The organism is Streptomyces aureus, from assembly GCF_000725495.1.
GTDB lineage: Bacteria > Actinomycetota > Actinomycetes > Streptomycetales > Streptomycetaceae > Streptomyces > Streptomyces aureus_B.
The window spans coordinates 1-57,671 of record NZ_KL647039.1 but is presented as its reverse complement, the minus strand read 5'-3'; the positions used below and the strand labels follow the sequence as shown (position 1 = coordinate 57,671).

Below are 57,671 nucleotides of genomic sequence, written 5' to 3'. Positions count from 1 at the left end.
CGGGTTCGCCGCGGCCGGTGCCCTCGCCTACGCGGCCGACCTCGGCCTCTTCGTCTGGCTCCGGGGCCCGGCGGGCCTCGACCCGCTGACCGCCAAGGCGCTGTCGTTCCTCGCCGGCTGCTCGGTGGCCTACGCCGGCAACGCGCTCGGCACCTACCGCCACGCCCCGGCCCGCGGGCCGCGCCGCTGCCTGCTCTTCCTCGCCGTGAACGTCGCGGGCGCGCTCGTCCAGCTGCTGTGCATCGCCGTCACCCACTACGGCCTGGGTTTCACCTCGCCGCGCGCGGACACGGTCTCCGGTGCGGGAATCGGCATGGCACTCGCCACTGTCCTGCGATTTTGGGGTACCCGGGCACTGGTTTTCCGAGGCGAGGGCAGAGTCGGATCATGGACTGGCTGACAAAGATTCCCGGCGTGGGACCTCTGGTCGTGCGCCTCATGGCCACGCACGCGTGGCGGTCGTACGAGCGGCTGGACCGCGTGAAGTGGACGCGGCTCGCCGCGGCGATGACCTTCATCAGCTTCGTGGCGCTGTTCCCGCTGCTGACCGTGGCCGCCGCGATCGGTGCGGCCACGCTGAGCGACCAGCAGCAGAAGGACCTCCAGGACAAGCTCGCCGAGCAGGTGCCGGGGATCTCCGACCAGCTGGACATCCAGGGCCTCGTGCAGAACGCCGGCACGATCGGGGTGATCGCGGGTGCCCTGCTGCTGATCACCGGCATCGGCTGGGTCGGCCAGATGCGGGACTGTCTGCGCGCGGTCTGGGAGCTGCCCGACGGCGAGGAGAACCCCCTGCTGCGCAAGGCCAAGGACGGGGGGATCCTCGTCGGACTCGGCGGCGCGGTGCTCCTGACCATCGCCGTCTCCACCCTCGCCTCCTCGGCGATGGGCTGGTCGGCGCGGCACCTGGGCCTCGACGAACAGGGCTGGGGCACCACCCTGCTCCAGGTCGTCGCCTTCGCGGTGGCCGTCCTCGCCGACTTCCTGGTCCTGCTCTACGTCCTCACGCTGCTGCCCGGCGTCGAGCCGCCGCGCCGCCGGCTGATCGTCGCGGCGCTGATCGGCGCCGTCGGGTTCGAGCTGCTCAAACTGCTGCTCAGCGGCTATATGCGCGGGGTGGCGTCGAAGAGCATGTACGGCGCCTTCGGGGTGCCGATCGCGCTGCTCCTGTGGATCAACTTCACCTCGAAACTGCTGCTGTACTCGGCCGCCTGGACGGCCACACGCAGCGAGGGGCAGGAGACGCAGGAACGACAGGAGGAGGATCCGGACGGTCCGACGGCCCCGGAGGAGCCCACCGGCCCACGGGAGACGGCCACGCGGTAGGGGCACGGGGATCCAGCCCGTGGGGCTCCGCGGGCCCGAGGGATCCGGGTTCGGCGAGGGCTGGGCTCGAAGCGTTCCGGAGGGCTCCGGGGCCGAGGCAAGGCCGCGGAGCCCCGCGGGCGGTCAGCGGCGGCGGCGCATCAGGTCCGGCAGCGGCCAGCGGCGGTTGACCAGGAAGACGCCCGCCGCGAGCAGCACGAGGAAGCCGGCGGCCAGGCCGAGTGCGACACCGATGCCGCTCGTACCGCCCCGCCCCGCCGGGGCGGAGGCCGCCACCGGCTTCGTGGAGGGGTGCGCGGTGCCGGTGCCGGACCCCGAGCCCGTGCCGGGGCTCGCCCCGTCCGAGGCGTTCGCGCCCGGCTGCGCCGTGGTGTCGACTCCCTTGGGGGCCACGAGTTCGCCCACCGGCTGGACCTTGTCCGCCGCTTGGAAGCCCCAGTCGAGCAGCTGGGCGGCCTCCTTGTAGACCTCGTTGTGCTCCTTCTTCTCCGGGTTCATGACCGTGACGAGCAGCACCTTGCCGCCGCGCTCGGCGACGCCCGTGAAAGTGGCGCCGGCGTTGGTGGTGTTGCCGTTCTTCACCCCCGCGATGCCCTGGTAAGCGGTGATGTCGGTGTCCCCGGTCAGCAGCCGGTTGGTGTTCTGGATCTCGGAGGTCGCCCGGCCGGCCTTGCCCTTGACGGTCCCGGCCGCCGTGCCGGGGAACTTCGCCCGCACCGTCGAGCAGTACTCCCGGAAGTCCTTCTTCTGGAGCCCGGAACGGGCGAACAGCGTCAGGTCGTACGCCGACGACACCTGGCCCCGGGCGTCGTAGCCGTCCGGGCTCACCACGTGCGTGTCGAGGGCCTGGAGGTCGTCCGCGTGCGCCTGCATGTCCTTGACCGTCTCGCGGACGCCGCCGTTCATCGCGGACAGCACGTGCACGGCGTCGTTGCCGGACCGCAGGAAGACACCGAGCCACAGGTCGTGGACGGTGTACGTCTGGTTCTCCTTTATGCCCACCACGCTGGAGCCCGCGCCGATGCCCGCCAGATCGGCGGGGGCCACCTTGTGCGAGGTGGTGCGCGGGAACTTGGGCAGCACCGTGTCGGCGAACAGCATCTTCAGGGTGCTGGCCGGGGGCAGCCGCCAGTGCGCGTTGTGCGCGGCCAGGACGTCGCCCGACTCGGCGTCGGCGACGATCCAGGAGCGGGCGGTGACGTCGGCGGGCAGGACGGGGGCGCCCGCGCCGAGGTTCACCTGGTTGCCGGGCTTGCCGAGCCGCTCGCCGCCGAGGGTCGACATGGCCGCCGGGGGCGTGGCCGACGGGGAGGCGGAGGGGCTCTCCTCGGGGTTCGCGTCGGTGTCGTCGGCGAACGCGGGCGAGGCGAGGGACACGAGCAACAAAGCGGCGGAAGCAATCAGAGAAGATCGCCGAATGGTCATTTTCGAAGCGGGCACGATCGAGAAAGTACAGGGCCGGTGACCTGAATACCCGTCACCGTTCGGGGAAACCGTCCCGTCCCCACCCCGGCGCCGGATCACGGGGGCCGACGGCGATACTGAACGCATGAAGCTCAGCCACCCCGTGTCCTGGTTCCTGCTCGCCTTCGGGGTGTGGAGCTGGGTCATTTGGGTCACTTTCGCTAAGAATCTCTGGAAAGACGCCAGTGGGCTCGCGTTCGACAGCGCGGGTGATCCGACCGCGTACTTCTGGGTGCATCTGACGCTCGCCGTCGTGTCGTTTGTCCTTGGGACGGTCGTCGGGGGCATCGGGTTGCGCGGCGTACGCGCTTTGCGCCAGACGTCATAACCGGGGATACGACGTCATGGTCATCCTGTTCGTGTCCGCGGGTCTGGCCGCGCTGGCCGTGCTCGTGGGACTGCACGTGTACGCCTACCGGCGGCTGGTGCGGGACACCACCGTCGGCCCCGGACCGGTCCGCCGGCTGGGCGCGGCGGTCTTCGTCGCCGGGCCGCTGCTCATGGTCGCCGCCGTCGTGAGCGAGCGGGCGGGCGCTCCCTTCTGGCTCCAGCGGACCCTGGCCTGGCCCGGGTTCCTGTGGATGCCGCTCGGCCTCTACCTCGTCCTGGCACTGCTCGCCGGCGAGGTCGTCCGTCCGGTCCTGCGCCGGGTCCTGGAACGCCGGGCCCGGTCGGCGGCCCCTGCCGAACCGGCAGCCGAACCCGCCCCCGCCGAACCGGCCCCCGCGCCCGCCGAACCCGCCCGTGCTGAACCCGCCTCCGCCGAGCCGGCAGCCGAACCCGCCCCCGCCGAACCGGCCCCCGCCGAAGCCCCCGCCGAGCCGGTGACGGCACCCCTCGTGGACCCCTCGCGGCGGCTGTTCGTCTCGCGGGTCGTCGGCGGCGCGGCCGCGGCGGTCGCGATGGGCACCGTCGGGTACGGCACGTACGGCGTCCTGCGCGGACCCCGGGTCAAGCGTGTCACCGTGCCGCTCGCCAAACTGCCCCGGTCCGCCCACGGCTTCCGGATCGCAGTGGTGAGCGACATCCACCTCGGCCCGGTGCTCGGACGCGGATTCGCGCAGAAGGTCGTCGACACCATCAACGCCACGCAGCCCGATCTGATCGCCGTCGTCGGCGACCTGGTCGACGGCAGCGTGAAGAACCTCGGGCCGGCGGCCGCGCCCCTCGCCGGCCTGCGCGCCCGCCACGGCTCGTACTTCGTCACCGGGAACCACGAGTACTTCTCCGGAGCCGAGCAGTGGGTCCGGGAGGTGCGGGAGCTCGGGATCCACCCCCTGGAGAACGCGCGGACCGAGCTCGCCGGCTTCGACCTCGCCGGGGTCAACGACCTGCAGGGCGAGAGCGAGGGACAGGGACCCGACTTCGGCAGGGCGCTCGGCGACCGCGACCGTACCCGGGCCTGTGTGCTGCTCGCCCACCAGCCGGTGCAGATCCACGAGGCGGTACGCCACGGCGTCGACCTCCAGCTGTCCGGACACACCCACGGCGGACAGCTGTGGCCCGGCAACTTCGTCGCGGCCGCCGCCAACCCCACCGTCGCCGGTCTGGAGCGCTACGGGGACACCCAGCTGTACGTCTCCCGGGGCGCCGGGGCCTGGGGCCCGCCGACCCGCGTCGGGGCGCCCTCCGACATCACCGTCGTCGAACTGGCCTCGCCCGAAGCCTGAGAATCGGCTGTGAGGAGCGGCGGAAAAGATCATTTTCGCCGCTCCTGGGCACTCTTCCCGATTCCCTTCCGCGCCCGAAACTCCTGTGGTTAGGTGATCCGCGCCACCAGGGAGTGGTGTGCGGGGCGCCTGGGGAGGGCACCGATGCGATCGGTTCGCTTATGGATTCTGGTTGCGCTGCTCGTCGTCGCGAGCGTCGGCGTGGCCGGCTGGCAGCTGATGCCGGCGAAGGAGAACAGCAACCGCACCATCACGGTGGGCACCACGGACGCCGTCACCTCGCTCGACCCGGCCGGCGCCTACGACGCCGGGTCCTGGGCCCTGTTCAGCAATGTCTTCCAGTCGCTGCTCACCTTCGAGCCCGGCGGCGCCAAGCCCGAACCGGACGCCGCCCGACGCTGCGGCTTCACCGACGCCGGACTGCGCACCTATCGCTGCACCCTCCGTGACGACCTGACGTTCGCGAGCGGACGCAAGGTGACCGCGGCCGACGTGAAGTTCTCCTTCGACCGGGTCAAGCGGATCAACGACGAGGTGGGCCCCGCCTCGCTCCTGTCCACCCTGGGCAGCGTCGACGCGAGCGGTCTGACCGTCACCTTCCACCTGTCCTCGCCCGACGCGACCTTCCCGTTCAAGCTGGCGACCGGCGCCGGGTCGATCGTCGACAGCACCCGCTACCCCCGGCGCAGCCTGCGCACCGACAACGCCGTCGACGGCACCGGACCGTACGTCCTGAAGACGTACACGCAGGGCGTGAAGGCCGTCCTGTCCCCGAACCCCCGCTACGAGGGAGCCGTCGACCGTTCCGGCAGCCCGGTGGTCCTGCGCTACTACGCCAACTCGCAGGCGCTCCAGGTGGGGTGGAAGGACAAGGAGCTGGACGTCGTCGCCCGGCAGCTGCCGCCCGCCCAGCTCGCCGCGCTCTCCCCGAGCGATCCCAAGCAGCGGGTCACGGAGGCGGACAGCGCCGAGACCCGCAATCTCGTCCTGAACGTGCGCGAGACGTCGCCGCTGCACGACCGGCGCGTACGGCAGGCACTCGCCTCGCTGGTCGACCGCGGGAGGCTGGTCGACCGGACGTACCGGGGGACCACCGACGCGCTGTACGGGCTCATCCCGGCCGGGATCACGGGACACGCGACCTCGTTCTTCGACGACTACCCGCAGCCGGACGCCAAGAAGGCCCGCGCCCTGCTGGCCGAGGCCGGGGTCTCGCTGCCCGTGCGCTTCACCTACGGGTACGCCGAGGGACGCGGGGCCGCGGCCGAGGAGGCCGCCGAGCTCAAGCGGCAGCTCGAGACGGACGGTCTGTTCAAGGTGACCACCGAGGGGTTCGAGTGGACCGAGTTCCAGAAGAAGTACGCGGAGGGCGGTCTGGACGCCTGGGCGGTCGGCTGGGTCGCCGACTATCCCGACGCCGACACCTTCGGGGCGCCGCTCGTCGGCACCGGCAACTCCATGAAGAACGGCTACAGCAACAAGGACGTCGACCGGCTGATCAAGGAGACCCGGCAGGACGCCGACCGCAGCCGCACCGCGGACGCGTTCCGGCGGCTCCAGGTGGACGTGGCGGAGGACGTCCCGCTGATCCCCCTGTGGCAGCGCAAGGACTACGTCGTCAGCAGTGAGGACATCAGCGGCGGCCAGTACCTGTCCGACGGCACCGGCGTCTTCCGTCTGTGGCGGCTGAACTGGCTGTGACGGCGGACGGACCGCCACCGCGCCCGTCGCCCTGACGCGCGGTCGCCGCACGAGTCGTCGCCCTCACGGGCGCGGGCGGCGGCCGACGGCCGGAGCCGTGACCACCGCCCGCGGACGGGGAGGGAGTCCCGTCACGGGTGCGGAGTGGATCCGTACGCCGTCAGGAAGCGGTTGCGGAAGGAGCTCATCTTCCACACCGGGGCGTCGTGCTCGGGCCGCAGTCCGTCGGTCCAGCCCCAGTCGGCGATTCTGTCGAGCACCTTCGGGTCCTTGGCGACGATCGAGACGGGGACGTCACGGCTCGCGTGGTCGCCGCTGACCCGGGCGATCGGCTGGTGGTCGCCGAGGTAGATCAGCACGGTGTTCTTCTTGCCGTACTTCACCAGGTAGTCGATCAGACTCGTCACCGAGTACGAGATCGCCTTGCCGTACTCCACCTTCGACTTCGGCGAGCTGGTGATGATGTCGGCGGGCCTCTTGCCGGCCTTCTCGATGGCGTCGTACACGGAGCCGTCGCCGACCTGGTCCTCGGGGACCGTCTTCGGGATGGGCGCCCAGGGCTGGTGGCTGGAGGTCAGGATGATCGTCGACATCAGCGGCTTGTCGTGCTTCTTGCTGTGCACCAGCCGCTCGTACGCGGCCAGGGCGTACTGGTCGGGCATCGTGGACCAGCTGAACTTCGGCCCCTTGTAGCCGAGGTGGAAGGCGTCGTAGAGCTTGTCGATGCCATAGAACTTCTGCTCGGGCCAGCCCTTCTGGATGCCCGGCATGACGCCCACGGTGTCGTAGTCGCCGGTCCTCTTGAAGGCGCTGACCAGCGTCAGGTGATCGCCGGCGGTCACGGTGCGGTACCGCTGCTGGTTGTTGATCCACAGGCCCGACAGGAACGTCGAGTGGCCGAGCCAGCTGCTGCCGCCGTACGTCGCCGAGGTGAGCCAGCCGCTCTTCGCTGCGAATCCGGCCTGCTTCAGCTTCTTGTTCTCGGCCGTCAGCGTCGCGTCGACACGCGGCGCCATCAGCGGATCCTCGATGGCGCTGCGGCCGTAGCTCTCGATGAACGTGATGATCATGTCCTTGCCGCGCAGATCCGTGAGCATCTGGTCGGGCGGGGTGTTCGCGAAGTCGTCCTTCTTGGATATCCGGGCGAACGCGGCCTCGTCCCGCAGGGTCTGCCGCACCCGCGCCGCCCGCTCCTGGACGACCAGCGCCACGTGCTCGGAGGCTATGGGCACGCCGGTGTACTGCAGCCCGAGCGTCGCGCAGGTGACCCAGGCCATGGCCAGCGCGAGGGTCGCACGGGTCGCCGTCGCGGTGTTCCTGGCCACCAGGTTCCCCAGCCGGACGACCGACAGGGTCATGAGGGTCAGCACCGCGATCACGAGCGCGACGGCCAGCGCCGCGATGCCGAGGGCGCCGCCGTGGCCGAACGTGTCCTGGAGGTAGGCCTGCGCGTCGCTGAAGAGCGACCAGTCGAGGACGACGTTGAAGCCCCGTCCCAGGTATTCGTTGAAGCCGATGTCGAGGATGTTCAGGACCGTCAGCGCACCCAGGACCAGCCCGGCGGCCACCGAGAGCGCGATCCGCGGGCGGCGGGGCAGGACGATCAGCAGCGCGGCGCCGAAGATCGCCTCCACGGGGAGGCGCAGGAACTCGGCCGGCTGGAACTTGTCCGCCTGGCTCGGCATGAGCAGCGCGAACAGGACGAGCGCGGCGGCGACGAGGGTGGTGCTCCAGGCGAGAGCACGGGCGACGACGGGGTACCGGCCCCGCCACCCGCGCCCCGGCCCGTCCCCGGGCGGCTCGTCCTTTGGAGGCTCCGACCCGTCCCCGGCCCCGTCGCCGGCAGCCGCCTCCGGGGCCTTTCCGGCAGGGGCCTCACCGGCCGGGAGAGCAGCCGCCTCCGAGGCACCGTCAGGGGAGCCGCCGTCCGCCGTACCGGCCTCGGCCTCCTCGGCTTCCACCACCTCCGCGGCCTTCGCGGCCGGGGCGTCGCCGCCGGCCTCGGCGGGGTCCTCCGGTCCGTCGCCGGGAGCCTGTTCCGGGGCCTCGGAAGGCGAAGGGGCGGCCCCGTCGGTCATGGTGACCTCGGGGGCCGTCCCGGCCGCTGCCTCTCCCTCACCGGAGGCGGCGGCGTCCTCGTCCCCGCCCGCGGCCTGCTCCGGGTCCGCGGCCTGCTCCGTCTCCGGGGCCGTGTCCGGTTCCGGGTCCGGGCTCTGGCTCGGGTCCGCGGGCGGTTCCGATGCCGGCTCTTCGCGCGAAGGCGCCTCGTCCGTGTTCGGCAGCTGTCGAGAGTTCGTTGTGGACGACAACCCGGCGTTCCTTCCGTGCGATGCGCGGTGGTGGCGTGGCGGGCCGATCGGTTGCGACCGATTCGCCCTCATCGTGGGGTACGGGGGCCGGGCAGCCCGTGTTCAACCGCCTCGGTCAGCATCTGTCCAAGTCCGTTTCCGCAGGTCAAGGCGGTGTGCGGAGAGGTGTCCCGGTCGGCGCGAGGGCTCCGGGACGACGTACGGGTGACGCCGGGGTGTCGCCCCGGGGCTCCGGAACCGCATACGCGGGACCCCGGCTCCTCACCGGACCGCCGCCCTCGACGGGCCTGCCCCCTCACCGGACCGCCGCCCTCGACGGACCCGCACCTTCACCGGGCCGGCACCGACACCGGGGCCGCCACCCACACCGGACCCGCGCTCTCACCCGACCGGCAGGTCACCGCACGGGCAGCGTCACCGTCACCGCCAGGCCCTCGCCCGGCGCCGTCCGCACCGCGACGTTCCCCCCGTGGGCCCGCACCACGCCCTCGACGATCGCGAGGCCCAGCCCGCTGCCCGCGCCCCCGCCGGCCCGGAAGAAACGGTCGAAGACCCGTGCCGCGTCCTCCTCGGCGAGTCCCGGCCCCTTGTCCGCGACACACAGCCGCAGGACTCCGTCCACCCGTTCCAGACCCAGCCGCACGGGCACGTCGTCGGGGGTGTGGGTGCGTACGTTGCCCACGAGATTGCCCAGCACCTGCCGCAGCCCCGACTCGTCGGCCCGTACGAGCAGGGTGCCGTCGGCGTCCACGGTCACCGGGCGGCCGGGCTGCTGGGCGCGCAGGTCCGCCGCCGCGTCCCGCACGAGCCGGCTCAGGTCGACGTTCCGGAAGCGCAGTTCCGGCCGCTGGTCGAGGCGGGCCAGGATGAGCAGCTCGTCGACGAGCCGGCCCATGCGGTCGGCCTCGGCGTTCATCCGGTCCCAGGCGCGTCTGCGCTCGGCCGGGTCGGTCAGCATCCCCTTCTCGTACAGCTGGAGGTAGCCGCGTATCGCCGCGAGCGGGGTGCGCAGCTCGTGCGAGGCGTCCCCGACGAACCGGCGCAGCTGGGCGGCGCTGTCCTCGCGGGTCCGGTAGGCCGACTCGACCTGGTGCAGCATGGAGTTGAGCGCGAGCCGCAGCTGCTCGACCTCCTGGGTCGGATGATGGCTGGAGGGGACGCGCCGGGTCAGATCGCCCTCGGCGATGGCGGAGGAGGTCTCCACCATGGCCTCCAGCGGCAGCATCCGGCGGCGGACGCTGAACATCGTCAGGCAGGCGAGGAGCGCGAGGAGCAGGGTGCCGACGGCGAGGTCGAGCTTGAGGGCCTGGGCGATGCCCTTGTGCAGTCCGTCGGTCGAGGCCGCGAACAGGACGTAGGTCCCGTCGGCGAGCCGGGTGCCGGTCGCCCGGTAGGCGGCACCGTTCACGGTGACGTCCCGCGGTTCGCCGGCGCGGACGAGGGAGGCGGGGTCGTCGACGGCGGCGGCGAACGCGCGCTGTGTGTCGCCGGGCCGGAAGCCGGCCACCTCGATCGCCCGGCCGTGCCGGTCGACGGCCGCGAAGACCGAGTCGGGCTTGGACTCGTCCGCCGCCGGACCGAGCCGGTCGTGGACGAACGCGAGGGCGCTCAGCGAGTCGATCTGGCGCAGGGTGAGCTGCGAACCGCCCAGCGAGTCACGGGTCTTGAGGAGCTGGGCGTCCACCTGGTCGAGCAGGTAGTGCCGCATGCCCATCAGGCTCACGGCGGTCGCCACCACGATGCCGACGGCCAGCAGTCCCACGTTGGCGATCGTCAGTTTGCCGCGCAGCGAATGGACGCCGTGCCGGGAGCGCGGGGGCGGGCGGCAGCCGGGCCGCACGAGCGGGTTCATGCGAGCCCGTATCCGACGCCCCGGCGGGTCTGGATCACCGGCGGGCCCAGGGGTTCGAGCTTGCGCCGCAGGTAGCTGATGTAGGTCTCGACGACCGTCGACTCGGCCGGGTGCTCGTACTGCCAGACGTGGCGCAGGAGTTGTTCCTTGGGCACGATCCGCCCGCCGTTGCGGACGAGGAAGCGCAGCAGCGCGTACTCGGTGGGGGTGAGCTCGACGGTGGTGCCCGCGCGGTGGACGCGGTACGTCGTCTCGTCCAGCTCCAGGTCCCCGTAGCGCAGCGGCGGTCGCTGGGGCAGGACGTCGTCGGGCCGGGTGCGGCGCAGGACGGCGGTGATCCGGGCGACGACCTCGTCGATGTTGAACGGCTTGGTGATGTAGTCGTCGCCGAAACCGAGCGCGCCGACGATCTCGGCCGGCGCGTCCCGGGCGGTGAGGAAGACGACGGCCAGGTCCGGCTGCCGCAGCCGCAGTTCACGGCCGAGCGCCCGGCCGTCGCCGTCCGGGAGCATCACGTCGAGCAGCGCGGCGTCGGGACGGGTGCGTTCGGCGAGGGCGAGCGCCTCGCGGACGCATCCTGCGGCCATCACCTCGAAGCGGTGGTAGCGCAGGGCGATGGTGAGGACGTCCGCGATGCTCGGCTCGTCCTCGACGACGAGGACGGTGGCTCCCTCGTGAGCGGTCATGTCCCCAGTATCGGCGGGGCCGTCGGCGGACGGTGCCGTTCGCTCCTTGGAGTTCCTTGAGAGTCATGGGCGGGTCGTGTCCCCTCGCGCGGGGGGCCGCGAATGCTGGTGACCAGGACCTGGGGGACCGACCGACTAAGGAGCGTTGAACGTGGCGGTATTGGCACGGTGGTGCTATCGGCACCGGCTGGTGGTCCTGTTGCTGTGGGTGGGTGCGCTGTTCGGGCTCGGCTTCGCGGCGACCACCGCGGGCACGGACTACGCGAACGTGTTCTCCCTTCCGAACACGGACTCCAAGCGTGCGTACGACCAGATGGAGAAGGCCTTCCCGAACAGCGCGGGGGACACCGACACGGTGGTGTGGAAGGTCGCGGACGGCACGGTCAGGGACGCCTCGGTGCGGTCCCGGATCCAGCCGGTGCTCGACGAGATCGCCGGCATGAAGGGCGTGGGCCAGGTCGCGGGGCCCTACCAGGGGGAGCGGGGCGCCGCGCAGATCAGCGAGGACGGCCGGATCGCGTACGCCCAGATCACCTTCGCCGAGCAGGCGAACGCCGTGCCCAAGGACCTGGTGCAGAAGGTCGTCGACACCGCGCAGGGTGCCGAACGGGCCGGACTACAGGTGGAGTTGGGCGGGCAGGCGATCCAGCGGGTGCAGGAGCCGCCCACCGGGCTCGCCGAGATGGTCGGCATCCTTGCCGCGGCCGTCGTCCTCTTCCTCGCCTTCGGTTCGCTCTTCGCGATGCTGCTGCCGATCGGCATCGCGGTCTTCGGGGTGGGGACGGGGCTGTTCTCCACCCAACTGCTCAGCCACGCCACGGACATCCCGGACCTGGCGCCGCTGCTCGCCACCCTCATCGGCCTCGGTGTGGGCATCGACTACGCGCTGTTCATCGTCACCCGGCACCGGCGCGGTCTGCTGCGGGGCCTGGCGCCCGAGGAGTCGGCGGTCGTCGCCCTCAACACCTCGGGGCGGGCGGTGCTGTTCGCGGGCGGCACCGTGTGCATCGCGCTCGCGGGCATGCTCGTGACGAACCTGCGCTTCCTCGACGGCGTGGTCATCGGCACCTCCCTGACCGTCGTGTTCAGCGTGCTCGCGGCGACCACCCTGCTGCCGGCGCTGCTCGGGGTCCTCGGCACCCGGGTGCTCAGCCGCCGCCAGCGGCGCAAGCTGGCGGAGCGGGGTCCGGAGCCGGAGCGGGCGAGCGGGGTCGCGGCCCGCTGGTCGGCGGGCGTGCAGCGGCGCCCCCGTACGATCGCGGTCCTCGCGCTGGCCGTGATGGCGGTCCTCGCCGTCCCCGTCCTGTCGCTGCACCTGGGCGCCACCGACCAGGGCAACGACGACGCCAAGACCACGACCCGGCAGGCCTACGACCTGCTGGCCGAGGGCTTCGGGCCCGGCTTCAACGGCCCGCTCCAGGTCGTCGTGACCGCCGGTGACGCGGGCGCGCTGACGAAGAGCATCGGCACCACGCCCGGGGTCGCCGCGGTCGCCGCGCTGCCGCCCGCGCACGGGGTGACGGTGATCCAGGTGGTGCCGACGACCTCGCCGCAGTCGGTGAAGACCGACGATCTCATCGACACCCTGCGGGACCGGGTGATCCCGGACACGGGGGCCACGGCCCACGTCGGCGGGGTGACCGCAGTGTCGAAGGACTTCGCGACCATCACCGGCGACCGGCTGCCCTGGTTCGTCGCCACGATCATCGGGCTCGGCTTCCTGCTCCTGCTGATCGCGTTCCGCTCCCTGGTGGTGCCGCTGACCGCCGCGCTGATGAACCTGATCGCGGCCGCCGCGTCCTTCGGCGTCCTGGTCGCGGTCTTCCAGTGGGGCTGGGGCCTGGAAGTGCTGGGTCTCGGCAAGGAGGGGCCGATCAACGCCTTCCTGCCCGTCATCATGCTCTCGCTGCTCTTCGGCCTGTCCATGGACTACCAGGTGTTCCTGGTGAGCCGGATGCACGAGGAGTGGGTGCACACGAAGGACAACGCGCGGGCGGTGCGCGTCGGGCTGGCGGAGACCAGCCGGGTCATCAACTCGGCCGCCCTGATCATGGTGTGCGTCTTCCTCGCCTTCGTCCTGAGCGGTGACTCCGGGGCGGCGATGGCGGGGGTGGGGCTCGCGGCCGCGGTCGCGCTGGACGCCTTCATCCTCCGTACGGCCCTGGTCCCCGCGGCGATGCACCTGCTCGGCGACTCCAACTGGTGGCTGCCCGGGTGGCTGGACAAGCGGCTGCCGCATTTGGCGGTGGAGCCCGCGGAGGAGCCGTCCGCGGACGTGGCACCGGCCGGGGGCGGGGCGTCGGCCGTGCACGGGTTCGTCCGGGACGCGGAGGGCGAGGCCGTCGACGGGGCGGTGCTGACGCTGCTGTCCAAGGGAGGCCGTCAGCTGGACCGGGTGACCTCGCTGGCCGACGGGTCCTACATCGTCTCGGTCCCGGCTCCGGGGACGTATCTGCTGTCGGTGACGGCCCGTTCGTACGGGGCGCGGGCGCAGCACCTCGTCGTCACGGAGGAGCCGCTGGTGCACGACGTGGAGCTGACACCGGGCGAGGTGGACGCCGACGCGGTCAACTGAGGCCGCGCGGCGCCGGATCGTTCCGGTGCGACGGGGGGTGCCCGCCACGGCGGGCGCCCCTCAGCCCGTCGAGGTCCGCACTCCTCGGCCCGTCGTGGTGTGCGCCCCTCAGTCCGTCGTCCCGGCCGTCCGTGACGGGCCCTGTTCCGACTTCTTCGCCGGGTCGGGCAGGGCCTTCGTCATCCCCGGCAGGAAGTCCGTGAACAGCTCGTGCACCTCGTGGACGAGGGGACGCAGCAGCCGGAAGCGGGCCAGCGAGACCCCGCGCGCGGTGAGCCGGGCGCCGCGCTCGGCGAGCCGGTAGCTGCGCTCGCGGCTCTCGGTCCGGTCGAACACCCAGTACAGGACGAGCCCCATCTGCGAGAGCCACATCAGCTCGGGCAGCACCTCGCGCAGTTCCTCCGGGACCTTGGTCTTCGCCCCGGCCAGCACCTCCTTGTGCACGCTGATCGCCTCCAAGCGCGCGTGCTCGGACTCGGGGGAGAAGGGGCTGAGTGGACTGTCCGGGTCGGCGGCGTTCTTGAAGAACTGCACGGCGAACTCGTGGTACGGCGTGGCGATGTCCAGCCACACCTTCAGCACCCCGCCCAGCCGGGCCTCCAGGTCCGTCTCGCGGGCCAGTACGTCCCGGACCGCCTCCTGGTGCTCGGCGGCGATCCGGTCGTAGAAGCCCTGGATCAGGTGCTCCTTGCCGGCGAAGTAGTAGTACGCGTTGCCGACGGAGACGCCCGCCTCCTGGGCGATGGCCCGCATCGTCGTCTTGTCGTACCCCCGTTCCTGGAAGAGCCGCATCGCGGTCTCCAGGATCAGGGCCCGGGTCTGTTCGCTCTTCGCCGGGCCCTTCGCCTCCTTCTCCGGGGACTTGGCGGGCTCGGGGGCCGCGGAGGACCTGCTGGGGCCGGGGCTGTCTGTCGGTGCTGGCACGGGACGAGCCTAACGACTGGGAACGGCCGGGCACCCGCCGCCGTCACAGGCGGGCGGCGTGAAGGTCCATCCGGCGACCGGGTCGTAGCTCCAGCCGTCGCCCCACTCGTACGAGCCGCCGCCCCACCGCCGCCGTGCCTGCGCCTCGCGCCACTTGGCGGCCGCGAGGGTCGCGCCCCGGGCCAGGCGCGCGCCCGCGGGCGTGCTCAGCCGGTGGGCCAGCGCCCGGTACTCGCGCAGCGCCCAGAGGGTGACGATCCAGGCGGCGGACCCCTGGTAGACCTGCCCGGCGTCCCCGACGACGGTGATCTCGTCCATCGTGGCGCGGTGGTCGAGCCGGGGGCAGCGCCGCAGGGCCTCCTCGGAGCCGGCCGGGACGAACCGCAGCGGCACGAGCTGGGCCTGTCCGGCGAGCCACTTCTTCAGGAAGGCGCACAGCGAGCAGCGCGGGTCGTAGAGGACGGTGAGCCCGAGGACCGGGACGCTCGCCGCGTCCCGGTCCCCGGTGGCCGGTGCCCCGGTCACCGCGCTCACGCCCCGGCCGTGGGGGCGGCCCAGTCCGTCGGCCGCACCGGCGGGACCTGCTCACGCTCCATGACGCCCCGCCGCCGGATCCGGTTGAGCACGTAGACGTTGGCCAGGTGCATGACGCCGAGCACCAGCAGGACGACGCCCAGCTTGGTCGACAGGGCCTCGAAGATCCCCCGGGCGTCGGTGATCTCGTCGCTCTGGTGCAGATAGAGCGCGACGAAGCCCAGGTTGACGAGGTAGAAGCCCACCACGAGCAGCCGGTTGACGGCGTCGGCGAGCCTCTCGTCACCGTGCAGGACGTCCGACAGGAAGATCCGCCCGTTGTGACTCAGCGTGCGCGCCACCCAGACCGTCAACGCGATGCTGACCACCAGGTAGATGACGTACGCGACGACTGTGAGGTCCATGTCCCCACCCCTTCTTGAACGCGTTCAAAACGCTGTCTGGAATGAATGTAGACCTCCTTTTGAACATGTTCAAGTCGGATCCGGGGGACCCGATGACCGGTTGTCAGTGGGGGCTCGTACTGTTCGTCGGCATGGGAATGGTGACGTTCGTCGACGAGACGACCAGTGGGAGGCGGGGCACCGGCTGGGGGATCGAGATCGCCGAGGAGCGGCTCGCGGTGCGCGAGCTGATCCGGCGACGGGTCTTCCAGGAGGTCGCCGAGTACAACGCGAGCACGCCGCCGGTGTTCCAGGGGCTCGTGCAGCCCGAGAACACCGAACGGGTGCTGAACGGCTACGCGCTGCGCACGCCCCGCCGGATAGACCCGGAGGCCCAGAGCGCCCTCGCGATCCGGGCCTTCGAGGGGAACGGCTTCCTGGTGCTCGTGGGGGAGCGTCAGGTCACCGACCTCGACGAGGAGATCGAGCTGGTCCTGGGCACCGAGGTCACCTTCCTCAAGCTCGTCGCGCTGGTGGGGGGATGACGATGTCGAGCACCAGGAAGCTTCTGGAATGGATCCGTTCGAACGCGGCCGACGGCAACATGGGGGGACTCGCCACCGACCTCCTGCGGGCCTCGCTGGTCAAGACGGCCCAGTGGGGCGGTGGTTGGGAAGAGCTCCTCGGCCTGCTGGGCGAACTCCCCGCCGATCAGCGGGAGAGGCTGGCCGGCGCGCTGGCGGAGGGCTACGCGACGGTCGGCAACCGATCGGAACCCCGCAACCACGTGCTGACCATGCTCGCCGCCGTCTGCCACGGCCTCCCCGAGTACCCGCTCGCCGACGAGCGGGCGATCCAGCTCGCGGAACTCGGCCGGCAGAACACCATCTGGTACGCGACGCGGCTGGACGTCCTGGCCGAGGCCGAGCTGGCGGCCGGCCGGACGCTGGACCCCGCCCTCGTCGCGGCCTTCCGCCGCAGCGGCATGGACGCCTACCGCCGCGGAGTCTTCGCCGACCTGCTGAAGAAGACCACGGAGCCCGTCCTCAACGTCGGTGAGGAATGGGCCGAACAGGCCATGCGGGACGCCTCCACCCCCGACGGGCAGGCCCTGCTCGCCCATCTGCTGACGGCCACCACCGCCAAGCCCTCCGCCAAGTGGGAAGCCAGGGCCGCCGCCCTCGTCGAGACCCTCGGCGCCGAGCGGGTCCGCGCCCACGCGGTGTCCTGGCTCGCCCTCGCCGGCCGCCCCCGGACCTTCCAACTGGCCGGTCAGGCCTACGGCGCCGACGTGAACGAGCTCTACGACCCGTACAACGCCAACGCCCTGCGCGGCCTCGCCTGGCTGGTCTCCCTGCTGCCGCCCCGCCCCGACACCGCCCGGGCCCTCGGGGCGCTCGTCGAGACCTCCCTGAAGAAGGTCACCGGGATCGGCCCGCGCAACCCGAAGGTCGCCAACGCCGGTGTCGTCGCGCTCGCCCGCGTCGAGGGCGAGGCCGCCCTCGCCGAACTGGCCCGGCTGGCCACCCGGGTGACGTACAAGGCCACCGCCAAGCTCATCGACGGCTTCCTGGAGGCCAAGGCCACCGCCCTCGGCATGAGCCGGGAGGAGATCGAGGAACTGGCCGTCCCCGCCTACGGGCTCACGGCCGTCGGGCAGGCCCGCCACGCACTCGGCGAGACCACCGCGCTCCTGGAGGTCCAGGGCTCCCGCGCCGTGCTGAGCTGGCACAACGCCAGCGGCAAGCCCGTCAAGAGCGTGCCGGCCGCCGTCCGGCGCGACCACGCCGAGGAGCTCAAGGAGCTCAAGGCCGCCGTCAAGGACATCGACAAGATGCTCTCGGCAGGGACCGAACGCCTGGACCGGCAGTTCCTCGCCCGCCGCACCTGGACGTACGGCACCTGGCGCGAGCGCTACCTCGACCACCCGCTCGTCGGCACCCTCGCCCGCCGCCTGCTGTGGACGGTCGACGGCACCCCGGCCGGCTTCGCCGACGGCGAGCTGCGCACCCTCACCGACGACCCCGTCACCTCGGGCGCCGAGGTCACCCTCTGGCACCCGGTCGACCGCGAGCCCGCGGAGGTCGTCGCCTGGCGGGACTGGCTGGAGCGGCACGGGATCACCCAGCCCTTCAAGCAGGCCCACCGCGAGGTGTACCTCCTCACCGACGCCGAACGCGCCACCGGCACGTACTCGAACCGCTTCGCCGCCCACTACGTGCGCCAGCACCAGTTCAACTCCCTGGCCGCCGTCCGCGGCTGGCGCAACAAGCTCCGCCTGTGCGTCGACGACGAGGCGCCCCCGGCCACCCGGGAACTGCCCCAGTGGGGGCTGCGCGCCGAGTACTGGATCACCGGCGACGGCGAGTACGGCGAGGACACCACCGAGTCCGGCAGCTATCTGCGGCTGCGCACCGACCAGGTGCGCTTCTACCCGCTCGACGCCCCCGAGAACTCCGCGCACTGCTACGGCGGGGAGTACCGCATGTGGCTGGGCCCCGACGAGAACCCCGTCGAGCCCCTGCCGCTGACCGGGATCCCCCCGATCGTCCTGTCCGAGGTCCTGCGCGACGTCGACCTGTTCGTCGGCGTCGCCAGCGTCGGCAACGACCCGGCCTGGCAGGACGGCGGCCCCGGCGGCCGCTTCCAGGAGTACTGGACGTCGTACGGCTTCGGCGAGCTGACCGAGACCGCGCAGACCCGCCGCGCCCTCCTCGACCGGCTGGTCCCCCGGCTCGCGATAGCCGACCGCTGCACGCTCGAGGGCCGCTTCCTGCACGTGAAGGGCGAGCGGCACACGTACAAGATCCACCTGGGCTCGGGGAACATCCTGATGACCCCGAACGACCAGTACCTGTGCATCGTCCCGAAGTCCGCCGCGACGAGCCCCCAGGCCGGCTATCTGCCCTTCGAGGGCGACCGGATGCTCGCCGTGATCCTCAGCAAGGCCATGCTGCTCGCGGACGACCTGAAGATCACGGACCCGACCATCCTCAGCCAGCTCTGACCGCACCCGCCCCGACCGCGCGGACCCCGCCGGCCCGGGGCCGGCCGGACACGCCGAAGGGCCCCGCTCCAGGAGAGGAGCGGGGCCCTTCGGGTACGGCGGCAGGCGTCAGATGCGGCGCGTGATCAGCGCGCGCTTGACTTCCTGGATCGCCTTGGTGACCTCGATACCGCGCGGGCAGGCGTCCGTGCAGTTGAACGTCGTGCGGCAGCGCCACACACCGTCCTTGTCGTTGAGGATCTCCAGACGCTGCTCCCCGGCCTCGTCACGCGAGTCGAAGATGAAGCGGTGGGCGTTCACGATCGCGGCCGGACCGAAGTACTGGCCGTCGTTCCAGAACACCGGGCAGGACGACGTGCACGCCGCGCACAGGATGCACTTGGTGGTGTCGTCGAACCGCTCGCGGTCCTCGGCCGACTGCAGACGCTCGCGCGTCGGCTCGTTGGTGTCCTTCGTGATGAGGAAGGGCATCACGTCGCGGTACGCCTGGAAGAACGGGTCCATGTCGACCACGAGGTCCTTCATCACCGTCAGGCCCTTGATGGCCTCGACCGTGATCGGCTTCGCGGGGTTCAGGTCCTTGATCAGCGTCTTGCAGGCCAGACGGTTCTTGCCGTTGATCCGCATGGCGTCCGACCCGCAGATGCCGTGCGCACAGGAGCGGCGGAACGTGAGCGTGCCGTCCTGGTCCCACTTGATCTTGTGCAGCGCGTCGAGGACACGCTCCTTGGGGTCGATCTGCAGCTGGAAGTCTTCCCAGACCGACTCCGCCGAGACCTCCGGGTTGAACCGGCGGATGCGGAACGTGACCGTGATGTAGGGGGAGTCGGCGAAACCGGGCTCGGGTGCGCCGGCCGCGTCCGCCTTGTCCAGAGTGGGAGTAGCCATCAGTACTTACGCTCCATCGGCTGGTAGCGGGTCTGGACGACCGGCTTGTAGTCGAGACGGATGGACTCGGTGCCGTCCTCGCCGACCTCGCGGTACGCCATGGTGTGGCGCATGAAGTTGACGTCGTCGCGGTTCGGGTAGTCCTCGCGGTAGTGACCGCCGCGCGACTCCTTGCGGGCGAGCGCGGACACGGCCATGACCTCGGCCAGGTCGAGCAGGTTGCCCAGCTCGATGGCCTCCAGCAGGTCGGTGTTGAACCGCTTGCCCTTGTCCTGGACCGAGACGTTCTTGTAGCGCTCGCGGAGCTCCGCGATCTTCTCCACGGCCGTCTTGATCGTCTGCTCGGTGCGGAACACCATCACGTTGGCGTCCATGCACTCCTGGAGCTCCAGGCGGATCGCGGCGACCCGCTCGGTGCCCGTGGAGTTGCGCAGCCGCTCGACCTGGTTCACGACCTGCTCGGCCGGGTTCTCCGGCAGCTCCACGTAGCCGGCCTTCGCCGAGTACTCCGCGGCCGCGATGCCCGCACGGCGTCCGAAGACGTTGATGTCCAGGAGCGAGTTCGTGCCGAGACGGTTGGCGCCGTGCACGGAGACACAGGCGACCTCACCGGCGGCGTACAGGCCCGGGACGACGGTGGTGTTGTCCGAGAGGACCTCACCCTCGACGTTCGTCGGGATGCCGCCCATGGCGTAGTGCGCGGTGGGCTGGATCGGGATCGGGTCCGTGTAGGGCTCGATGCCGAGGTAGGTCCGCGCGAACTCCGTGATGTCGGGCAGCTTGGCGTCCAGCTGCTCCGGCGGGAGGTGCGTCAGGTCGAGGTAGACGTGGTCGCCCTCGGGACCGCAGCCGCGGCCCTCACGGATCTCCGTGTAGATGGAGCGGGACACGACGTCACGGGACGCGAGGTCCTTCATGACCGGCGCGTACTTCTCCATGAAGCGCTCGCCGTCCTTGTTGCGGAGGATGCCGCCCTCACCGCGGGCGCCCTCCGTCAGCAGGATGCCCATGCGCCAGATGCCGGTCGGGTGGAATTGGAAGAACTCCATGTCCTCCAGCGGCAGCCCGCGACGGTAGACGGCCGCCTGGCCGTCACCCGTGAGGGTGTGCGCGTTGGAGGTCACCTTGAAGAACTTGCCGGTGCCGCCGGACGCGTAGATCACGGCCTTCGCCTGGAAGACGTGGATCTCGCCGGTCGCGAGCTCGTAGGCGACGACGCCCGCCGAGTGCTTGACGCCGTCGACCTCGGTGATGAGCTGGTCGAGGACGTAGAACTCGTTGAAGAACTCCACGCCCTCCTTGACGCAGTTCTGGTACAGCGTCTGGAGGATCATGTGACCGGTGCGGTCCGCGGCGTAGCAGGACCGGCGGACCGGGGCCTCGCCGTGGTTGCGGGAGTGACCGCCGAAGCGGCGCTGGTCGATCGTCCCGTCGGGCGTCCGGTTGAACGGCAGGCCCATCTTCTCCAGGTCGAGGACCGAGTCGATGGCCTCCTTCGCCAGGATCTCGGCGGCGTCCTGGTCGACCAGGTAGTCACCGCCCTTGACCGTGTCGAAGGTGTGCCACTCCCAGTTGTCCTCCTCCACGTTGGCGAGCGCGGCGGCCATGCCGCCCTGCGCCGCGCCCGTGTGGGAGCGGGTGGGGTAGAGCTTCGTCAGCACGGCGGTGCGGCTGCGCTTCGTCGCCTCGATGGCGGCGCGCATGCCCGCGCCGCCGGCGCCGACGATGACGGTGTCGTACTTGTGGATCTTCATCAGTGGTTGCCTCAGCCCCGTGCCTAGCGGATGTTCGGGTCGAAGGTGAAGATCACCAGCGTGCCCAGCAGGATCGTGAACACCGTGGCGGTGTACAGCAGGCCCTTCAGCCACAGGCGCGTCGTGGTGCGCTCCGCGTAGTCGTTGATGACGGTACGCAGGCCGTTGGAGCCGTGCAGCATGGCGAGCCACAGCATCGCGAGGTCCCAGGCCTGCCACCAGGGGCTCGCCCAGCGGCCCGCCACGAAGGCGAAGCCGATCTTGGAGACGCCGCCGTCGAGGACGAGCTGGATCAGCAGGTGGCCGAGGACCAGGACGACCAGGACGATGCCGGACAGGCGCATGAAGAGCCAGCCGTACATCTCGAAGTTGCCGCGGGTCGACTTGGGCGTCTTCTTGGTGCGCTTGCGCGGGGCCTCGATGAGGGGGGCCGGGTTGTCGACGCCGTAGGCCGAGAACGAGCCGGAGCCTTCGACGGGGCCGATGCCGGAAGCGGCGGTGTCAGTAGTGGACATCTGCGTCAGCTCCCGAACACTTCGCGGAATGCGTGACCGAGGACGGGGTACAGCGCCCCGAACATCAGCACGACCCAGATACCGACGACGGACCAGAGCATCTGCTTCTGGTAGCGCGGGCCCTTGGACCAGAAGTCGACGGCGATGACACGCAGACCGTTGAGCGCGTGGAAGAGAATGGCGGCCACGAGGCCGTACTCCAGCAGCGCGACGATCGGCGTCTTGTACGTGGCTACGACCTTGTCGTAGTCCTCGGGGGAGACACGGACGAGAGCGGTGTCCAGCACGTGTACGAACAGGAAGAAGAAGATGAGGACGCCGGTGACTCGATGAGCCACCCAGGACCACATTCCTTCCCGGCCGCGGTACAGCGTTCCAGCCGGCACGGAAGAACCCTCCGGGAGCGGGGATTGGGGCCGCGCCGGCTTCTCTGTCGGTCGGGCCCGGCCGGGTACGGTCCACCGGCCCCGGCCATCGTAGCGACGTGTTGTCGGAACGCTTACAGCGGCCCTATCAATGTGATCAAACTGGCAATCAATCAGGCACGTTCGGGCTATTCCGGACGCCGAATATCGGCGTTTCGCGCTCGTGGGCGAACTGACGGACGAGGCGCGTCAGCCGCCCGCGGGCCAGTCGGCGCAGCTCGTCGGCGGTGACGACCCGCTCCTCCTCGGGGTCGTTCGCCAGGCGCGACCGGATTCCGACGAGTACCTGGTCGAGGGCCTCGCCGGGGGAGAATTCGTCCAGACAGATGACGAAGACATGTCCGAATCTGCTCTCGTACGCGGCGTGCGCGGCGCTGAGCGCGGTGTGGGCGGCGGAGTACGCGCCGTCCGGGAGCGGCGTGAGCGATTCGCCGGCCAGGGCTTCGGCCAGGTCGGCGGGGGTCAGGTCGTACGCCGCCTCGTCGGCCGCGGCCAGCAGGGAGCCGAGGTCGGGGTAGGGGCGGTGGTCGGCCAGACGGTGGACCCAGCGCCGGCTGTGGCAGCAGGTGAGCAGGGCACGGGTGACCTCTCCGGCGGGTGCGGAGTTGAACCCGTCGAGGCGGACCGGGGACGGTACCGCGCTCTTCTGTTCAGGGAGGGCGACCTGGCCGGGGAGGCGTGGGAGACGGGGAGACGTCAGCGTGGGTCCTCGGCGTGGGGGGATGGGACGCGCGCCGTCGGGTGAGCATGACGTGCGTGCGATACGTGTGTTTCGGCAGGGGAAGAAGTGAAAGCTGTGCCGCTCACGCTATCGAGCGGTGTCGTGACCTGTCCGACGGATGCCCGGATTTCACCCGCACGGGAGAGTTTCGGAGCGCCTGGTGGACGGTTGGGGTGACGGGCGGGGCAGAGTTTGCGGCGGGGCGGAGCGGTGAGGCGGCCGCCGGGGTGTCCCGGGGAGGCGGATGCCTCGCGGGCGGAGTACACCTGAACGGAGTACCGGCCCGGCCACGGCAGGGTGAGGTGAGCGCTCGGAGTCGGGCGCGGTGAAGTGGGCGCCGTGAGGACGGGCGCGGTGAGGTGAGTGCTCGGGATCGGGCGCGGTGAGGTGAGCGCCGTCAGGACCGGCGCGGCGAAGTGAGCGCCCTTGAGAACGGGCGCGGTGAGGTGAGCGCTCGGAGTCGGGCGCTGTGAAGTGGGCGCCGTGAGGACGGGCGCTGTGAGACGAGGGTGGCGGAGTGAGTACTGGCAGGCGGCGGGCGCCGCGGCGGCGACGGGCGGAACGGAACGGGCGGGGGAAGCTCGTCGCGAGCGGTCTGGCGGTCGCCGGTGTCGTCGCGGTGGCCGTCGCGGTCTGGCCCGACGGCGGCGGACAGCCCGCCGGGGCGAAGTCCCCGTCCGGCGACCGGTCCTCGTCGGTGGCCGCCGCCAGTCCCTCGCCGACCCGGAGCTACCCCCTCTCCACCGCGCCGCGCACCATCCCCGCCGTGCGCGAGCACACCGCGGCCCACGGCCCCGGCTGGCGGCCGGCCGCCGGTGGCCGGGTGGTCGTGGACAGCGACCGCCTCGCCGACGAGGGCAAGCTGCTCGCGGGCGAACTGAAGCTGGCGTACGCCGGACGGACGGCCGCCAGGAACGGCGACGTCGAACTGGGCCTGGACAAGGGGAACGCCGGCCCGGAGTCGTACACCCTCAAGGTGCAGAACGGCCGGGTCACCGTCACCGGGCCCGGCGAGGCCGGTGTCTTCTACGGAACGCGCACCCTCAAGCAGGAGGTGCACGGCGGTGGCACGGCGCCGGAGGGCGTCGTGCGCGACGCGCCCGCCAAGCCGGTCCGCGGGTTCATGCTCGACACCGCGCGCAAGCACTTCACCGCGGCCTGGATCGAGGACCGGGTGCGCGAGCTGGGGGACCTGAAATTCAATCAGCTCGGTCTGCACTTCTCCGACGACCAGGGCTTCCGTATCGAGTCCGACACGCACCCCGAGATCGTGTCGCGGGAGCATCTGACGAAGAACGAGGTACGCCGGATCGTCGCCCTCGCGGCGAGCCGGCACATCACCGTCGTGCCCGAGATCGACTCGCCGGGACACCTCGGCGCGGTCATCGCGGCCCACCCCGACCTCCAGCTCCGCAACGTCTCGGGCGTCCCCGTCCGGGGCGCGGTGGACATCTCCAAGCCCGCCTCGGCGAAGATCGTCGACGATCTGCTGAACGAGTACGCGGGCCTGTTCCCCGGCACCGACTGGAATCTGGGCGGCGACGAGTACCAGGCCCTGACGGTGTCGAACCCGGCGGCCTCCTTCCCGCAGCTCGTGACCGCGGCGCGCAGCAGGTACGGGCCCGGCGCGGGCGTCGCCGACCTCACGACCGGCTGGCTCAACGACCGGGCCAAGGTGGTGCAGGGGCACGGCCGTACGGCACGGGCCTGGAACGACGGCTTCTTCCGCAGCAGCAGCGTCAAGGCCGACGGGAGCCTGCGGGTGGGGTACTGGACCGGCAAGGAGTTCGGGGCCCGGCAGCCGGTGGAGTATCTGAGCGCCGGCCGCAAGGTCGTCAACTACAACGACGAGTACCTGTACTACGTCCTCGGTGAGCCCCAGACCTTCGTCTACCCGACCGGGCAGCGCATCTACGAGCAGTGGACCCCGCTCGTCCTGCGCGGGACCACGCCGGTCTCCTCGTCGTACGACTCCCAGATCCTCGGCGGGTCCCTCGCCGTCTGGTGCGACCTGGCGAACTCCCAGACCCAGGACCAGGTCGCGGCCGGCATCCGCATGCCGCTCCGAGCCCTGACCCAGAAACTCTGGGACCCCCGCCGGCCGTCCCTGTCGTGGCCCCGGTTCAAGTCCCTGGCGGACCGGCTGGGCTGACCGGGTCGCCCTCGGCGGGCGGGCAGGGTCCCTGTGCCGGCAAACCGCTGGTCGGCGGGGACTGGACGCAAAGGCGGCCGGAACCTTACCTTCCTCTTACTTGTCTACGTACCGGGCGTGACCCCTGGGGAGGGGGGCGCCCGGTTTCTCGTGCCGTCACCGTGTCGTGGCGGCAGATCTGGGGGGTCTCATGACCATGCCGTCAACACCGCAGCAGCCGGCGCCGGAGGGGCCCGCGCCGGCCCGGGCCACCGCGCAGGGGAACCCGTCCGGGCTCCCCCTCGCACCGCTCCCGCCGCTTCCCCCGCCGAACGGACCCGCCGCGCTGCGCTCGCCCGTCGGACTCGGAAAGGCCGTGGCCGCGCTGCTCGGCCTGGTGATCGCCACGGACCTCTTCGCCCTCTGGGCGGACTACACGCTGTACGACGTGGCGGACGCCCTCCGGGGCGCCCTCGCGGGAGGCGGGCCCCTCGACGGCCTCGCGCAGCGGGCCGACCGGGCGGACACGCTCGACGCCGTCGCCGGTGTCGCCCAGGTGGCCGCCCTGGTGGCGACCGCCGTCGTCTATCTGATCTGGTTCCTGCGGGTGCGGGTCAACGCCGAGGTCTTCAACCCCTTCGGGCACACCTACTCCCGGTCCTGGGCCGGGTGGGGATGGTTCGTCCCGTTCGTGAACCTGGTGCGTCCGCGCCGGATCATGGCGGAGATCTGGGCCGCGAGCCGCCTCACGGGCGACCCGGACCGGCAGGGGATCGTCAACTTCTGGTGGGCGTTCTGGATCCTCAGGCTGGCGGTCGACCGTCTCGCCTCCTCCGCCTCGAGCAAGGCCGAGACCGCCGACGCCCTCCAGGACGCCGCCCTCCAGGCGCTGTTCGCCGACGCCGTCGACATCGTGAGCGCGGCCCTCGCGATCGCCGTCGTCGTCCGGCTGACCCGGATGCAGGACCGCAAGGCCCACGCCGGTCCGGCCCTCGCCGGGGTCTGACGAAGGGTCGGGTCCAGAACGCGTTTTTGGCCGAAAACCTGTTCATTCCGCTGTCCGACCGGCAGGGTGGGCTCGCACTGTGACACTCCTGCTCCGTTGCACGCAGTAAGGGGAAGTGCGGGCTCCGTAAGGCATGGGCGCCCTGTCGTGGCATTTCGAGGGAGTCGTGATGAGTCTGGTGGAACTGATCGCTCAGGCCGACGAGCGCGGTCTGGCGGCGAGTGGTCTGGCTTGTTTGGATCGGTGTGTCCCGCTGCTGGGCGGTGACGACGACGTCCTGCGCCCGCTGTGGGCGAGCCTGGCCGAGGCGGACACCTGGGCCGAGTGGGGAACGCGCCTGGAAGAGGCCCGCGCCAAGATGGACGCGGAGGACCCCGAACCGGCCGTGACCGACGAGGACCACGCGGCACTGCTCGCCCGGGGCATGCTCCAGGCCGTCCCCGCCAAGCCCTCCGAGGACGAGCTGCGCGCCTGGTCGGACGCCTGCTCGGTGGCGGCCCTCCAGGTGCACCGGTTCCTCGACCACGCCGACGACGCGGAGGCGTGCGTGACGGCACGCCGTGAGGGCCGCACCGAGGGCATGTCCCCGCTCGTCGCCGCCGAACTGCGCCGTCAGGTCTCCGTCCTGGAGCTGCTCGCCGAGCACGGCAAGGGCGGACTGCGGCTCGCGCTGGACGCGTCGACGGAGGGGCGACGTGTCCTGCGGGCGGTGGTCTCGCGCCGGGCCCGGGGCCGGGCGTAGACCTGGGACGAGCGGGCGCGGGTGCGCCGGGGGCGGTCCGGCTCCGGCGCACCCCCGACCCGGCGCACCCCAAACCCGGTTCCTGAGAGTTTTCTGTGAGGGTCCCGGGGTGGAGATGGCGGTCCTGGGCCGGTGTCGCGAACCCCTGCCCGGAGGCGTGACGAATCCGGCCGCCCCCGCGCTCTACCGGGTGTGAACGCAACTCAAGCAACGCGGCCCTCAGCTGCGACGAAGCCCGTTCGCTGGGCGGCCGACACGGTCGCGGTCATGCGCGAGGGCGCCGGGCTGCGCCTGGACTACTCGGCCCAGAGCCTGTGGCGCGTCGACCGGGTGATCGACGAGATACGCCGGGACGGCGCCCCGTACGCCGCCGTCGAGAGCGTGCTGCGCGGATTCGGCGCGTACGCGGGCGAGGTGGTCGCCCGTCATTCGGGCGCCGAGTGGTGGGAGAGCGGGGGCGACCACTGGCTGCGCACCCCTGACGGACGGCTGTGGGACCCGATCGAGGAGGCCCGCCGCTGCTACGCCGGTGACGGCTCCCTGCGCCTGCTGTGCCGCGAGGCCACCCGTTGAGCGACCGCGCGGTCCCGCCGGGCGGCCGGGCCGCGGTGTCTGACGCCCTGTGACACTTCCGTGCGGCCCGACGCTGATGACCATGGGGGTGTCGACGCGGACGGCCGCGCCGGCAGGGCACATTCGGGCGGACTCGGTGCGAACGAGGACAGTGTTGGGCCAGGGAGGGGAACCCCGCCGCGCGCAGCCGCACGACGCCGAACTGGGCGTGGCCGTGGCGCGGGCGCAGGAGGGGGACGAGGTCGCTTTCGCGGCCGCGTACCGGATCGTGCAGCCCGGGCTGCTGGGGTATCTGCGGGGCATCGTCGGCGACGACGCCGAGGACGTGGCGTCCGACGCCTGGCTGGAGATCGCCCGGGACCTCGGGCGGTTCCGGGGGGACGGCGCCGGGTTCCGAGGCTGGACCGCGACCATCGCCCGGCACCGGGCGCTGGACCATCTGCGGCGGCTGCGGGTGCGGCCCCGGGGGACGGCCCTCGAACAGGACGCGCTGGACCTGCCGGGCAGGCACAGCACCCAGGACGAGGCGCTGGAGAGCCTGTCCACCGAGTACGCGCTGGAACTGGTCGCGGGGCTGCCGCGCGACCAGGCCGAGGCCGTGCTGTTGCGGGTGGTCGTCGGCCTCGACGGACCGGCCGCGGCGCGGGTCCTCGGCAAGCGCCCGGGCGCGGTGCGGACCTCGGCCCACCGGGGTCTGAAGCGGCTCGCGCGCCAGCTCGGCGTCGCGGGTGTGACGGATGAGGAGTCCCGGACGCTGGGGGAGTCGGGGTGAGCAGTACGTCCGGAACGGCCGGCATCCCGCCGCCGTACGGACCGGCATCGTCGTACGGCGGAAGGAAGTCGACCGGTGTACGGATGGTGCACGGCGGACGGCCGTCGCCCGGAGTGCGGTTGCGGCGACGCTGCGGCCCGCCACGGGCGAGCGGCGGCCAGGTGCCGTCCCGCGGCCGCGGGACGGAGCGCGGGGCGGGATCGTTGTACGGCGCGGAGCGCGGAGCGGAGTCCTGGTACGGCGAGGGGTTGCAGGGCGGAGCGACAGGCGGAGATGGAACCGGACGTGGAACCGCACAGGGAACCGGATGCGCAACCGGACATGACGCGACGGGGCGCCGATGACGGCGGTGCCGCCGGCCCCGGCGCCGCCCGTCCGTCCGGCCTCCCGGACGGACGGCCCGCACTGGAGACGCTCCTCGACACGGCGCTGCGCGGCCGGGCGGACGACCCCGTGGCGCGGACCCGGGCCGTGGCCGCCTTCCGGACCGCGCGCGACAGCGGCGCGCACACCGCGCGCACCCGGCGCCGGGACGACTGGCGCCCGAAGGACCGGCGGGGGCCGAACCGTTCGCTGCGGGCCGTGTTCGCCGTCCTGCTGGCCGGGCTGACGCTGGGCGGTGTCGCCTTCGCGGCCGTCGGGCCGATCACGCACGAGAACGCCGGCCGCCGGGACGCGTCCGCGGCCCCGTCGTCCACCGGCGCTCCGGACCGGTTCTCCGCGTCCCCTCCGCCGGCCTCTCCCACCGCTCCCGGTGCCACCTCCGCACCGGGCGGCCCCTCGGGCCGTCCGCCGCAGGCGAACGACACCGAGGCCCACTGCCGCGCCTACGCGTCCGTGCGGGGCCGGGGCAACGCCCTGGACGCCCGGGCCTGGCAGCGGCTCGTCACGGCCGCGGGCGGCGAGGACGAGGTCGAGGCGTTCTGCGCCGGGCAACTGGCTGCGCAGGACGGGACGAAGGGCGCGAAGGGGGCGAACGGGGCGGCAGGCGCGGGGAGTCCCGGGAAGGCGGACGGGACGAGGGTTCCGGGAAGCCCGGCGGCGACGCGGCCGGGGAAGTCCGGGAGCGGGCGGTAACGGGCGTCCGGGGCGAGACCGCTCCGGACGTGCGGCCGTACCGAACTGCGGCGGCGGAGGCCGCCGTTGCCGGGGCGGTGGCGGGAGTGCCGGCGTCGCGGAGGCGACCGCCGGTGCCGATGGCAACGGCCGGGGCCGCCACCCCCCACAGGAGAGGCCCCGACCGTCGCGCGGCACGGGCCGCGCGGCGACCCGTACTCTCTACAGCGCCGCGACTGCGTTTTGTGTCACACCTCGCACCGTCACCGTGTAGTTGCACGTTGTACGAACATGGACGGGGAGCTGTTTCAGGCCGTAACGTGCCTTTCGCGCCGGTGCGCAGACGGGACGACCGCGACCACGGGGGACCTGGGACCACGACCGAGTGGACCCTGGGACCGTGACCACGTGGGGGCGTCGGCCGGGACCGCGCGGCGCAGGAGACCAATCACGCGGACCTGAGACCGAACCGTCCATCGGGGAACGCACGACGGCGATGACCCGGTCCGCGAGAGCGGCGCCGGCCGAGGCGCAAAGAGGGGCGCGGGGGTGCTGGGGGACGACGCGGAGCTGACCGCCGCGGTACTTGCCGCACAGGACGGGGACGAGACCGCGTTCCGGACTGTGTACCGGGCGGTGCATCCACGCCTGCTCGGATACGTACGGACACTGGTGGGCGAGCCGGACGCCGAGGACGTCACGTCCGAGGCCTGGCTCCAGATCGCCCGTGACCTGGAACGCTTCAGCGGGGACGCGGACCGTTTCCGCGGCTGGGCGGCGAGGATCGCCCGCAACCGGGCGCTGGACCACATACGCATGCGCGGGCGCCGTCCCGCGATAGGCGGCGACGAGACCGAGCTGACCGGCAAGGCAGCCGAGTCCGACACGGCGACCGAGGCGATGGAGGCGCTGTCCACCGGCAGCACCCTCTCGCTGATCGCGCAGCTCCCGCAGGACCAGGCGGAGGCCGTCGTCCTGCGCGTCGTCGTCGGCCTCGACGCCAAGACGGCCGCCGAGACCCTCGGCAAGCGCCCCGGAGCCGTCCGCACGGCCGCCCACCGGGGTCTGAAACGGCTCGCGGAACTGCTCGGCACCGATCCGGAATCCGTCGGCGCGCTCGACGCCGTTCCCCCTCAACGAGGTTCGCGCACCCGCGCGGTGACGTCCGCCGGTGTGACGCATACGCGTTCGCGGGCGCAGAAGGACATGTGATGGCCGACGAGCAGTACAGGTGGCTTGACCGGGACGCCGCGGAGCGTCTGCTGAACGGGGAGCCGCTGGAAACCGTCGACCCCGGCAGCCGTGACCAGGTGGACCGCCTCACCGCGGCCCTGGGCGCACTGGCCGCAGGACCCGAGCCGACCAGCGACGAACTCCCCGGCGAGGCAGTCGCGTTGGCCGCGTTCCGCAAGGCGCGCGCGGACGGTGACGGCGTCGTGACCCAGCCCGGCCACCGCGGTCGCGCCCGGTCCCGCGCGCACGCCGCGGACGCCGGTCTCGTACGGATCGGACGCCCCGCCGCGCACGGACGCCGGACCCGCTGGGGACGGCCCACCCGCTTCGGGCTGGCCGCCGTTCTGGCCGTCGGGATGGTCGGCGGAGTCGCCGTCGCGGCCGGAACCGGAGTGCTGCCGACGCCGTTCACCCGCGAACACCCGGGGCCCGCCGCGACGTCCACGGCCGTACGGACCCCGGAGCGCCCCGTCGTCTCGCTGCCGCCCTCGGCCTCGGCCGGGGTCTCCGGCGGCAACGGCGCCGTGGTGCCCTCTCCCGACGCGCCGTCGGGCGAGCCGTCCAAGGACGCCGCCTCGCCCACGGACCCCGGTCACCCGAGCGGCCTGCCGAGTCCCGCCGCCTCCGGGAACGCCGACCGCACCCGCGAGTGGTGGGCCCGGACGCGTTCGTACTGCCGTGACGTGCTGGGCGGCAAGGACCTCGACGCGGACGGCAGGCGCGCCCTGGAACACGTGGCGGGCGGCGGTGCCCGGGTGAGGCTGTACTGCTCGGGCGTCCTCGGCCGAGGACTGGGCCAGGGCGACGGCGGCAACGGCGGCGGTGGCGAGCAGGGCACGGGGCAGGGCTCCGGACAGGGAGACCAGGGGGACCCGGGCGGCGGTGACGGCGACGGCCATCACATAGGTCCCGGCGGCAACGACCCTCGTGGCAACGGTGTCAGCACCCCGTCCCCGCTGCGCCCGGGACTGACCCCGCTGCTGCCGGTCGCGCCGAGCCGGTCGCAGCTTCCGAGCCCGGGCCCGCGGGTGGCGCCGAGCCCGTCGGCCGGCTCGCCGTCATGACCCCTGCGTCCCGCGGTCGCTGACCGGACGCCCTGCTGTCGCGCCGTCAGCCGCCCGGCCCGCCTCGCCAAGACACCGCCCTGACCTGCATTTTTGTAAGTCGTTGAAATTTTTATCGGCTGGGTGTGACGTTTTCGGCCGCCGCGACGCAGTACGTGATGAGCCGACTGGTCATCGGCCGTCGCACGGAGCCGGGGTTCCCCCCGTATCCACGGCTACGTGCAACCGGCGCGGGTGGGACACGTTCCCCCGGTCCCGCCCGCGCCCCACACTTCTCGCCCCGCCGTCGCGCGGGGCCGCCTCACCAGGAGACGACGACCTTGTCGCCGTTGCGGACCTGGGCGAACAGCGCCGCGACCTTGTGCTCGTCCCGGACGTTGACGCAGCCGTGCGAGGCGCCGTAGTAGCCGCGGGCCGCGAAGTCCGAGGAATAGTGCACCGCTTGGCCGCCGCTGAAGAACATCGCGTACGGCATCGACGTGTGGTAGATCGTCGACACATGGTGGCGTGACTTGAAGTAGACGTTGAACACCCCTTCGCGGGTCGGGGTGTACTGCGAGCCGAAGCGGACGTCCATCTCGGAGACCGTCCTGCCGTCGATCATCCAGCGCAGGGTGCGGGTCTTCTTGCTGACACACAGCACACGGCCCGTCATGCAGCGCCTGTCCGGCTTCGCGGCCGGCTGCCCGCCGTAGGGGTACAGTTCCCAGGCCGCCGGATCGTGGGTCATCCGTTTCAGCCGCTGCCAGGTGACGGTGTCCAGGTTCCCGGTGCGCGGCAGCCCCCGCTTGCCCTGGAACCCCTTCACGGCCGCGACCGTCCGGGCGTCGTACGTCCCCGTCGGCGGGGTGATCAGCCAGGCGACCTGGTGCAGCCGGGCCTGCGCCCCCCGGATGTCGTCGCCCCGGTCGCCGCTGGACCACAGGACCTTCGCGGGCGCGGCGGAGGAACCGCCGTCGTCCTTCCCCGCGCCCGTGGAGCCGGACGTGCCGTCCTTGTCCCCGGGGGAGGCGCCGGACCCGCCGTCGCCGCTCCCCTTCGCGTCCGAGGGGCCCCGGGCCGAACCGGCGATCCGCACCGGGGGCTCCTTGCCGTCCCCGGTGCCCACGGTGCAGCCGCTCACCACCGCGGCCACCGCGAGCACCGCCAGCGATCTCCTCAAGCCAGTCGTACGCATCCGGACCCCTGTTCCACCCGTCCCGTCGTGCACACCGGGTTCCCGCCCCGCCGTCATGTCACCAGAGATGCTCCCCGCGGGTGACCGGTTGCGAACGGGAGTCCCCGGGGGGAAGAGAACCCACGGAGACATCGGACCCTTTCACGGGAGGCACACCCATGGCGCGCGAATCCGAGTCCGGACTGCCGATCGAGCCGGTCTACGGCCCCGAGGCCCTGGAGGGCTGGGACCCGGCCGAGAAGCTCGGCGCACCGGGCGCGTACCCCTTCACCCGCGGTGTGTACCCCTCGATGTACACGGGCCGTCCCTGGACGATGCGGCAGTACGCGGGGTTCGGCACGGCGGTGGAGTCGAACGCCCGCTACCAGCAGCTGATCGCGCACGGGACGACGGGCCTGTCGGTGGCCTTCGACCTGCCCACGCAGATGGGCCACGACTCCGACGCCCCCCTTTCGCACGGCGAGGTCGGCAAGGTCGGGGTGGCGATCGACTCGGTCGACGACATGCGGGTGCTGTTCGGCGGGATCCCGCTGGACAAGGTGTCCACCTCGATGACGATCAACGCGCCCGCCGCGCTGCTGCTGCTGATGTACCAGCTCGTCGGCGAGGAACAGGGCGTCCCCGCAGAGCAGTTGACGGGCACGATCCAGAACGACGTCCTGAAGGAGTACATCGCCCGGGGGACGTACATCTTCCCGCCGAAGCCGTCGCTGCGGCTGATCGCGGACATCTTCCGGTACTGCGGGGCCGAGATCCCGAAGTGGAACACGATCTCGATCTCGGGCTACCACATGGCCGAGGCGGGTGCCTCGCCCGCGCAGGAGATCGCGTTCACGCTCGCCGACGGCATCGAGTACGTCCGCACCGCGGTCGCCGCGGGCATGGACGTCGACGAGTTCGCGCCCCGCCTGTCCTTCTTCTTCGTGGCCCGTACGACGCTGCTGGAGGAGGTCGCCAAGTTCCGTGCCGCCCGGCGCATCTGGGCCCGGGTGATGCGGGACGAGTTCGGTGCGAGGAATCCCAAGTCGCTGATGCTGCGCTTCCACACCCAGACGGCGGGCGTCCAGCTGACGGCGCAGCAGCCCGAGGTGAACCTGGTCCGGGTCGCGGTCCAGGGCCTGGCGGCGGTGCTCGGCGGCACCCAGTCGCTGCACACGAACTCCTTCGACGAGGCCATCGCGCTGCCCACGGACAAGTCCGCGCGGCTGGCGCTGCGCACCCAGCAGGTCCTCGCCCACGAGACGGACGTGACGGCGACGGTGGACCCCTTCGCGGGCTCCTACGTGATCGAGCGGATGACGGACGACGTGGAGGCGGCGGCCGTCGCGCTGATGCACAGGGTCGAGGACCTCGGCGGGGCCGTCGGGGCCATCGAACGGGGCTTCCAGAAGGGCGAGATCGAGCGGTCCGCCTACCGCATCGCCCAGGAGACCGACTCCGGCGAGCGGGTGGTGGTCGGCGTCAACCGCTTCCGGCTCGACGCCGAGGAGCCGTACGAGCCGCTGCGCGTCGACCCGGCCATCGAGGCCCAGCAGGCCGAACGCCTCACCCGCCTCCGCGCCGAACGCGACCAGCAGGCCGTCGACACCGCCCTCGCCGCCCTCAAGCGCGCCGCCGAGGGCACCGACAACGTCCTCTACCCGATGAAGGAGGCCCTCCGCGCCCGCGCGACGATCGGCGAGGTCTGCGACGCCCTGCGCCAGATCTGGGGCACGTACGTACCGTCGGACGCCTTCTGAGCCGGGCGATTCCCTCCTACGAGTGATCGAGGGCGGAAGCCGCGCGGCCCCGGCTACGCTCAGGGAGAGTGACCCCTGAAAAGGAGGATGCCGTGGCCGTACTGCAGCACGAGCTGACGTTGGGCGAAGCCGCCGACCTGCTCTCCCGTGCACTGCCTGGGCACCGCGTGGAGATTCTGCAGGGGAGGCTCACAGTGACACCACCGCCGGACGGCTCGCACGCGCTGTCGTTGTCGTGGCTGGTCGTGGCGTTCGACAGGGCGGGTGCCCGGGCGGCCGGGCTCAGGTACGTCCAGGGCGTCGGCCTCTGGCTGCCCACCCTGCCCGCCGACTTCGCCATCCCCGACTTCTCCATCGTCGAGGAGGACTTCCGTGACGCCCTCGTCCAGAAGAACTGCTACGCCCCGAACGTCTTCCGCCTGGTCGTCGAGGTGACCTCGTCGAACTGGTCCGACGACCTCGGCCCCAAGGTCGAGTGCTACGCCGAGGCGGGTGTCCCCGTGTACGTCGTCGTCGACCGCAAGCACGACGAGGTCCTGCTCCACCAGGATCCGGTCAACGGCAAGTACCCGGCGCCGGAGCGCTTCAGGCGAGGTCAGAGCGTTCCGGTTCCCGTCGTGGTGGGTGTCTCGCTCGACCTTCCGGTGGACACCCTTCTCGACGGTGACTGAACGGCGAGACAGCCCGCCGGGGGGTTTCGGGTCCGTGCGACACTCCCTTTCATGCTTGGTGTCATCGATCTCCCCACCTATCTCGCGGGTCTCGTCCTGATCGTCCTGCTGCCGGGGCCGAACTCGCTCTACGTGCTGTCCGTCGCCGCCCGCCGGGGTGTGCGGACCGGCTATACGGCCGCCGCGGGTGTGTGGTGCGGCGACACCGTGCTGATGACCCTGTCCGCCGCCGGCGTGGCGTCGCTCCTGCAGGCGAACGCCGTGCTGTTCAGCATCGTGAAGTACGCCGGCGCGGGCTATCTGACCTGGCTGGCGGTCGGGATGCTGCGCGCCGCCCGGGCCATGTGGCGGTCCCGGAGGGACCCGGTCGCCGAGGCTTCGGAGCCCGAGACGGCCGCGGAGGAGCGGCCGTTCCGGCGGGCGCTGGTGATCAGCCTCTTCAATCCGAAGGCGATCCTGTTCTTCGTCGCCTTCTTCGTCCAGTTCGTCGACCCCGGCTACGCCTATCCGGCCCTCTCGTTCGTCGTGCTCGGCGCCTTCGCCCAGCTCGCGAGCGTCCTCTATCTGACCGCGCTGATCTTCAGCGGTACGCGCCTCGCGGCGGCCTTCCGGCGGCGCAAGCGCCTCTCCGCGGGGGCCACGACCGCGGCGGGCGCCCTCTTCCTCGGCTTCGCCGTCAAGCTCACGCTGGCCAGCGCCTAGGGGCCGGTGCGGCGAGAGGGCGTGCATGGCGTCGCCGGGCGGACGGGAATTGTCAGGCAGGCCCTATAGGGCCGGAAGGGGCCTCGTCTAGGGCCGGAAGGGACCTCGTCAGCCGGCGCTCAGGCCCACGCGGGACGCGTACGCCCGCAGTTCCCGCGGGTCGGTGCCCGCCCATCCCACGTAGCCGTCGGGGCGGATCAGGTAGAGGCCGGGTCCGTACCGGCCGTCGGAGCCGGTCAGGGCGGTGCGGACGCCGGGGAGCGCCGGCCCTTCCAGGGACGGGCCGGCCGTGAGCAGGGTCCAGTGGGGTCCCCGGAGCACGTCGAAGAGGCGGCCGCCGTCCACCGCCGTGTCGGGGGCCCGGTCGCCCGCGCGCAGCGCCTCGTCCGTCAGCTCCGTACGGGTCTCGGCCGCGAGGGACGAGCCCCGGTAGCCGAGGCCGAGCTGACGGGTCTCCCGGCCGCGCCGGGCCTCGCCGCGGTGGATCTTCGTGGACAGCCCCAGCATTCCTGCCGCGACCGGCCGGCGCTCCTCCTCATAGGTGTCGAGCAGGGTCGCCGGAGCCTCGCCGCCGAGGACCGCGCCGAGCTTCCAGCCCAGGTTGTAGGCGTCCTGGACGCTGGTGTTGAGCCCCTGGCCGCCGGCCGGGGAGTGGATGTGCGCCGCGTCCCCGGCGAGGAAGACCCGTCCGGACCGGAAGCGGTCGGCCAGCGCCGCGCGGGGCCGGAACTCCGAGACCCAGTTCACCTCGGTCACCGCGTCGGCGGTCAGATGCGACCGGGCGGCGAATACCTTGCGCACGCCGTCGGGAGAGACGTCCACCGTGGTTCCCTCCGCGAACCCGGCGACGATCTGGAAGTACTCCGTGCCCGCGAGCGGGCAGACCGCCATGAAGCCCCCGGTGTCCCCGTCCGGCGGGAACAGGTGCCAGTGGTCGCGGTCCAGGCCGTCGATCAGGGCGTCCGCCACCAGGATCGGGGCCGGGTCGACGACCCCCGAACCGTCGGCCCCCGCACCGGTCATGCCGATGCCCACGGCCCGGCGCACGGCCGAGCGGCCGCCGTCCGCGGCGACCACGTACCGCGCGCGGACGGTTCCGGCTCCCTCGTTCGGGGCGAAGCGGACGGTTCCGGCTCCCTGGCCCGGGGCGAAGCGCACGGTTCCGGCTCCCTGGCCCGGGGCGAAGCGCACGGTTCCCGCTCCTTGGCTCGGGGCGAAGCGCACGGTCACACCGTCCTCGTCCTGGTCGAGCGCGGTCACCTCCCGGCTGAAGGCGACCCGGCCGCCCAATGCGGTCAGCCGGGCGTGCAGGATCTCCTGGGTGCGCCACTGGGGCACCATCCACGGCTCGGTGAACGCGGAGCCCTCCTCGCCGTCCTCGGCCGGGTCGAACATCGGCCGCTCGCCCGCCGGCCGGCCGTTCTGCCAGATCAGCCCGACCGGGTAGGCGCCGCCCGCCGCCCGGATGTCGTCCAGGACGCCGAGGTCGTCGAGGACCTCCATGGTGCGCGGCTGGATCCCCTTGCCGCGCGACCCCGGTGCCGGCTCCGCGCCCCGCTCGACGACGAGCGCGTCCACGCCCCGCCGCGCGAGGTCGACGCCGAGGGCGAGCCCGGTCGGGCCCGCGCCGACGACCAGTACGTCCACGTCCACGGTCGTTCCTGCTGCGGAAGTCATGTCCACAACCCTCTCCTTAACGCTGTTAAGTTCCATGCCGCGAGCATGCCCTTAACGGCGTTAAACTGTCAAGCGTGGCTACTCAGAGAACCCAGCGGTCCCCCAGGCTGGACAAGAAGCAGGTCGTCGACACGGCGCTGCGGCTGCTCAACGAGACGGGCCTCGACGGCCTCACCCTGCGGGCCATCGCCAAGGAGCTGGACGTCCAGGCGCCGGCGCTCTACTGGCACTTCAAGAACAAGCAGGAACTGCTCGACGAGATGGCCACGGAGATGTACCGCCGGATGGTCGACGTGCCCGGGGCGACGGGCGGCGAGGGCTGGCGCGAGCGGCTGCTCGCGGCCAACCGCGGCCTGCGCTCCGCCCTGCTGAGCTACCGCGACGGCGCCAAGGTCTTCAGCGGTTCACGCTTCACGGGCACCCTGCACGCCGTCGAGATGGAGCGGACGCTGACGCTCTTCACCGAGGCCGGGTTCACCCTCACCCAGGCGGTCCGCGCGACCTCGACGGCCTTCCTGTACACGATCGGCTTCGTCACCGAGGAACAGGGCGTCCAGCCGCTGCCGGGCGAGCGCCGCGAGGGGTACGACACGGACGAACGCGCCCGCCGCATGGCCGACTTCCCCCTGTCGGCGGCGGCGGGCGCGGAGATCTTCGAGGACTACGAACGGCACTTCGAGGAAGGGCTCGGTCTGATCGTGGCGGGGATCGGGGCGCGTTACGGGATGGGGTGAGCGGAGGCTCGGCCGAGTGAGGTCCGGGTGGGCGGAGGCTCGGCCGAGTGAGGTCCGGGTGGGCGGACGCTCGGCTACGGGCGTGGCTTCGACAGGGCCCTGCGGAGCTTTGGGGTGAGTCGGTTCTCGACGAAGCGGTTGAGCAGCCAGGCGAGCAGCAGCATCGTGGCGACCGTGGCGAGGAAGGTGCCGTACGACGGGATGTGCAGGGTCTGGTGGTAGGCCTTGATGACGACCCAGCCCAGGTGCTCGTGGACGAGGTAGAACGGGTACGTCAGCGCGCCCGCGACCGTCAGCCAGCGCCAGTTCGCCCAGTGCAGCCAGCCCAGCGCGATCGCGGCGACGGCTACGTAGCCGAAGGTGACCACCAGGACGATGGCGAGGGACGAACGGTTGGAGAAGAACTCCGGGTTCGGGGCGTGCCACAGCCGCTGCACCGCGTAGTGCTGGCCGATCAGCCAGCTCACGCCGACGATGCCCCAGGCGTAGGCGTCACGGCGGTTGCGGTGGACGAGGTACAGGCCGACGCCGCCGATGAAGTAGGGCGCGTACTCCGGCATCAGGACCATGGTGAGCAGGGGCTCGTTCACGCCCTGCGCCATGGCCGCGGCCAGGGTCCAGCCCGCGCAGAACATGATCACGCGCTGCCGGTTCGCCCCCGGCAGCACGATGCACAGCGCGAACAGGGCGTAGAAGCGGACCTCGGCCCACAGCGTCCAGCACACGCCGAGCACCCGGTCGACGCCCAGCGGCTGCTGCAGCATCGTCAGGTTCACCAGGGTGTCGCTCGGGGACACCGTCTTGTACGCGACGAAGGGCAGCGCGAACACGGCCGTCACGAGGAGGATCGCCGCCCAGTAGGCGGGGAGCAGGCGTGAGGCGCGGGAGGCGAAGAAGGAGCGCAGGGGGCGGCCCCAGCCACTCATGCAGATGACGAAGCCGCTGATCACGAAGAAGACCTGGACGCCGAGGCAGCCGTAGGCGAACAGATGGTGCAGGGCGGGGAACTGGTGCTTCGGTGACGTGCCCCAGGCCTGGACGACCTCGCCGTCGCGGCCGCCGTAGTGGTACCCCGCCACCATCAGGGCCGCGACGAGCCGCAGTCCGTCGAGGGCGCGCAGCCGGTTCTCCCGGCGCGCCGGGGGGCGGGGGGTGGCGGCGGGCGTCTCGGCGGGTGGCAGGACGGTACGGACCACGGTGCCGGTCGACGTCCCGCGGGCCTCCTCGGGCGTGTCGATCACAAGGTTCCCCTCGATGGGACTCAGCTGGCCCACAGCACGTTAGTCCGATAGTCGGGGATGCTTACGACCTCGCGAGGCCGGTTCGCCGTCTTGCCGACGGGAGTTCATCTGTGGGTTGCCGTCCCGTTGACGACTCTCCCGGCGGTGGGTGGGTCGGGGCCGTGCCGGTGCATCAGCCCGTCGCCGTCGGACGGAGATGTGGACGTTAGTGGCGACGGGCATCGATGTACCGCCACGGCCCCTCCCGCGCGCGGCTCACTGCGGGTGCATCGTGGTGCCTGGCCATTCCAGTTCCGGACAATTCAGCCCCTCCGGCGTTTGAGGAGCGGGGGTCCTGGGGCGGAGCCCCTGGGTACGGGTTGGGTAGGGGCGGAGGGGGCGAGGACAGTTGGGGTCGGGCACCCCGCGCCGGGGCGGTGGGAGCGCCGGTTGGGGGAGCAGGGGCCTGCGCCGAGGCGGGGGCGTACGCAAGGGAGCGGGGCCCGGTCGTTTCGACCTGGCCCCGCTTCCTGGTGTCCCGCGCGGTGAGCGCCCCTCAGCGGCCCACCGCCCGCTTCAGGGAGCGCGCCCTCCGGGCGACCCGCCGCACGGTCGCGTTGCGCGGGATGAAGGCCAGCTGGGCCGGGACCGCCCCGGGCAGGGCCAGCGAGGTCAGGCGCTTGCGCTTGAAGTAGCGCCAGGTGTGCTGGGTCAGCCGCTCCGTCAGATAGCTCTCGGCGGCCCCGCGCAGGTCCGGATAGATCTTCGGCTGCATTGCGTAGCCGACGGCTCTCAGGAGTCGCGTCAGGTCCGCCACGTCCATGCCGGGGCGCTGTCCGGTGACCGCCTCGGCGTCCGACAGTTCGGGCAGCAGCGCGTCGACGATGGTCACCGGGACGCGGTTGCTGTTCTCGTACGGCGTGAGCCGGTCGAGCAGCGAGCCGGTGCCGACCCGGGCCACGGGCAGCCCGTACAGCGCGGACGCCGTGAGCAGCGCCGTGGAGAAGCAGCCGACGACCAGCGCGGGACGCATCCGCTGGTAGAGCACCTCGGCGAGGACCGGCGTGTCGAGCACGGTGAGGTCCGCGCCGAGCTTCTCGGCCTCCCGCTCCAGCATCCGCGACCAGCGCGCCGGGGCCGACGGGTGCGGCTTGAACACCACCCGGGTGTGGCCGAGCGCGAGGGCGCCCTTCAGCATCCTTACGTGGAGCTGCTCCTCCTCCTCGGCGGTGAGGATCTCCAGCGCCGAGAGGTACTGGCCGAGCAGCAGCGCCGGCTCGTCGAGCGACGGCAGCGCGTCGCCGGTGTCGACGAGTTCCGCGAGCACCTTCACGAACGCGTCCGTGGACACGATCCGCGGCTCGACGTCGAACTCGGTGAGCAGCAGCGGCTTCAGACCCGGGACCAGGTCGAGATGCAGCAGCCGGCTCACCCGGGTGCCGACCAGCGGGTCGATCTTGTTGCGGGTGGGGCCGTAGCTCATGAGGCCGTCGGCGTACACGGTGACGGGCGCGCCCATGAAGATCTGGCAGACGCCGAGCGCCGGGTTGACCTGGATCGACTCCACGGCCAGTTCGACGTCGTCGTCGCCCAGGTTCCAGGCCAGCCGCAGATGACGCTCCCACAGGGGCACGTCGTCCGGCCGCGGGGCCCAGCCGCCCGGGTGGAAGGGCGAGATGGTCTCGTTCCAGGAGATGACGTCGTCGAAGCGGGCGCGCAGCCGCTCGAAGCCCGGCATCTCGTCCGGGCCGGGCGTCGTCTCGGGCGTCGTCGCGTTGTTGGACACCAGCAGGATGCGCCGGTCGGCGGGTCCGAAGCTGTCGGTGTCCAGGGCCGCGGCCAGCGTGGCCACGCCGTACAGCGTGGACGCCATGAAGATCTGCGTGGTCACGCGGCCACCCCCGCGGCGGGCGCGGGCCGTCGGCGCAGCCGGCGCAGCCGGGTGGCGCGCTGGACGTCCATGGAGTCGAGTGCCTCGTCCAGTACGCCCTGGGGCATACGGCGCAGTGCCACGGCACTCATGGACTTCAGTTTCCGTGCCACGGCCGGCTCGAACCTTTCGATGGATCCCAGGTGATGGGAAATAATCGCGCAATAGGTGCGCACGGCTTTGGGAAGGAGTTTCTCCGCGTCCCGGTCCTCGGCGGTTTCCGCCACGACCTGGTCGAACGCCCGAATGAAATCGAGTTGGCGCACGTCCCCGATCTGGGTGAGGGAGGAGGCGACACCGCGCCGGTAGTACACGCCGAGCAGCCCCACCGTGGCGAAGGATTCCGCCTCCCGGTGGAGCTTCCAGATCCACGGCCGGTCCTCGGCCGTGCGCAGCCCGTCGGTGAAGTGGAGCAGCCCCCGGTCGACCAGCCGGCGGTGGTAGACGCCCGCCCAGGCGTACGCGTAGTCGACGGAGGTGGAGCGGTCGGAGGGAAGGATGGCGTCACGGGGATTCAGGACGACTCCGCGGCGGCCGTGCGGAACCCGGTGGATGCTGCGGGCCCGCGCGGTGCACTGGACATGGTCCGTACGGACGAAGTCGCAGCCCAGGTCCTCGATGGAGGAGACGAGTTGTTCGTAATAGCCGGGGGCGAGCCAGTCGTCCCCGTCGAGGAACGTGAGGTACTCGCCGCGCGCCGCGTCGATACCGGTGTTGCGGGCGGTGGCCAGTCCTCCGTTCTTCTCGTGTCTGACATACACCGCACCCGGGAGCTCGCGCTCCGCGCGCGCGAGGATGTCCGGTGTCTCGTCGCGCGAGCAGTCGTCGACGAGAATGAATTCGAAATCCTGCCGTGCGTTCGCACGCAGGCTCTTCAGGGTGTCGGGCGCATATTGCTGCACGTTGTAGAACGGCACGATGACGGAGAGCTTGACCACGCCTGTGACGTTAGGGGGAAGCCCGGCATTCGTCTTTACCGTTGGTGAGATGCAAGGTGAACGACGCGTGGCGGTACCGTGAACCACATCGTTTTCTCGGCCGATCCCTGGCTGATTCCCCATTCGTCGACGCGCTGTTAACCGTTTGTTGTATTCCGGTTGGGCCGCTCCTCGAAATGGCTTCCTAGCGTCTGGGACGTGCCAGCAAGTACCGCGAAGTCGCTCCGAGTGGCCGTCCTCGCGGATTCCGACACCAGGTGGAAATGGGGCTCGCTCACCGCGAACCGCATCTCCCCGGTCGAATCGGACATCCGCCTCGACGGGTTCCTTCTGCGCGGCCGTGCCACCCCGACCGCCCGCCAGCTCCAGGAAGTCGGCGTCCGCGCGGACTCCCTCCGCGAGGTCACCGCCGTCGAGTTCCTGCGCGAGCTCGGCAAGGAGGAGGGTGTCTACGACGTCGTCGTCCTCGCCCTCGTCGGCGGAGCCGTCCAGGCCGTCCTGCACGGTCTGGCCCGCGCCTGGGAGGGACGGGCGAAGCGGCCTCTGGTCGTCACCGGCTACGTCGGCGTCGTGTACGAGAAGCTCGCCGACGGGCTGCTCCTGCGGCACGGCGCGGACCTCGTCCTCGCCAACTCCCGCCAGGACGCGGACCGTTTCCGGGCCGTGTACGAAGGAGTCGGCGCGGACGCCGGATCGGTCACCGAGGTCGCGCTGCCCTTCCTCGGCGGGGCTGCCTACGCCGGGCACGACCCGGCGGCGGAGCGGGAACGCCCCTACACGGTGGTCTTCGCCGCGCAGCCCTCCGTACCGGAGAGCCGCAAGGACCGTACGTACCTGCTGGACCGGCTGATCGGCCACGCGCGGCTGCACCCGGACCGCGAGGTCCTGCTCAAGCTGCGCTCCAAGCCGGGCGAACACACCACGCACATCGAGGAGCTGCCGTACCAGAAGCTGGTGCAGAAGGCGGACCCGCCGTCCAACTTCCGCCTGGTGTACGGGCACATGGGTGAGGTCCTCGACCGCACCGACCTGCTCGTCACCATCAGCTCCACCGCCGCCCTGGAGTCCTTGCACCGCCGTGTCCCCACCGTCGTCCTCAGCGACCTCGGGGTGCGCGAGGCGCTCGGCAACCACCACTTCGTGGGATCCGGCTGCCTCGCCTCCTGGGACCAGCTCGACGCGGGACACCGCCCGGTGCCCGACCCCGGCTGGGTGGCCCGGCAGGGCGTCGCCGCCGACGGTTCGTACGAGACCGCCTTCGACGCGGGCCGCCGGCGCCTCACCGAACTCCTCGCCGCCGACCGGCTGCCGCCCCTCGCCCCCTACTACACCCCCGTCACCGCGCCCGGCTATCTGCCCGGCATCCTCGCCCGCCACCACCTCGGCCCCGACGGCAGCCCGCTGCCCGGCGCCCCGGCGGCGGACCGGGAACCCAGCCCCGTACGGCAGTTCGTGCGCAAGGCCGCCCGCGGCGCCTACCGCCACGGCGTGCAGCGCGTGGCACCGGTGATCCGCCGGATGGGCGAACTGTGAGCGCCCCGACGGCGGACGGATCCCGGTCCAGCGCCCCGAAGGTGGGCGGATCCCGGTCCAGCGCCCTGTCTGCGAGTGGACGCCGGTCCACCGTCCCGACGGCGGGCGGACGCCGGTCCACCGCCCCCGAAGCCTTCCTCGCCTCCCTCGTCAAGGAGAACAGCGCATGACCAACTCGGAAGCGGGCCAGGCCGTGCCGGTGCGCCGCGTACTCGCGGTGATCCCCGCGCGCGGCGGCTCCAAGGGCGTGCCCGCCAAGAACCTCCTGCCCGTCGGCGGTGTGCCGCTGGTGGCCCGCGCGGTGCGCGAGTGCCGCTCCGCCCGCCTGGTGACCGACGTCGTCGTCTCCACCGACGACCAGGCCATCGCCGCCGCCGCCCGCCAGGCCGGCGCCGAGGTCGTCCTGCGCCCCGCCGCCATCGCCGGCGACACGGCCACCTCCGAGGCCGCCGTCCTGCACGCCATGGACACCCACGAGGCGCTGCACGGCTCCCCGGTCGACGTGGTGCTGCTCGTCCAGTGCACCAGCCCGTTCATCGTCCGCGAGGACGTGGACGGCGTCGTGGAGGCGATCGTCGCCAACGGCGCGGACACCGCGCACACCGTGGCCCCCTTCCACGGCTTCGTCTGGCGCGACGGGGACGACGAGCCCACCGCCGCGGTGAACGCGGGGGCCGGGCACGCGGCGGTCGACGGCCGCGCCGGTGTCCTGGTCGCCGACACCGCCACCAGCGGCGGCTACGGCGTCAACCACGACAAGTCCTTCCGCCCGCGCCGACAGGACCGCCCCCAGGACCTCCTGGAGACCGGAGCCGTCTACGCCATGGAGGCCGCCGGCTTCCGCGCGGCGAAGCACCGGTTCTTCGGCCGCACCGAACTCGTGCGCACCGACCCGGCCCGCGTGCTGGAGATCGACGACCCGCACGACCTCGCCCGCGCCCGGGCCCTCGCGCCGCTCTTCGACGCGAACAGGCCCGGCACCCTTCCGACCGCCGACGACATCGACGCGGTCGTCCTCGACTTCGACGGCACCCAGACCGACGACAGGGTGCTGATCGACTCCGACGGACGGGAGTTCGTCTCCGTGCACCGCGGGGACGGACTCGGTATCGCCGCCCTCCGCAAGAGCGGGCTGACGATGCTGATCCTGTCCACGGAACAGAACCCGGTCGTCGCCGCCAGGGCCCGGAAACTCAAGATCCCGGTCCTGCACGGCATCGACCGGAAAGACCTCGCGCTGAAGCAGTGGTGCGAGGAGCAGGGCATCGCGCCTGAGCGCGTGCTCTACGTCGGCAACGACGTCAACGACCTCCCGTGCTTCGCCCTCGTGGGCTGGCCGGTGGCGGTCGCGAGCGCCCACGACGTCGTGCGCGGCGCCGCACGCGCGGTCACCACCGTCCCCGGTGGCGACGGCGCGATCCGAGAGATCGCCAGCTGGATCCTCGGTCCTTCTCTCGACTCCCTCGACAACTAAGGAACGTCTTCCCATGAGCAACTCCCGTCTGCGCACCTTCGGTTCGAAGACCGCCGGCCCCGGCCACCCCGTCTACGTCGTCGGCGAGATCGGCATCAACCACAACGGCGAGCTCGAGAACGCCTTCAAGCTCATCGACGCGGCCGCCGAGGCCGGCTGCGACGCCGTCAAGTTCCAGAAGCGCACCCCGGAGATCTGCACCCCGCGCGACCAGTGGGACATCGAGCGCGACACCCCCTGGGGCCGCATGACCTACATCGACTACCGCCACCGCGTGGAGTTCGGCGAGGACGAGTACCGCCAGATCGACGAGTACTCCAAGGAGAAGGGCATCGACTGGTTCGCCTCCCCGTGGGACACCGAGGCCGTCGCCTTCCTGGAGAAGTTCGACGTCCCGGCCCACAAGGTCGCCTCCGCCTCGCTCACCGACGACGAGCTGCTGCGCGCCCTGCGCGCCACCGGCCGCACCGTCATCCTCTCCACCGGCATGTCGACGCCGAAGCAGATCCGCCACGCGGTCGAGGTCCTCGGCAGCGACAACATCCTGATGTGCCACGCCACGTCGACCTACCCGGCGCAGGCCGAGGAGCTCAACCTGCGGGTCATCAACACCCTCCAGGCCGAGTACCCGAACGTCCCGATCGGCTACTCCGGCCACGAGACGGGCCTGCAGACCACGCTCGCCGCGGTGGCCCTCGGCGCCACCTTCGTCGAGCGTCACATCACCCTGGACCGCGCGATGTGGGGCTCCGACCAGGCCGCCTCCGTCGAGCCGCAGGGCCTGACCCGCCTCGTCCGCGACATCCGCACCATCGAGGCCTCCCTCGGCGACGGCGTCAAGAAGGTCTACGACTCCGAGCTCGGCCCGATGAAGAAGCTGCGCCGCATCGCCGGCGTCGTCGCCGAGGCCGAGATCGCCGCGGCCGCGGGCGAGCCCGTCTCGGTCTGAAGGCCCTGAATTCCTTACGACGGGACGGTCGTTCGTCGATGAGCCCCCGCGCCGGTTCCGCCGGCTCCTCCACTCTCGCCTTCGTCGAGAGTCCGGTACAGCTCCTGAACGTGCTGGAATGGGCGCACGCGCACGCCCAGGAAGGTGCGGCGCCCGGCGCGGGGCTCACCCTCGTCGTCCTGTCCCCCAACGACCCGATGACCCGCGGCCAGCTGCGCCGGATGGCGGAACTGGCCCGCGACGAGGGCCACACGGTCCGCTGGGAGGAGGCGCGCGGCGGCACCACGGCCCCCTTCCACACCATCGGGGGACTGGCGCCGCTGCTGCGCCGGGCCCGGCGGATCGTGATGGGGGACCCGTTCTCCCGCTATGTGCAGCTGCTGCTGACCATCACCAGGGCGCGTGACCTGGTCGTGGTCGACGACGGCACGGCGACGATGGAGTTCGTCGCCCAGCTGGCCCGCGGCGAACGCCTGGTCCGCTGGCACCGGCGCGGCGGCCGCCCGGGGCCCCGGGACGTGCTCTTCGCCCCGGTGTCCGCCTCGGCCCGGCGCCGGCTGACGCCCAGCGACCGCCGCAGCGTCGAGGTGTTCTCCTCGATGCCGATCGAATCGGCGCCGGACGGCGTCACGATCACCGCCAACGACTTCTCCTGGACCCGGGACCGGTTCGGCCCGCCGCGCATCACCCGGAGCGCGGACATGGTCGGCACCTCGCTCGTCGAGACGGGCGTGGTCGACCCGGACCGCTATCTGGGCGCGGTCCGCGGGCTCGCCACGGCGCACGGCGCGACCCGCTACTTCGCCCACCGCCGCGAGAGCGCCGAGAAACTGCACCGGCTGGCCGCCGAGACGGGCCTGGAGATCGTCCGGCCCGACCTGCCGCTCGAACTGATCGCCCGGCGCGGTCCCATAGGCCGGACGATCCTGAGCTTCCCCTCGACGGTCGTGCACACGCTGCCGCTCGCCCTGGCCGGCACCGAGGTGCGGGTCGCGGTGTGCGACATCGACCCCGCCTGGCTCACGGAGAACGCCTCGCCGCGGGCGCAGGGCTTCCTGTCCGGGGTCACCGGCACGGCCCGTGACGTCCACCGCCTCTCGGCGGTCTCCACCGTCTAGTTCGAGCCAGTAGTCCGTAGGGAGTTCCGAAGCCCGGCGCACCGCGCCGGGCTTCGGCGTCGGTCCGTACCGCGGTCCACGCGCATCATCCGGCCTCCCTCCGCCCAGCCTCCACGGCGGACGCACCGAACGGTCGTGTGGCGTTCACCGTTCCTCCACAACAGGCGCGTTGGGGCGACACGATCCGGCCATTGAATCGCTGCGCGCGGTACCGGCCGTCGGCCGCGCGGGGGTTCCGTTTTCCGGAATGGGGGGGGCAGCGCGTGGCGTCCGTGCCAGAGGAGTCCGACAGACCGGAGCCCGAGAGACCCGGGTACGAGAGACGCGGGGTCGGGGGAGCGGGGCACGAGAGCCCGAGGGCCGGGGGAGCGGAGCCGGGGAGACCCGAGTCAGGGAGCCCGGGGTTCGGGGGAGCGGGATTCGCCGCTCCCGGGGCCGGCCGGGCTGAGAACCGGGCCGTGCTCACCCCCCGTCGCCTCGACGCCGCCCGCGGCCTGGGGGACCGCCTCTTCCGGCTCCAGCTCACGGCCACCGGCATCACCGTCCTCGCCGTCATGGCGGGAGTCGGACTCTTCCTCCTCCTGAGGGCCGGCCAGGCGCTCCGCGCCCGGGGCCTCTCCTTCCTCACCACCGCCGCATGGCAGCCGGACGTCCACAACTTCGGCATCGCGGCCGTCCTCACCGGCACCGTCCTCATCGCCTTCGTCGCGGTGGTGATCTCCGTACCGCTCGCCGTCGGGACCGCGCTGTTCATCTCCGACATCGCCCCGCGCGGGCTGCGCCGCACCCTGGTGACCCTGGTCGACCTGATGGCGGCCGTCCCCTCCGTGGTCTACGGACTGTGGGGGCTGTTCTTCCTCCAGCAGCACGTGATCGGCCTGTCCCGATGGCTGTCCGAATGGCTGGGCTGGATCCCCCTGTTCAGGGTGGACGGCACCCAGCCCGGCGAACCGCTCGCCTCCGAGAGCGTGTTCACCGCGTCCACCTTCGTCGCCGGGATCGTCGTCGCCCTGATGGTCGCGCCGATCCAGTGCTCGGTCATGCGCGAGGTCTTCTCGCAGGCGCCGGCCGGTGAACGCGAGGGCGCCTACGCGCTCGGCGCCACCCGCTGGGGCATGATCCGCTCGGTCGTCCTGCCGTACGGCAAGGGCGGCATCATCGGCGGCACCATGCTCGGGCTCGGCCGGGCGCTCGGCGAGACCATCGCGGTCTACCTGATCATCTCGCCGGTGTTCGCCATCCAGTGGCACGTCCTGCAGACCGGCTCCAACTCGGTGTCCTCGCTGATCGCCCTGCACTACGGCGACGCCTCCGACTTCGGGATGTCGGCGCTGATGGCCGCGGGCCTGGCGTTGTTCCTGCTCACCCTGGCGGTCAACTTCACCGCCTCCTCCGTGGTGGCCCGCAGCCGCTCCGGCGCGCAGAGCGAGGCATGAGATGACCGTCGTCGAAGAAACGCCCCTGTCCGGCGCCGGTCACGCGCCGCCCCCGCCCGCGGACGCCGTCGTGCGGCCCGCGCCGCCGCGGCCGCGCCGCATCGGCGGTGTCACCCGCACCGGCGTGCTGTCCCTGTGCGGCGCCGCCGCCTCAGGGATCTGCGTCACCGTCCTGCTGTTCGGCCAACTCGCGCCGTTCTCGGGCGCGCTGGGCTTCACCGTCACCGCCTATCTCGTCTTCCTCGCCGTCTACGCGGTGCTGACCGGGCTCGACGAGGACGCCCAGGCCGTACGCGACAAGGTCATGACGGTCGTGCTCTGGACGGCGGCCACGCTGCTGTTCTCCGGGCTGGTCATGGTCGTCGGCTTCACCGCCTGGCGCGGCCGGGAGGCGCTGCCGCACGGCAACTTCTTCACCCAGGACATGCAGGCCGCCGGCCCCCTCGACCCGCTCACCCACGGCGGCATCGCCCACGCGATGCTCGGCACCCTCACCATGATCACCATCGCGCTGGTGATCACCGTGCCGCTGGGTCTGGCCTGCGCCGTCTATCTGAACCAGATCCCGGGCCGGTTCTCCCGGTTCGTCCGCACCATCGTCGAGGCGATGACCGCGCTGCCCTCGATCGTGGCCGGCCTGATGGTGTACGCCACCTGGATCCTCGGCCTCGGCATGCAGAAGTCGGGGCTCGCGGCCGGCTTCGCGATCAGCGTGATGATGCTGCCGATCGTGATCCGGGCCTCGGACGTGGTGCTGCGCCTGGTGCCCGGCAACCTCACCGAGGCGGCGGAGGCGCTCGGCGCCCCGCGCTGGCGCACGGTGTGGCACGTCGTGCTGCCCACCGCCCGCTCGGGCCTCGCCACCGCCGTCATCCTGGGCACCGCCCGGGGGATCGGCGAGACCTCGCCGGTCCTGCTCACCGCCGGCTTCACGGCCGCGCTCAACGCGGACGCGACCAGCGGCCCGATGGTGTCGCTGCCGCTGGCGGTCTTCAACTTCGTCAAGTCGCCCGAGCCCACGATGATCGCCCGCGGCTTCGGCGCCGCCGCCGTGCTGATGGCCCTCGTCCTGGTGCTGTTCGTGATCGCCCGGGTGATCGGCGGGCGCGGCCCCGGTCACCGGACCAAGCGCCAGGCCCGCCGCGGTGCCCGCGCCTCACGCGCGGACGTGCGGCGCTTCGAGGAGCTGCGCGCGCCCGGCCTGTCCCTGTTCGAGAACCCCGGGGAACCGCTCCCCGGGAAAGACGCCCCGACCGCCCCCGCCACCGGAGAGACCGACTGATGCGCAGCCACCTCCACACCGCCCTCGGGCGCCTGCGGGCGCTCGGGACGCTCGGCGCGCTGCTCGGCGTGATCGCCGGGCTGCTGGCCGGTCCGCTGGCGGCCCCGGCCGCCGCGGAGAGCTACACGCCGATATCCGGCGCCGGCTCCACCTGGGCCGAGAACGCCGTCGACGAATGGCGGCGCGCCGTCAACCAGTACGGCATGCGGATCAGTTACGCCGGCACCGGATCCTCCGACGGCCGCCGTCAGTTCCTCAGCGGCACCGTCGACTTCGCCGTCTCGGACATCCCGTTCCAGACGCACCCCACCGACGGCTCGGCCGCCGAGCGGCCCGCGTCCGGCAGTTACGCCTACATGCCGATCGTGGCCGGCGGCACCGTCTTCATGTACCACCTGACCGTCAACGGCAAGCGGGTCACCAACCTGCGCCTGTCCGGCGACGTGGTCACCAAGATCTTCACCGGTGCCGTCAAGACCTGGGACGACCCGGTCATCAAGGCCGACAACCCCGGCCTCCAGCTCCCGCACCGCACCATCGTCCCCGTCGTGCGCTCCGACGGCTCGGGCTCGACCGCCCAGTTCACGATGTGGATGGCCAACCAGCACAAGTCGCTGTGGCAGGCCTACTGCGACAAGGTCGGCCGCTCGGGGGCCTGCGGGCAGACCTCGTACTACCCGACCGTCTCCGGCATGATCGCCCAGTCCGGCGACCTCGGAGTCGCGGGCTACGTCGCCCAGAACTACGGCGAGGGCGCGATCGGGTACGTCAACTACTCGTACGCACTGAACGCGCACTATCCGGTCGCCAAGGTCCTCAACCACGCCGGCTACTACACCGAGCCGACCCCGCAGAACGTCGCGGTCTCGCTGCTCAAGGCGCGGATCAACAACGACAGGAACTCCGCGGACTACCTCACCCAGAAGCTCGACGGCGTCTACAACGACTCCGACAGGCGCAACTACCCGCTGTCCAGCTACTCGTACATGATCCTGCCGCTGAAGGTGCAGGGCACGTTCACCCAGGCCAAGGGCAAGACGCTCGGCGCGTTCTCGTACTACTTCATGTGCCAGGGCCAGCAGCAGGCGCCCTCGCTCGGCTACTCGCCGCTGCCGATCAACCTGGTGAAGGCGGGCTTCGACCAGATCCGCCGCATCCCCGGCGTGCAGGCGCAGAACATCAACATCAGGGGCTGCAACAACCCGACCTTCTCCGGCGACGGGCACAACAAGCTCGCCGACACCGCCCCCTACCCGGCCGCCTGCGACAAGAAGGGCGCCCCGCCCTGCACCACCGGCAGCGGCGGCGCCAAGACCGGGACCGGCTCGGGCGGTTCGGGCTCCACCGGCGGTACCGGCGGCGGGTCCACCACGGGCGGGTCCACCGGCGGCACCTCCGGCGGCGGCTCCACCGGCGGGAGTTCGGCCGGCGGCACCGCGGCGGGAGGCGGGACCGGCGGCGGCTCCGAGCCGGTCGTCGACCCGGACACCGGCCAGACCCTCTCGCCCGGCTCCGGCGCCGGCGGCTCGGGCAGCGGTTCCACGGGCGGCGGCGGAACCGGCGGCGGCAGCGGCACGGCGGGCGACACCATCGCGCTCGCCCAGCCGGTCTCGGTGGCCGGCGGCCAGGGCTGGACGAGCACCCAGACGCTGATGCTGATCGCGGCCTTCCTGGTCCTCGGCCTCGTCCTGCTGCCCTCCCTGGTGTCCCGCGCGATCACCGGGCGCGGCGCCGGGAAGTCCTCCGGAGAGGGGCAGCGGCGATGAGCCCTCGCAGCACCGGACCGGGCGCCACCGGATCCCCGGCCGCGCGACCGCGCGGCACCGCGGCCTCGCGCGTACGGCGGCTGCTCCTGCGGATCGTCGCCGGCGCGGCCGCGGGCGCCCTCGCCGGGCTCGGCGTGGCCCAGGCCGCGGCCCCCGCCTCCGCCGCGGGCACCGCCGACGCGACCTCCTCGGCCGTGACCGTCCCCGGGCGCGGCGAGTTCAAGGACATGCGGTTCACCGTCGACCGGACCACCCATCTGACCAGCCAGGCCGTCACGGTCTCCTGGTCCGGCGGCACTCCGACGACGTTCGCCGGCACGGCGTTCAACACCGACTTCGTCCAGATCATGCAGTGCTGGGGCGACGACGACGGCACCGTGCCGTCCAACCCGGGCCCCTCGCGCACCCAGTGCCAGTACGGCGCCTCCCCGACCACCGACCGCGGCAGCTGGCCCGGCAACGACTACGACGACACCCGCAAGGTGTTCTACAGCGCCGACCCCACCAACTACGGCCAGGACGAACGGTACGGGGCCGCCAACCCCAACGCCCCGGGCGAGGTGCCCTTCAAGTCCGTCGACGGCACGGTGATCACCTCGGGCACCCAGAACAACGCCTTCTTCAACCGCAACACCACCAACGAGGTCGACTTCGCCCGCACCGGCGCCGACGGCACCGGAAAGGAGTACTTCGAGGTCCAGACCGCCAACGAGGCCCCGCACCTGGGCTGCGGCGTGCCGGTCACCGTCGGCGGCGGCACGAAGCCCCGCTCCTGCTGGCTGGTCATCGTCCCGCAGGGCCGTCTCGACCTGGACGGCAATCCGTACGCCGACCACAGCCAGGTCAACGCCGGATCCCCCGTCTCCTCCACCAACTGGAAGAACCGGGTCGCGATCCCGCTCGGCTTCAACCCGGTCGGCACCAACTGCGCGCTCGGCGCGCAGGAGCGTGCCACCACGGGCAGCGAGCTGGCCGCCGACGCGATGACCAGCTGGCAGGCGGCCCTGTGCCCGACCGGCACGGTGTACGGCTACACCGAGCTCGGCGAGCCGGACACCCGAGCCCGGCTCATCGCCGACGGTTCCACCGGACTGGCCTTCACCACCCGGGCCCTCGGCGCCGACACGGGGAGCACGGCCCCCTCCGACCCGACCGTGTACGCGCCCGTCGCGCTGTCCGGAACCGTCATCGGCTTCACCGTCGAACGCAGACCCAAGGCCGGCGCGCCCGACTCCGTCCGCAGACTCGCGGGCACCAAGGTCGAGTCCGTCGACCTCACCCCGCGCCTGGTCGCCAAGCTGCTCACCGAGTCCTACCGCAACTCGCCCTGGGGAGCCGTCCTCGGCGACTCCGCCGCCACCGGCTACGACTGGGCGAGGACCAACCCCGCCGGCCTGGCGAGCGACCCCGAGTTCATCTCCCTCAACCCCGAGTTCGCGGATCTCTCGGTCTCCGAGACCCCGTCCACCGACACCGACCTGATCACCTCGCTCGGGCACAGCGACTCCGCTCGCGCGCTGTGGCAGTGGATCCTCGCCGACAAGGACGCCCGGTCCTTCCTCGCCGGCGACCCCGACGCCTGGGGGACCAAGGTCAACCCGTACTACAGCACCACCGCGTCCAAGAACCCGACCGGCTTCGCCTTCGACCCCGCGAACGCCGACGACTACCCCAAGAGCGACCCCTGGTGCACCGTCCCGCCGGGCACCGACGCCACCGTCAAGCAGTGCATGACCGACTTCCACCCCTACGTCGAGGACATGCACTCCGGCGCCCTGCACACCCGGCGCGCCGACACCCTCTGGAAGTCCAGCTGGGACGCGCTCGCCAACCCGCCGGCCTTCAAGAGCCCCGGACCCCAGACCGTCGGCTCCCGGTTCGTGATCACCGTCACCGACGCGGCCTCCGCCGCCCGCTACGGCCTCCAGACCGCCCGGCTGCGCAACACCGCCGGAAAGTTCGTCGGCCCGGCCGACTCGTCCCTGACCGCGGCGGCCGGCGGCGCCACCGGCACCGGCGCCCCCGAGATCACCCCCGCGACCGCCGACGCGACCGGCGCCTACCCGCTCGCCCAGCTCGTCTACGCGGCCGTCCGCCCGGCCGGGATCGACACGGCCGCCCGCAAGGACTACGCGGCCCTGCTGCGGTACGCCGCCGGCGACGGGCAGACCAGCGGCGCCGACCCGGGCCTGCTCCCGGCCGGCTACGCCCCGCTGCCCGCGGCCCTGCGCACCAGGGCGACCAAGGCCGCGGACGCCCTCGTCCACTACACCGGCCCCTCCTCGACGCCCACCGGCGGCTCCGGCTCCACCGGGGGGTCCTCGGACGGCGGTTCCACGGGCGGCGGCTCCGACGGCTCCGGCGGCGGAACGGGCGGGGGCGGCACCGACGGCTCGACGGGCGGCTCCGCCGGCGGTTCCACGGGCGGCGGCAGCGGCGGCGCGAGTGCCACGCCGAGCACCGGCGCGAGCACCGGGCCGAGCGCCGCACCGTCCTACGACGGCGGCAAGGCCCTGCAGACCACCGCGCTCGGCACCACGCCCGACGACCCGGGCAACTCACTGCGCTACGCCGTCCCGGTCGGTGCCGCGCTCGGCGCCTTCGCCGGCATCGGGGCGCCGTTCGCCGGCGGCGGCAGGCTCCGCCTTCCGCTGCGTGTCCCGCTGCCCGGCGGACGGGCGCTGACCATCCCCGCGTTCACCCTGCCCAAGTGGCTGCGCCGACGGCTGCCCTCCGGCCGGAGCTGAGCCACCGGAGCGCGGGCCCGCCGGGCCCCGCTCCCCACAGACGGCCGCCCGCCCCGAAAGGCAGTCGGGGCGGACGGCCCGTACCACCCTGCCAGATCCTCCGACGTCACCTCGCACACCCTCTGGAGACTCTCAATGCGCACGACGCGCCTTTCGGCGGCCATGGTCGCCGCCGCCGTGGTGTCCGGCACGCTGGCCCTGGCGAGCCCGGCGTCCGCCGACCCCACCCCCGCCGGCACCTTCCGCAAGCTGGTCGGCGTCGGTTCGGACACCACCCAGGACGTGCTCAACGCCCTCGCCGGCGACACCGTCAACGGCAACTCCTACACGGGCACCGCCGTGAAGTCGGCGAGCGGCGCGGGCATCGCCTCCTACGACGCGATCGAGCCCGGCACCGGCTCCACCACCTCGAACATCAAGACCCGCACCGGCGGCCCGTCCTTCCCGCGCCCCAACGGCTCCGGCAAGGGCCGCCTCGCCCTGAGCATGTCGCTGACCGGCGACAAGTTCCCCGACAGCTCGGGCGTCTCCATCAAGGGCCAGGTCGACTTCGCCCGCTCCTCCAGCGGCCCGAGCTCCTCCGGAACCGCCTTCACCTACATCCCGTTCGCGCGCGACGCGGTCGGCGTGGCGGTCCGCGGCTCGGCGCTGAACACGCTCACCGTCGACCAGCTCCACGACATCTACTCGGGCACGCTGACCCAGGTGAACGGCCAGACCGTGCACCCGAAGATCCCGCAGAGCGGCTCCGGCACCCGCAAGTTCTTCCTCGGCGCCATCGGCCTCACCGACGCCACGCTCTCCCCGAACGTCGCGACCGTCCAGGAGAACCAGGCCGACGGCGCCCTCGACACGGACGGCGCGCTCGTCCCGTTCTCGGTGGGCAGCTGGATCGCCCAGAACAACGGCGTCTCCCCGGACTTCAGCACGACCGCGGCCGCCGCCGGCGCCCACCTGGCCGCCGTGCAGCTGCCCGGCGACACCGGTGCCACCACCCCGGTCGCCACCGTGAACGGCAAGCTCGCCCCGGTCGGCGCCTACTACGAGAACGCCACCTTCGGCCGCGACGTCTACAACGTCGTCCCGACCCGGGCGATCGACCCGGCCGGCATCTTCTTCGACAAGGACCTCTACGACGTCTTCGTCACCAGCGGCTCCCACGAGGCCGCCCTCGCCTCCGACGCCGCCGAGGGCGTCATCGCCAAGTTCGGCTTCGTGAACGAGCCCTACAACGGCTCGGTCAACCTCGCCAAGCACGCCAAGCTCGGCGGCCTGGAGGAGTCCGGGGTCGACGCCGCCACCCCGGCCGCGCCCGCCCTGAGCGGCACCCGCGGCGACGGCAGCGTCAAGTTCAACTGGACCGCCCCGGCGGCCACCGGCCTGCCGGTCACCGACTACCGCGTGACCCTCACCGGTTCGGACGGCGCCGTCGTCGCCGTCAAGGACGTCCCGGCCACCACCACCTCGTACACCTTCAGCGGTCTGGCCCTCGGCCGGTACACGGCCACGGTCTCCGCCGCCAACCTCAACGGCACCGGTGCCGCCGCCTCCTGGACCGGCGACATCAAGTACACGACCACCACCAAGGCGACCGCCACGACGACCGCCTACGGCAAGACCCCGAAGATCGCCGTCACCGTCGCCGCCACGCACGGCGTCGTCCCGAGCGGCACGGTCACCGTGAAGGAGGGCACCACCACCCTCGGCACGGGCACCCTGGACGGCACCGGCAAGGTCTCGGTCAGCCTGTCCAGCCACCTGAAGGTCGCCAGGCACAGCCTGACGGTGTCCTACGGCGGCAACAGCAAGCTCCTGACGTCCAACGCGGCCGTCTCGCTGACCGTCTCGAAGGCCGCCCCGAGCGTCACCACCACCGCGCCGGCCTCCATCAGCCACCTCTCGCAGGCCAAGGTCACCGTCAAGGTCACCGCGACCGGCACCACGCCGACCGGCACCGTCCGCATCTACGAGGGCTCGCGGGTCGTCGCCACCGGCACCCTGAGCGGCGGCAAGGTGACGATCAAGCTCCCGAAGCTCTCCCGCGGCACCCACACCCTGCACGCCTGGTACGTGGGCTCCACCACGGTGAGCTCGAAGAACGGCGCCAACTTCAAGATCAAGTCGACCTGATCCACGGCACCACCTCGCACCGCCCCCTCGCCGGGGGCGGCCGTCCGGACCTCCCGGCGGGCCGCCCCCGGCGAGAACCCGATCCGCCCCACCCGTTCCCTGACTCGAGTGAAGGAGACGCGCCGCCGTGACGGTCGCCGTACAGACCACGCTCGCACCACCCCTGCCGCGGCCGGGTGTTCGCAGCGTCACCGCCGTCCGGCACCTCGCCCGCGGCGGCCTGCTCACCCTCGCGGCCCTGCTGCTCGGCCTCACCGCGCAGCTCCTGTTCCTCAGCGGCTTCCAGGAACGCGCGGCCCAGCACGCCGCCTACGACTCCCTGCGCGCCCAACTGGCCCTGGGCACCGCCCCGGTGGCCCAGACCGACCAGCAGGGCGCTCTGCTCGCCCCCGGCACGCCCCTCGCGATCGTCGACATCCCCGCGCTCCACGTCCGCCAGGTCGTCCTGGAGGGCACCGACTCCGCGGTCCTGGCCGACGGCCCCGGCCACCGCCGGGACACCCCGATGCCGGGACAGGCGGGCACCAGCGTGCTGATGGGCCGCGCCGCCGCGTACGGCGGCCCCTTCGGGCGCCTCGGCGACCTCGCCGCCGGCGACACGTTCAGCGTGACCACCGGGCAGGGCAGGGCGAAGTACCGCGTCTTCGGCATCCGGCGCGCCGGCGACCCCGCGCCCGCCCCGCTCGACGCGGGCAAGGGCCGCATGGTCCTGCTCATGGCCACCGGGGCGGACTTCATGCCCGGCGGGGTGCTGCGCGTCGACGCCGAGCTGGTCTCCGCGCCGGCGCGGACCCCGGCCGCGGTCATCCGCTCCGGCACGCTTCCCGAGTCCGAACAGCCGCTGGCCCGCCCCGGGGGGACGCCCTGGCCGCTGGTCATGTGGCTCCAGGCGCTGGTCGTCGCGGCGGTCGGCGCGGTGTGGGCCTGGCACCGCTGGGGCCGCCACCAGACCTGGATCGTCTTCGCCCCGGTCGTCCTGCTCCTCGGCCTCCAGGTGGCCACCCGGGCAACCGAACTCCTCCCCAACCTGACCTGACCCGACCGCCCCCTGCCCCTGCCCCGGCACCCGCCCGTCCCGCGCCTCCATACCGCCCCGGCCCGACCCGCCCGGGGGCGGGGATCCGTACCCAGCGGATC

47 protein-coding genes (1 of these 47 running past the window's edge) are annotated in these 57,671 nt (G+C 72.1%); 30 read left to right on the top strand and 17 right to left on the bottom strand.

Annotated features, from left to right (window positions below):
- Both IO36_RS36505 and IO36_RS36500 read left to right on the top strand, forming a co-directional pair.
- Positions 1-400 carry the 3' portion of a GtrA family protein gene (locus tag IO36_RS36505; protein ID WP_037627414.1) on the top strand. The gene continues 14 nt to the left of window position 1, outside the view, so only the last 400 of its 414 coding nucleotides appear in the window; its start codon lies beyond the left edge, outside the window; its stop codon occupies positions 398-400.
- The gene (locus IO36_RS36500) at positions 388-1,326 is read left to right on the top strand and encodes a YihY/virulence factor BrkB family protein (RefSeq protein WP_078943669.1); all 939 of its coding nucleotides are present in this window, start codon (positions 388-390) and stop codon (positions 1,324-1,326) included. The genes IO36_RS36505 and IO36_RS36500 overlap by 13 nt, the downstream gene beginning before the upstream one ends.
- Positions 1,327-1,449: 123 nt before the next feature.
- On the opposite strand, the gene IO36_RS36495 is transcribed toward IO36_RS36500, so the two are convergent.
- Positions 1,450-2,751 carry a D-alanyl-D-alanine carboxypeptidase family protein gene (locus tag IO36_RS36495; RefSeq protein WP_425535569.1) on the bottom strand — a complete coding sequence of 434 codons (1,302 nt, stop codon included), beginning with the start codon at positions 2,749-2,751 and terminating at the stop codon, positions 1,450-1,452.
- 124 nt (positions 2,752-2,875) lie between these two features.
- On the opposite strand from IO36_RS36495, the gene IO36_RS48705 reads away from it, so the two are divergent.
- The 3 genes from IO36_RS48705 (at position 2,876) to IO36_RS36480 (ending at position 6,161) form a co-directional block, all read left to right on the top strand.
- Positions 2,876-3,118, top strand: coding sequence for an SCO4848 family membrane protein (locus IO36_RS48705; protein WP_037626741.1), 243 nt, complete (start codon positions 2,876-2,878; stop codon positions 3,116-3,118).
- A 16-nt stretch (positions 3,119-3,134) separates the two neighbouring features.
- Positions 3,135-4,460, top strand: a complete 1,326-nt coding sequence (locus tag IO36_RS36485; protein WP_037626739.1) for a metallophosphoesterase — start codon at positions 3,135-3,137, stop codon at positions 4,458-4,460.
- 144 nt (positions 4,461-4,604) lie between these two features.
- A complete protein-coding gene (locus tag IO36_RS36480) occupies positions 4,605-6,161 on the top strand; it encodes an ABC transporter substrate-binding protein (protein ID WP_037626738.1) in 1,557 nt (518 codons plus the stop codon).
- A gap of 131 nt (positions 6,162-6,292) precedes the next feature.
- On the opposite strand, the gene IO36_RS36475 is transcribed toward IO36_RS36480, so the two are convergent.
- From IO36_RS36475 to IO36_RS36465, 3 genes are all read right to left on the bottom strand, one after another.
- Positions 6,293-8,239 (bottom strand): sulfatase-like hydrolase/transferase, encoded by a 1,947-nt coding sequence (locus tag IO36_RS36475; RefSeq protein ID WP_425535571.1) that lies wholly within the window; start codon positions 8,237-8,239, stop codon positions 6,293-6,295.
- A gap of 628 nt (positions 8,240-8,867) precedes the next feature.
- Positions 8,868-10,322: a sensor histidine kinase gene (locus IO36_RS36470; RefSeq protein ID WP_051901221.1), complete on the bottom strand. Its 1,455-nt coding sequence runs from the start codon at positions 10,320-10,322 to the stop codon at positions 8,868-8,870.
- The gene (locus tag IO36_RS36465) at positions 10,319-11,008 is read right to left on the bottom strand and encodes a response regulator transcription factor (RefSeq protein WP_037626736.1); all 690 of its coding nucleotides are present in this window, start codon (positions 11,006-11,008) and stop codon (positions 10,319-10,321) included. The genes IO36_RS36470 and IO36_RS36465 overlap by 4 nt, the downstream gene beginning before the upstream one ends.
- A gap of 160 nt (positions 11,009-11,168) precedes the next feature.
- Between IO36_RS36465 and IO36_RS36460 the strand changes: the two genes are divergently transcribed.
- On the top strand, positions 11,169-13,583 hold the full coding sequence (locus IO36_RS36460; protein WP_037626734.1) for an MMPL family transporter: 2,415 nt from the start codon (positions 11,169-11,171) through the stop codon (positions 13,581-13,583).
- A 108-nt stretch (positions 13,584-13,691) separates the two neighbouring features.
- On the opposite strand, the gene IO36_RS36455 is transcribed toward IO36_RS36460, so the two are convergent.
- Genes IO36_RS36455 through IO36_RS36445 form a run of 3 tightly spaced genes read right to left on the bottom strand, consistent with a single transcriptional unit; the run spans position 13,692 to position 15,445 of the window.
- On the bottom strand, positions 13,692-14,507 hold the full coding sequence (locus IO36_RS36455) for a TetR/AcrR family transcriptional regulator (protein WP_051901220.1): 816 nt from the start codon (positions 14,505-14,507) through the stop codon (positions 13,692-13,694).
- Positions 14,508-14,516: 9 nt separating this feature from the next.
- On the bottom strand, positions 14,517-15,032 hold the full coding sequence (locus IO36_RS36450; protein ID WP_037627405.1) for a thiol-disulfide oxidoreductase DCC family protein: 516 nt from the start codon (positions 15,030-15,032) through the stop codon (positions 14,517-14,519).
- Positions 15,033-15,037: 5 nt separating this feature from the next.
- A complete protein-coding gene (locus IO36_RS36445; RefSeq protein WP_037626733.1) occupies positions 15,038-15,445 on the bottom strand; it encodes a hypothetical protein in 408 nt (135 codons plus the stop codon).
- A gap of 41 nt (positions 15,446-15,486) precedes the next feature.
- Between IO36_RS36445 and IO36_RS36440 the strand changes: the two genes are divergently transcribed.
- Positions 15,487-15,969 carry a hypothetical protein gene (locus IO36_RS36440; RefSeq protein ID WP_245173610.1) on the top strand — a complete coding sequence of 161 codons (483 nt, stop codon included), beginning with the start codon at positions 15,487-15,489 and terminating at the stop codon, positions 15,967-15,969.
- Positions 15,966-18,431 (top strand): DUF4132 domain-containing protein, encoded by a 2,466-nt coding sequence (locus IO36_RS36435; protein WP_037626732.1) that lies wholly within the window; start codon positions 15,966-15,968, stop codon positions 18,429-18,431. Before IO36_RS36440 ends, IO36_RS36435 begins: the two co-directional genes overlap by 4 nt.
- Positions 18,432-18,539: 108 nt before the next feature.
- On the opposite strand, the gene IO36_RS36430 is transcribed toward IO36_RS36435, so the two are convergent.
- The 5 genes from IO36_RS36430 to IO36_RS45385 all read right to left on the bottom strand — a co-directional run bounded on the left by IO36_RS36430 (position 18,540) and on the right by IO36_RS45385 (position 22,737).
- The gene (locus IO36_RS36430; protein ID WP_037626731.1) at positions 18,540-19,319 is read right to left on the bottom strand and encodes a succinate dehydrogenase iron-sulfur subunit; all 780 of its coding nucleotides are present in this window, start codon (positions 19,317-19,319) and stop codon (positions 18,540-18,542) included.
- Positions 19,319-21,073: a succinate dehydrogenase flavoprotein subunit gene (gene sdhA, locus IO36_RS36425; protein WP_037626730.1), complete on the bottom strand. Its 1,755-nt coding sequence runs from the start codon at positions 21,071-21,073 to the stop codon at positions 19,319-19,321. The genes IO36_RS36430 and sdhA overlap by 1 nt, the downstream gene beginning before the upstream one ends.
- 23 nt (positions 21,074-21,096) lie before the next feature.
- On the bottom strand, positions 21,097-21,588 hold the full coding sequence (locus tag IO36_RS36420) for a succinate dehydrogenase hydrophobic membrane anchor subunit (RefSeq protein ID WP_037626729.1): 492 nt from the start codon (positions 21,586-21,588) through the stop codon (positions 21,097-21,099).
- A 5-nt stretch (positions 21,589-21,593) separates the two neighbouring features.
- Positions 21,594-21,974 (bottom strand): succinate dehydrogenase, cytochrome b556 subunit, encoded by a 381-nt coding sequence (sdhC, locus tag IO36_RS36415; protein WP_078943667.1) that lies wholly within the window; start codon positions 21,972-21,974, stop codon positions 21,594-21,596.
- Between the two features lie 148 nt (positions 21,975-22,122).
- The gene (locus IO36_RS45385) at positions 22,123-22,737 is read right to left on the bottom strand and encodes a 2-oxo-4-hydroxy-4-carboxy-5-ureidoimidazoline decarboxylase (RefSeq protein WP_209441329.1); all 615 of its coding nucleotides are present in this window, start codon (positions 22,735-22,737) and stop codon (positions 22,123-22,125) included.
- 514 nt (positions 22,738-23,251) lie between these two features.
- On the opposite strand from IO36_RS45385, the gene IO36_RS36405 reads away from it, so the two are divergent.
- The 8 genes from IO36_RS36405 to IO36_RS36370 all read left to right on the top strand — a co-directional run bounded on the left by IO36_RS36405 (position 23,252) and on the right by IO36_RS36370 (position 31,311).
- On the top strand, positions 23,252-24,886 hold the full coding sequence (locus IO36_RS36405; protein ID WP_078943666.1) for a beta-N-acetylhexosaminidase: 1,635 nt from the start codon (positions 23,252-23,254) through the stop codon (positions 24,884-24,886).
- A 190-nt stretch (positions 24,887-25,076) separates the two neighbouring features.
- The gene (locus IO36_RS36400) at positions 25,077-25,871 is read left to right on the top strand and encodes a DUF4328 domain-containing protein (protein WP_245173609.1); all 795 of its coding nucleotides are present in this window, start codon (positions 25,077-25,079) and stop codon (positions 25,869-25,871) included.
- A 169-nt stretch (positions 25,872-26,040) separates the two neighbouring features.
- Complete coding sequence (locus IO36_RS36395) at positions 26,041-26,613, top strand: hypothetical protein (RefSeq protein WP_037627398.1); 573 nt, start codon at positions 26,041-26,043, stop codon at positions 26,611-26,613.
- Between the two features lie 192 nt (positions 26,614-26,805).
- Positions 26,806-27,186 (top strand): hypothetical protein, encoded by a 381-nt coding sequence (locus IO36_RS36390; RefSeq protein WP_078943665.1) that lies wholly within the window; start codon positions 26,806-26,808, stop codon positions 27,184-27,186.
- A gap of 154 nt (positions 27,187-27,340) precedes the next feature.
- Positions 27,341-27,958, top strand: a complete 618-nt coding sequence (locus tag IO36_RS36385; RefSeq protein WP_037626721.1) for an RNA polymerase sigma factor — start codon at positions 27,341-27,343, stop codon at positions 27,956-27,958.
- 321 nt (positions 27,959-28,279) lie between these two features.
- The gene (locus IO36_RS36380) at positions 28,280-29,035 is read left to right on the top strand and encodes a hypothetical protein (RefSeq protein ID WP_051901256.1); all 756 of its coding nucleotides are present in this window, start codon (positions 28,280-28,282) and stop codon (positions 29,033-29,035) included.
- 528 nt (positions 29,036-29,563) lie between these two features.
- Complete coding sequence (locus IO36_RS36375; RefSeq protein ID WP_037626719.1) at positions 29,564-30,226, top strand: RNA polymerase sigma factor; 663 nt, start codon at positions 29,564-29,566, stop codon at positions 30,224-30,226.
- The gene (locus IO36_RS36370) at positions 30,226-31,311 is read left to right on the top strand and encodes a hypothetical protein (RefSeq protein ID WP_037626717.1); all 1,086 of its coding nucleotides are present in this window, start codon (positions 30,226-30,228) and stop codon (positions 31,309-31,311) included. The genes IO36_RS36375 and IO36_RS36370 overlap by 1 nt, the downstream gene beginning before the upstream one ends.
- 301 nt (positions 31,312-31,612) lie before the next feature.
- Here the strand turns inward: IO36_RS36370 and IO36_RS36365 are convergent, their stop codons facing one another.
- Positions 31,613-32,488 (bottom strand): L,D-transpeptidase family protein, encoded by an 876-nt coding sequence (locus IO36_RS36365; protein ID WP_037626715.1) that lies wholly within the window; start codon positions 32,486-32,488, stop codon positions 31,613-31,615.
- A 158-nt stretch (positions 32,489-32,646) separates the two neighbouring features.
- Here IO36_RS36365 and IO36_RS36360 point away from each other — a divergent pair, with 158 nt between their 5' ends.
- From IO36_RS36360 to leuE, 3 genes are all read left to right on the top strand, one after another.
- Positions 32,647-34,227 (top strand): acyl-CoA mutase large subunit family protein, encoded by a 1,581-nt coding sequence (locus IO36_RS36360; protein WP_037626713.1) that lies wholly within the window; start codon positions 32,647-32,649, stop codon positions 34,225-34,227.
- Positions 34,228-34,319: 92 nt separating this feature from the next.
- Complete coding sequence (locus IO36_RS36355; protein WP_037626712.1) at positions 34,320-34,898, top strand: Uma2 family endonuclease; 579 nt, start codon at positions 34,320-34,322, stop codon at positions 34,896-34,898.
- Positions 34,899-34,949: 51 nt separating this feature from the next.
- Positions 34,950-35,600 (top strand): leucine efflux protein LeuE, encoded by a 651-nt coding sequence (gene leuE, locus IO36_RS36350; protein WP_037626711.1) that lies wholly within the window; start codon positions 34,950-34,952, stop codon positions 35,598-35,600.
- A gap of 108 nt (positions 35,601-35,708) precedes the next feature.
- On the opposite strand, the gene IO36_RS36345 is transcribed toward leuE, so the two are convergent.
- Complete coding sequence (locus tag IO36_RS36345; RefSeq protein WP_107065904.1) at positions 35,709-37,277, bottom strand: FAD-dependent monooxygenase; 1,569 nt, start codon at positions 37,275-37,277, stop codon at positions 35,709-35,711.
- Between the two features lie 74 nt (positions 37,278-37,351).
- On the opposite strand from IO36_RS36345, the gene IO36_RS36340 reads away from it, so the two are divergent.
- Positions 37,352-38,011 (top strand): TetR/AcrR family transcriptional regulator C-terminal domain-containing protein, encoded by a 660-nt coding sequence (locus IO36_RS36340; RefSeq protein ID WP_342455143.1) that lies wholly within the window; start codon positions 37,352-37,354, stop codon positions 38,009-38,011.
- A gap of 74 nt (positions 38,012-38,085) precedes the next feature.
- Here the strand turns inward: IO36_RS36340 and IO36_RS36335 are convergent, their stop codons facing one another.
- The 3 genes from IO36_RS36335 to IO36_RS36325 form a co-directional block, all read right to left on the bottom strand.
- Positions 38,086-39,252 carry an acyltransferase family protein gene (locus IO36_RS36335; protein WP_037626705.1) on the bottom strand — a complete coding sequence of 389 codons (1,167 nt, stop codon included), beginning with the start codon at positions 39,250-39,252 and terminating at the stop codon, positions 38,086-38,088.
- Between the two features lie 535 nt (positions 39,253-39,787).
- Positions 39,788-41,122, bottom strand: coding sequence for an alpha-2,8-polysialyltransferase family protein (locus IO36_RS36330; RefSeq protein ID WP_037626704.1), 1,335 nt, complete (start codon positions 41,120-41,122; stop codon positions 39,788-39,790).
- Positions 41,119-42,099, bottom strand: coding sequence for a glycosyltransferase family 2 protein (locus tag IO36_RS36325; protein ID WP_037626702.1), 981 nt, complete (start codon positions 42,097-42,099; stop codon positions 41,119-41,121). Before IO36_RS36325 ends, IO36_RS36330 begins: the two co-directional genes overlap by 4 nt.
- 198 nt (positions 42,100-42,297) lie before the next feature.
- Between IO36_RS36325 and IO36_RS36320 the strand changes: the two genes are divergently transcribed.
- From IO36_RS36320 to IO36_RS36275, 10 genes are all read left to right on the top strand, one after another.
- Complete coding sequence (locus IO36_RS36320) at positions 42,298-43,632, top strand: DUF6716 putative glycosyltransferase (protein WP_037626701.1); 1,335 nt, start codon at positions 42,298-42,300, stop codon at positions 43,630-43,632.
- Positions 43,633-43,798: 166 nt separating this feature from the next.
- Positions 43,799-45,106 carry an N-acylneuraminate cytidylyltransferase gene (locus tag IO36_RS36315; RefSeq protein ID WP_037626699.1) on the top strand — a complete coding sequence of 436 codons (1,308 nt, stop codon included), beginning with the start codon at positions 43,799-43,801 and terminating at the stop codon, positions 45,104-45,106.
- A 13-nt stretch (positions 45,107-45,119) separates the two neighbouring features.
- Positions 45,120-46,055: an N-acetylneuraminate synthase family protein gene (locus tag IO36_RS36310; protein ID WP_037626697.1), complete on the top strand. Its 936-nt coding sequence runs from the start codon at positions 45,120-45,122 to the stop codon at positions 46,053-46,055.
- Positions 46,056-46,093: 38 nt separating this feature from the next.
- The gene (locus tag IO36_RS36305) at positions 46,094-47,173 is read left to right on the top strand and encodes a hypothetical protein (RefSeq protein ID WP_037626695.1); all 1,080 of its coding nucleotides are present in this window, start codon (positions 46,094-46,096) and stop codon (positions 47,171-47,173) included.
- A gap of 458 nt (positions 47,174-47,631) precedes the next feature.
- The gene (gene pstC / locus IO36_RS36300; RefSeq protein ID WP_051901219.1) at positions 47,632-48,609 is read left to right on the top strand and encodes a phosphate ABC transporter permease subunit PstC; all 978 of its coding nucleotides are present in this window, start codon (positions 47,632-47,634) and stop codon (positions 48,607-48,609) included.
- Position 48,610: 1 nt separating this feature from the next.
- Positions 48,611-49,891, top strand: coding sequence for a phosphate ABC transporter permease PstA (pstA, locus tag IO36_RS36295; RefSeq protein ID WP_063764940.1), 1,281 nt, complete (start codon positions 48,611-48,613; stop codon positions 49,889-49,891).
- Complete coding sequence (locus IO36_RS49065; RefSeq protein WP_051901218.1) at positions 49,891-51,657, top strand: phosphate ABC transporter substrate-binding protein PstS; 1,767 nt, start codon at positions 49,891-49,893, stop codon at positions 51,655-51,657. Before pstA ends, IO36_RS49065 begins: the two co-directional genes overlap by 1 nt.
- Entirely contained in the window at positions 51,654-54,404 is a 2,751-nt protein-coding gene (locus IO36_RS47815; protein ID WP_051901217.1) for a hypothetical protein, read from the top strand. Before IO36_RS49065 ends, IO36_RS47815 begins: the two co-directional genes overlap by 4 nt.
- 135 nt (positions 54,405-54,539) lie before the next feature.
- Positions 54,540-56,534, top strand: coding sequence for an Ig-like domain repeat protein (locus tag IO36_RS43545; RefSeq protein ID WP_051901216.1), 1,995 nt, complete (start codon positions 54,540-54,542; stop codon positions 56,532-56,534).
- A 127-nt stretch (positions 56,535-56,661) separates the two neighbouring features.
- Positions 56,662-57,570, top strand: a complete 909-nt coding sequence (locus tag IO36_RS36275) for a sortase (RefSeq protein WP_051901215.1) — start codon at positions 56,662-56,664, stop codon at positions 57,568-57,570.
- The last annotated feature ends 101 nt before the right edge of the window (positions 57,571-57,671 follow it).

Coding starts and splice junctions, on each gene's coding strand:
- IO36_RS49065 (WP_051901218.1), top strand. CDS start 49,891: ATGCGCAGCCACCTCCACACCGCCCTCGGGCGCCTGCGGGCGCTCGGG.
- IO36_RS36420 (WP_037626729.1), bottom strand. CDS start 21,588: ATGTCCACTACTGACACCGCCGCTTCCGGCATCGGCCCCGTCGAAGGC.
- IO36_RS36445 (WP_037626733.1), bottom strand. CDS start 15,445: ATGGACCTCACAGTCGTCGCGTACGTCATCTACCTGGTGGTCAGCATC.
- IO36_RS36365 (WP_037626715.1), bottom strand. CDS start 32,488: ATGCGTACGACTGGCTTGAGGAGATCGCTGGCGGTGCTCGCGGTGGCC.
- IO36_RS47815 (WP_051901217.1), top strand. CDS start 51,654: ATGAGCCCTCGCAGCACCGGACCGGGCGCCACCGGATCCCCGGCCGCG.
- IO36_RS36480 (WP_037626738.1), top strand. CDS start 4,605: ATGCGATCGGTTCGCTTATGGATTCTGGTTGCGCTGCTCGTCGTCGCG.
- IO36_RS36380 (WP_051901256.1), top strand. CDS start 28,280: ATGACGCGACGGGGCGCCGATGACGGCGGTGCCGCCGGCCCCGGCGCC.
- IO36_RS36360 (WP_037626713.1), top strand. CDS start 32,647: ATGGCGCGCGAATCCGAGTCCGGACTGCCGATCGAGCCGGTCTACGGC.
- IO36_RS36310 (WP_037626697.1), top strand. CDS start 45,120: ATGAGCAACTCCCGTCTGCGCACCTTCGGTTCGAAGACCGCCGGCCCC.
- IO36_RS36430 (WP_037626731.1), bottom strand. CDS start 19,319: ATGGCTACTCCCACTCTGGACAAGGCGGACGCGGCCGGCGCACCCGAG.
- sdhA (WP_037626730.1), bottom strand. CDS start 21,073: ATGAAGATCCACAAGTACGACACCGTCATCGTCGGCGCCGGCGGCGCG.
- IO36_RS36370 (WP_037626717.1), top strand. CDS start 30,226: ATGGCCGACGAGCAGTACAGGTGGCTTGACCGGGACGCCGCGGAGCGT.
- IO36_RS36315 (WP_037626699.1), top strand. CDS start 43,799: ATGACCAACTCGGAAGCGGGCCAGGCCGTGCCGGTGCGCCGCGTACTC.
- IO36_RS36345 (WP_107065904.1), bottom strand. CDS start 37,277: ATGACTTCCGCAGCAGGAACGACCGTGGACGTGGACGTACTGGTCGTC.
- IO36_RS36495 (WP_425535569.1), bottom strand. CDS start 2,751: ATGACCATTCGGCGATCTTCTCTGATTGCTTCCGCCGCTTTGTTGCTC.
- IO36_RS36465 (WP_037626736.1), bottom strand. CDS start 11,008: ATGACCGCTCACGAGGGAGCCACCGTCCTCGTCGTCGAGGACGAGCCG.
- IO36_RS36435 (WP_037626732.1), top strand. CDS start 15,966: ATGACGATGTCGAGCACCAGGAAGCTTCTGGAATGGATCCGTTCGAAC.
- IO36_RS36470 (WP_051901221.1), bottom strand. CDS start 10,322: ATGAACCCGCTCGTGCGGCCCGGCTGCCGCCCGCCCCCGCGCTCCCGG.
- pstA (WP_063764940.1), top strand. CDS start 48,611: ATGACCGTCGTCGAAGAAACGCCCCTGTCCGGCGCCGGTCACGCGCCG.
- IO36_RS43545 (WP_051901216.1), top strand. CDS start 54,540: ATGCGCACGACGCGCCTTTCGGCGGCCATGGTCGCCGCCGCCGTGGTG.
- IO36_RS48705 (WP_037626741.1), top strand. CDS start 2,876: ATGAAGCTCAGCCACCCCGTGTCCTGGTTCCTGCTCGCCTTCGGGGTG.
- IO36_RS36395 (WP_037627398.1), top strand. CDS start 26,041: ATGAGTCTGGTGGAACTGATCGCTCAGGCCGACGAGCGCGGTCTGGCG.
- IO36_RS36400 (WP_245173609.1), top strand. CDS start 25,077: ATGACCATGCCGTCAACACCGCAGCAGCCGGCGCCGGAGGGGCCCGCG.
- IO36_RS36305 (WP_037626695.1), top strand. CDS start 46,094: ATGAGCCCCCGCGCCGGTTCCGCCGGCTCCTCCACTCTCGCCTTCGTC.
- IO36_RS36500 (WP_078943669.1), top strand. CDS start 388: ATGGACTGGCTGACAAAGATTCCCGGCGTGGGACCTCTGGTCGTGCGC.
- IO36_RS36475 (WP_425535571.1), bottom strand. CDS start 8,239: ATGACCGACGGGGCCGCCCCTTCGCCTTCCGAGGCCCCGGAACAGGCT.
- leuE (WP_037626711.1), top strand. CDS start 34,950: ATGCTTGGTGTCATCGATCTCCCCACCTATCTCGCGGGTCTCGTCCTG.
- IO36_RS36485 (WP_037626739.1), top strand. CDS start 3,135: ATGGTCATCCTGTTCGTGTCCGCGGGTCTGGCCGCGCTGGCCGTGCTC.
- IO36_RS36440 (WP_245173610.1), top strand. CDS start 15,487: ATGAATGTAGACCTCCTTTTGAACATGTTCAAGTCGGATCCGGGGGAC.